The 56,756-nt window shown below is 72.7% G+C and carries 48 protein-coding genes and 1 pseudogene (1 of these 49 running past the window's edge); 30 read left to right on the top strand and 19 right to left on the bottom strand.

Annotation, left to right across the window (positions count from 1 at the left end; genetic code table 11):
- Positions 1-1,166, top strand: the 3' portion of a protein-coding gene (locus ACFWRT_RS34625) for an FAD/NAD(P)-binding protein (RefSeq protein WP_380954546.1). The gene continues 259 nt to the left of window position 1, outside the view; only the last 1,166 of its 1,425 coding nucleotides appear in the window; the start codon falls outside the window, past its left edge; the stop codon is at positions 1,164-1,166.
- A gap of 88 nt (positions 1,167-1,254) precedes the next feature.
- Positions 1,255-2,979, top strand: a complete 1,725-nt coding sequence (locus ACFWRT_RS34620) for a hypothetical protein (RefSeq protein ID WP_380954544.1) — start codon at positions 1,255-1,257, stop codon at positions 2,977-2,979.
- Position 2,980: 1 nt separating this feature from the next.
- Here the strand turns inward: ACFWRT_RS34620 and ACFWRT_RS34615 are convergent, their stop codons facing one another.
- Positions 2,981-4,786, bottom strand: a complete 1,806-nt coding sequence (locus ACFWRT_RS34615) for a serine/threonine-protein kinase (RefSeq protein ID WP_380954542.1) — start codon at positions 4,784-4,786, stop codon at positions 2,981-2,983.
- Between the two features lie 89 nt (positions 4,787-4,875).
- Positions 4,876-5,994 (bottom strand): non-homologous end joining protein Ku, encoded by a 1,119-nt coding sequence (gene ku / locus ACFWRT_RS34610; protein WP_380954541.1) that lies wholly within the window; start codon positions 5,992-5,994, stop codon positions 4,876-4,878.
- Between the two features lie 68 nt (positions 5,995-6,062).
- Here ku and ligD point away from each other — a divergent pair, with 68 nt between their 5' ends.
- The 10 genes from ligD (at position 6,063) to ACFWRT_RS34560 (ending at position 17,186) form a co-directional block, all read left to right on the top strand.
- On the top strand, positions 6,063-6,962 hold the full coding sequence (ligD, locus tag ACFWRT_RS34605; RefSeq protein WP_380954540.1) for a non-homologous end-joining DNA ligase: 900 nt from the start codon (positions 6,063-6,065) through the stop codon (positions 6,960-6,962).
- Between the two features lie 262 nt (positions 6,963-7,224).
- Positions 7,225-9,387 carry a HEAT repeat domain-containing protein gene (locus tag ACFWRT_RS34600; protein ID WP_380954539.1) on the top strand — a complete coding sequence of 721 codons (2,163 nt, stop codon included), beginning with the start codon at positions 7,225-7,227 and terminating at the stop codon, positions 9,385-9,387.
- Positions 9,384-9,698, top strand: coding sequence for a zinc-ribbon domain-containing protein (locus ACFWRT_RS34595; RefSeq protein ID WP_380954537.1), 315 nt, complete (start codon positions 9,384-9,386; stop codon positions 9,696-9,698). Before ACFWRT_RS34600 ends, ACFWRT_RS34595 begins: the two co-directional genes overlap by 4 nt.
- Positions 9,699-9,793: 95 nt before the next feature.
- Positions 9,794-10,639, top strand: coding sequence for a hypothetical protein (locus ACFWRT_RS34590; RefSeq protein ID WP_380954536.1), 846 nt, complete (start codon positions 9,794-9,796; stop codon positions 10,637-10,639).
- On the top strand, positions 10,636-11,979 hold the full coding sequence (locus ACFWRT_RS34585) for an ATP-binding protein (RefSeq protein ID WP_380954535.1): 1,344 nt from the start codon (positions 10,636-10,638) through the stop codon (positions 11,977-11,979). The genes ACFWRT_RS34590 and ACFWRT_RS34585 overlap by 4 nt, the downstream gene beginning before the upstream one ends.
- Before the next feature lie 108 nt (positions 11,980-12,087).
- The gene (locus tag ACFWRT_RS34580; protein WP_380954534.1) at positions 12,088-12,570 is read left to right on the top strand and encodes an SH3 domain-containing protein; all 483 of its coding nucleotides are present in this window, start codon (positions 12,088-12,090) and stop codon (positions 12,568-12,570) included.
- 106 nt (positions 12,571-12,676) lie between these two features.
- On the top strand, positions 12,677-14,056 hold the full coding sequence (locus tag ACFWRT_RS34575; protein ID WP_380954533.1) for an FtsW/RodA/SpoVE family cell cycle protein: 1,380 nt from the start codon (positions 12,677-12,679) through the stop codon (positions 14,054-14,056).
- Positions 14,053-15,510 (top strand): penicillin-binding transpeptidase domain-containing protein, encoded by a 1,458-nt coding sequence (locus tag ACFWRT_RS34570; protein ID WP_380954532.1) that lies wholly within the window; start codon positions 14,053-14,055, stop codon positions 15,508-15,510. The genes ACFWRT_RS34575 and ACFWRT_RS34570 overlap by 4 nt, the downstream gene beginning before the upstream one ends.
- 117 nt (positions 15,511-15,627) lie before the next feature.
- The gene (locus tag ACFWRT_RS34565; RefSeq protein ID WP_380954530.1) at positions 15,628-16,704 is read left to right on the top strand and encodes an amidase family protein; all 1,077 of its coding nucleotides are present in this window, start codon (positions 15,628-15,630) and stop codon (positions 16,702-16,704) included.
- Positions 16,701-17,186, top strand: a complete 486-nt coding sequence (locus ACFWRT_RS34560; protein WP_380954529.1) for a DUF3291 domain-containing protein — start codon at positions 16,701-16,703, stop codon at positions 17,184-17,186. Before ACFWRT_RS34565 ends, ACFWRT_RS34560 begins: the two co-directional genes overlap by 4 nt.
- A gap of 41 nt (positions 17,187-17,227) precedes the next feature.
- Here the strand turns inward: ACFWRT_RS34560 and ACFWRT_RS34555 are convergent, their stop codons facing one another.
- Entirely contained in the window at positions 17,228-18,133 is a 906-nt protein-coding gene (locus ACFWRT_RS34555; RefSeq protein ID WP_380954528.1) for a hypothetical protein, read from the bottom strand.
- A gap of 125 nt (positions 18,134-18,258) precedes the next feature.
- Positions 18,259-18,549: pseudogene (locus tag ACFWRT_RS34550) on the bottom strand (ADP-ribosylglycohydrolase family protein); the annotation flags it as partial.
- A gap of 328 nt (positions 18,550-18,877) precedes the next feature.
- On the opposite strand from ACFWRT_RS34550, the gene ACFWRT_RS34545 reads away from it, so the two are divergent.
- Genes ACFWRT_RS34545 through ACFWRT_RS34535 form a run of 3 tightly spaced genes read left to right on the top strand, consistent with a single transcriptional unit; the run spans position 18,878 to position 21,316 of the window.
- Positions 18,878-19,177, top strand: a complete 300-nt coding sequence (locus ACFWRT_RS34545) for a BatC protein (RefSeq protein WP_380954527.1) — start codon at positions 18,878-18,880, stop codon at positions 19,175-19,177.
- Positions 19,174-20,379 (top strand): cupin domain-containing protein, encoded by a 1,206-nt coding sequence (locus ACFWRT_RS34540; protein ID WP_380954526.1) that lies wholly within the window; start codon positions 19,174-19,176, stop codon positions 20,377-20,379. Before ACFWRT_RS34545 ends, ACFWRT_RS34540 begins: the two co-directional genes overlap by 4 nt.
- A 40-nt stretch (positions 20,380-20,419) precedes the next feature.
- Positions 20,420-21,316, top strand: a complete 897-nt coding sequence (locus ACFWRT_RS34535) for a sucrase ferredoxin (protein ID WP_380954551.1) — start codon at positions 20,420-20,422, stop codon at positions 21,314-21,316.
- A 93-nt stretch (positions 21,317-21,409) separates the two neighbouring features.
- Here ACFWRT_RS34535 and ACFWRT_RS34530 read toward each other — a convergent pair whose 3' ends face one another.
- Entirely contained in the window at positions 21,410-22,543 is a 1,134-nt protein-coding gene (locus ACFWRT_RS34530) for a ferritin-like domain-containing protein (protein WP_380954525.1), read from the bottom strand.
- Positions 22,544-22,792: 249 nt separating this feature from the next.
- Here ACFWRT_RS34530 and ACFWRT_RS34525 point away from each other — a divergent pair, with 249 nt between their 5' ends.
- From ACFWRT_RS34525 to ACFWRT_RS34505, 5 genes are all read left to right on the top strand, one after another.
- A complete protein-coding gene (locus ACFWRT_RS34525) occupies positions 22,793-23,728 on the top strand; it encodes an AurF N-oxygenase family protein (protein ID WP_380954524.1) in 936 nt (311 codons plus the stop codon).
- Between the two features lie 33 nt (positions 23,729-23,761).
- A complete protein-coding gene (locus ACFWRT_RS34520; protein WP_380954523.1) occupies positions 23,762-24,538 on the top strand; it encodes a TetR/AcrR family transcriptional regulator in 777 nt (258 codons plus the stop codon).
- 4 nt (positions 24,539-24,542) lie between these two features.
- Entirely contained in the window at positions 24,543-24,806 is a 264-nt protein-coding gene (locus tag ACFWRT_RS34515; protein ID WP_380954522.1) for a hypothetical protein, read from the top strand.
- A gap of 116 nt (positions 24,807-24,922) precedes the next feature.
- Positions 24,923-27,676: an outer membrane protein assembly factor BamB family protein gene (locus ACFWRT_RS34510; protein WP_380954521.1), complete on the top strand. Its 2,754-nt coding sequence runs from the start codon at positions 24,923-24,925 to the stop codon at positions 27,674-27,676.
- Between the two features lie 181 nt (positions 27,677-27,857).
- On the top strand, positions 27,858-29,138 hold the full coding sequence (locus ACFWRT_RS34505) for a C40 family peptidase (protein WP_380954520.1): 1,281 nt from the start codon (positions 27,858-27,860) through the stop codon (positions 29,136-29,138).
- A 22-nt stretch (positions 29,139-29,160) separates the two neighbouring features.
- Here ACFWRT_RS34505 and ACFWRT_RS34500 read toward each other — a convergent pair whose 3' ends face one another.
- From ACFWRT_RS34500 to ACFWRT_RS34475, 6 genes are all read right to left on the bottom strand, one after another.
- Entirely contained in the window at positions 29,161-29,589 is a 429-nt protein-coding gene (locus tag ACFWRT_RS34500; protein WP_381121406.1) for a hypothetical protein, read from the bottom strand.
- A 244-nt stretch (positions 29,590-29,833) separates the two neighbouring features.
- Complete coding sequence (locus ACFWRT_RS34495; RefSeq protein WP_380954516.1) at positions 29,834-31,069, bottom strand: styrene monooxygenase/indole monooxygenase family protein; 1,236 nt, start codon at positions 31,067-31,069, stop codon at positions 29,834-29,836.
- A gap of 34 nt (positions 31,070-31,103) precedes the next feature.
- Positions 31,104-31,778, bottom strand: a complete 675-nt coding sequence (locus tag ACFWRT_RS34490) for a GTP-binding protein (RefSeq protein WP_380954515.1) — start codon at positions 31,776-31,778, stop codon at positions 31,104-31,106.
- Complete coding sequence (locus ACFWRT_RS34485) at positions 31,759-32,175, bottom strand: DUF742 domain-containing protein (RefSeq protein WP_030560845.1); 417 nt, start codon at positions 32,173-32,175, stop codon at positions 31,759-31,761. Before ACFWRT_RS34485 ends, ACFWRT_RS34490 begins: the two co-directional genes overlap by 20 nt.
- Positions 32,172-32,651, bottom strand: a complete 480-nt coding sequence (locus ACFWRT_RS34480) for a roadblock/LC7 domain-containing protein (protein WP_380954514.1) — start codon at positions 32,649-32,651, stop codon at positions 32,172-32,174. Before ACFWRT_RS34480 ends, ACFWRT_RS34485 begins: the two co-directional genes overlap by 4 nt.
- Entirely contained in the window at positions 32,648-35,887 is a 3,240-nt protein-coding gene (locus tag ACFWRT_RS34475; RefSeq protein ID WP_380954550.1) for a sensor histidine kinase, read from the bottom strand. Before ACFWRT_RS34475 ends, ACFWRT_RS34480 begins: the two co-directional genes overlap by 4 nt.
- 363 nt (positions 35,888-36,250) lie before the next feature.
- Here ACFWRT_RS34475 and ACFWRT_RS34470 point away from each other — a divergent pair, with 363 nt between their 5' ends.
- Positions 36,251-37,042 carry a hypothetical protein gene (locus ACFWRT_RS34470; protein ID WP_380954512.1) on the top strand — a complete coding sequence of 264 codons (792 nt, stop codon included), beginning with the start codon at positions 36,251-36,253 and terminating at the stop codon, positions 37,040-37,042.
- 55 nt (positions 37,043-37,097) lie between these two features.
- Here ACFWRT_RS34470 and ACFWRT_RS34465 read toward each other — a convergent pair whose 3' ends face one another.
- Positions 37,098-37,580 carry a MarR family winged helix-turn-helix transcriptional regulator gene (locus tag ACFWRT_RS34465; RefSeq protein WP_380954511.1) on the bottom strand — a complete coding sequence of 161 codons (483 nt, stop codon included), beginning with the start codon at positions 37,578-37,580 and terminating at the stop codon, positions 37,098-37,100.
- Between the two features lie 218 nt (positions 37,581-37,798).
- On the opposite strand from ACFWRT_RS34465, the gene ACFWRT_RS34460 reads away from it, so the two are divergent.
- Positions 37,799-38,647 carry a lysozyme gene (locus ACFWRT_RS34460; protein ID WP_380954509.1) on the top strand — a complete coding sequence of 283 codons (849 nt, stop codon included), beginning with the start codon at positions 37,799-37,801 and terminating at the stop codon, positions 38,645-38,647.
- Between the two features lie 183 nt (positions 38,648-38,830).
- Positions 38,831-39,583, top strand: coding sequence for a polysaccharide deacetylase family protein (locus ACFWRT_RS34455; protein WP_380954549.1), 753 nt, complete (start codon positions 38,831-38,833; stop codon positions 39,581-39,583).
- Between the two features lie 167 nt (positions 39,584-39,750).
- Here ACFWRT_RS34455 and lon read toward each other — a convergent pair whose 3' ends face one another.
- A complete protein-coding gene (lon, locus tag ACFWRT_RS34450; protein WP_380954508.1) occupies positions 39,751-42,171 on the bottom strand; it encodes an endopeptidase La in 2,421 nt (806 codons plus the stop codon).
- A 232-nt stretch (positions 42,172-42,403) separates the two neighbouring features.
- On the opposite strand from lon, the gene ACFWRT_RS34445 reads away from it, so the two are divergent.
- From ACFWRT_RS34445 to ACFWRT_RS34425, 5 genes are all read left to right on the top strand, one after another.
- Positions 42,404-43,123, top strand: coding sequence for a spermidine synthase family protein (locus tag ACFWRT_RS34445; RefSeq protein WP_380954506.1), 720 nt, complete (start codon positions 42,404-42,406; stop codon positions 43,121-43,123).
- 244 nt (positions 43,124-43,367) lie between these two features.
- Positions 43,368-44,105, top strand: coding sequence for a response regulator transcription factor (locus ACFWRT_RS34440; protein ID WP_018509977.1), 738 nt, complete (start codon positions 43,368-43,370; stop codon positions 44,103-44,105).
- Positions 44,102-45,178, top strand: coding sequence for a HAMP domain-containing sensor histidine kinase (locus ACFWRT_RS34435; RefSeq protein WP_380954505.1), 1,077 nt, complete (start codon positions 44,102-44,104; stop codon positions 45,176-45,178). The genes ACFWRT_RS34440 and ACFWRT_RS34435 overlap by 4 nt, the downstream gene beginning before the upstream one ends.
- Before the next feature lie 291 nt (positions 45,179-45,469).
- Positions 45,470-49,312: a multifunctional oxoglutarate decarboxylase/oxoglutarate dehydrogenase thiamine pyrophosphate-binding subunit/dihydrolipoyllysine-residue succinyltransferase subunit gene (locus tag ACFWRT_RS34430; RefSeq protein WP_380954503.1), complete on the top strand. Its 3,843-nt coding sequence runs from the start codon at positions 45,470-45,472 to the stop codon at positions 49,310-49,312.
- A 114-nt stretch (positions 49,313-49,426) separates the two neighbouring features.
- Positions 49,427-49,612, top strand: coding sequence for a DUF6104 family protein (locus tag ACFWRT_RS34425; RefSeq protein ID WP_003966321.1), 186 nt, complete (start codon positions 49,427-49,429; stop codon positions 49,610-49,612).
- Between the two features lie 36 nt (positions 49,613-49,648).
- On the opposite strand, the gene ACFWRT_RS34420 is transcribed toward ACFWRT_RS34425, so the two are convergent.
- A complete protein-coding gene (locus ACFWRT_RS34420) occupies positions 49,649-50,482 on the bottom strand; it encodes a hypothetical protein (RefSeq protein ID WP_380954502.1) in 834 nt (277 codons plus the stop codon).
- A 164-nt stretch (positions 50,483-50,646) separates the two neighbouring features.
- Between ACFWRT_RS34420 and ACFWRT_RS34415 the strand changes: the two genes are divergently transcribed.
- Both ACFWRT_RS34415 and ACFWRT_RS34410 read left to right on the top strand, forming a co-directional pair.
- Complete coding sequence (locus ACFWRT_RS34415; RefSeq protein WP_380954501.1) at positions 50,647-51,516, top strand: DUF4097 family beta strand repeat-containing protein; 870 nt, start codon at positions 50,647-50,649, stop codon at positions 51,514-51,516.
- A gap of 1 nt (position 51,517) precedes the next feature.
- The gene (locus tag ACFWRT_RS34410) at positions 51,518-52,597 is read left to right on the top strand and encodes a PadR family transcriptional regulator (RefSeq protein ID WP_380954499.1); all 1,080 of its coding nucleotides are present in this window, start codon (positions 51,518-51,520) and stop codon (positions 52,595-52,597) included.
- Between the two features lie 135 nt (positions 52,598-52,732).
- Here the strand turns inward: ACFWRT_RS34410 and ACFWRT_RS34405 are convergent, their stop codons facing one another.
- From ACFWRT_RS34405 to ACFWRT_RS34385, 5 genes are all read right to left on the bottom strand, one after another.
- Positions 52,733-53,311, bottom strand: coding sequence for a Clp protease N-terminal domain-containing protein (locus tag ACFWRT_RS34405; protein WP_380954497.1), 579 nt, complete (start codon positions 53,309-53,311; stop codon positions 52,733-52,735).
- A complete protein-coding gene (locus tag ACFWRT_RS34400) occupies positions 53,311-53,520 on the bottom strand; it encodes a sigma factor-like helix-turn-helix DNA-binding protein (protein WP_006127526.1) in 210 nt (69 codons plus the stop codon). The genes ACFWRT_RS34405 and ACFWRT_RS34400 overlap by 1 nt, the downstream gene beginning before the upstream one ends.
- 31 nt (positions 53,521-53,551) lie before the next feature.
- Complete coding sequence (locus tag ACFWRT_RS34395; RefSeq protein ID WP_381121404.1) at positions 53,552-54,091, bottom strand: GNAT family N-acetyltransferase; 540 nt, start codon at positions 54,089-54,091, stop codon at positions 53,552-53,554.
- Positions 54,069-55,517: a cellulase family glycosylhydrolase gene (locus tag ACFWRT_RS34390; protein WP_380954494.1), complete on the bottom strand. Its 1,449-nt coding sequence runs from the start codon at positions 55,515-55,517 to the stop codon at positions 54,069-54,071. The genes ACFWRT_RS34395 and ACFWRT_RS34390 overlap by 23 nt, the downstream gene beginning before the upstream one ends.
- A gap of 75 nt (positions 55,518-55,592) precedes the next feature.
- Positions 55,593-56,561: a zinc-binding dehydrogenase gene (locus tag ACFWRT_RS34385; RefSeq protein WP_380954493.1), complete on the bottom strand. Its 969-nt coding sequence runs from the start codon at positions 56,559-56,561 to the stop codon at positions 55,593-55,595.
- Positions 56,562-56,756: the final 195 nt, after the last annotated feature.

Here is a 56,756-nt window from a genome sequence, read left to right as displayed (position 1 = left end):
GCCACCGGATCGGCGCGGACGCGTACGTCCCCCGGGCGCACTACGGCGCGTATCTGGCTGACGGACTGGCCCGCAGCAGGGCCGCGAGCGGGCCGTACGCCCGCGTGCGCCGCCGCCGCGAACGGGTCGTGGCCGCCGAGAGCAACCCTGCGACGGGCGTGGGCATCCGCGTCCACCTGCACGGTGGCGGGAGCCTGGACGCGGACGCGGTGGTCCTGGCCCTGGGCAACCAGCCTCCCGGTACGGCGTGGGCCCCCGCCGCGCTGCGCGCCTCACCCCGCTTCGTCGCCGACCCCTGGCAGCCGGGGGCGCTCGCGGCCGTTCCCGCCGACCGTGACGTCCTGCTGGTCGGAACGGGCCTGACCATGTGCGACGTCGCCAGGACCCTGGCCGCACCGGGCCGTACGCTGCACGCCGTGTCCCGGCAGGGACGGCTGCCGCAGGCCCACACTCCCTCGCCGAGCCCTCCGGCGGTCCACCGGCCGGGCCCGCCGACGGGGCCGCCGACCGGGCTGCCTACCGGGCCGCACGACCTCGCCCGGCTGAAGCGCGAGGTGCTCCGCCGGGTCGCGCTGCACCGGCGCCACGACGGTGACTGGCGCCCCGCCGTCGACGGGCTGCGCCCCCACACCGCCCGGCTGTGGCAGCAGCTCTCCCCCGCCGACCGGGAACGCTTCCTCACCGGGGAGCTGCGGGAGTGGGAGGTCCACCGGCACCGGCTGCCACCGGTCACCCACCAGGCCCTGGAAGCCGCCCGGGAGGCCGGGACCCTGACCGTCCGGGCGGCCGAGGTGAACGGGGCGCGGATCAGCGGTGACGGTGAACTGCTGCAGGTACGGCTGTCCGACGGCCGGTCGACGGCGGTCGGAGCCGTCGTCAACTGCACCGGCGCGGACGATCGCGTACGGGACTGGGCCGATCCGCTGGTCCGCTCCCTGCTCGACGGCGGGCTCGCGGTGCCCGGGCCGCACGGCCTCGGTTTCGACACGGCGGCGGACGGCGGGCTGATCCCGTCCGCCGACCGCGCCGCCGCACCCGTGTGGACGCTGGGCAGGCTGCGGCGCGGAAACCTGTGGGAGACCACCGCCATCCCCGAGATCCGGGTACAGGCGGCCGAGCTCGCCGCCAGCCTGCTCGGTGGCGCTCCGGTGCGGCTTCCCGCCTGAGGCGGGTCGCGGCCCGGAGCGGGATTGAAGCGGGGTGGATCCGGGCAGATTGGTGGCGACTTGCGACGTTCGACGGTGGGGGGCCGTTATGGAGTCCGGTGATCAGTACGGGCAGGCGGGCGGGAGAGCAGACCTTTCCGGGCCGGGATCCGGAGCGGGATCCGGGCCGGGATCCGGAGCGGGATCCGGACCTGGAGGCGCCGGTTCTGGTCAGCCGCCGGCTGGCGGGCCGCCTGGGTTCGGTCCGCCTCCGCCGCCCTCCGAGCCGCCCACCGTCGGGCCGCCGCCTCCCGGCGCGGGGCTGCGGGCCGTCGCCGCCGGGCTGCTCAACCTGACCGGGCTGGGGCTCGGTTACGCGCTGCTGGGGCGGTGGGGGCGGGCCGTCGGGTGCTGGGTCGCCACCGGTGTGCTGTTGTTCGTGGCGCTGCCCGCCGATCCGGACGGGGTGCCCGCTCAGGTGCTCGCCGTCTATCTGCTCCTGCTCGTCCTCGCCGCCGCCGACGGGGCCCGGATCGCGCTGCGTTCGGCGCTCGGTGGGTCCTGGCGGCCGGTGGTGGCCGTCGGGCTCGGTGTGGCGCTGCTGGCCGTTCCGGTCGGCGGGACCGTGGCGTACGGGGCCGCGCGGGACGAGGCGCGGGAGGAGATGCTGCTCGACCGGCTGGAGCGCGGGGACCGGAAGGTGGCGGCCTCGGCCGCGCAGCCGTTCGGGACGGTGAAGGGTGAGTACGAGGCGGCGCTCGGCGTCTATCGCGCGCTCGACCGGGACCATCCCGACTCCCGGGCGGCGAAGCTCGTGCCGGACCGGCTGAAGGACTTCTACGACGCCGTCTCCTCCCCGTACACCGGGAAGCAGCACTGCGATGCCGTCGAGCCGCTGACCTATCTGCGGACCCTGCCGGGGTCGGTCGGCAAGGAGTTGCTGGGCGACCTCGCCGGACGGCCCGACACGCCGCTCGCCGAATCGCTGTACCGGTGCGGTGTCTCGCGGCTGGGCGGGGTGGCCGCCGGGGGTTCGGCGGAGTTCGGTGAGCTGTTGCGTACGTTCCCCGGGTCCGCGTCCGCGCGGCAGGTGGCCCCGGCCATCGGCGGGCGGATCGACGGGCGGGTCACGGAGGTGAAGGGCGGCGATCCGTGTGCGGCCACCGAGGCGCTGCGCGGGCTGCGCTCGACCGTCTCCGCTCTGCCCGCCGAGAGCGTTCCGGGACTGAGCGCCAAGGCGGGCAAGGGGATCCAGGACGGGGTGTACGCCTGCGGGGTGGACCAGTTCGAGGAGAAGGAGTTCGGCGACGCCCGCACGACGCTGGCCGGGTTCGCCCGTTCCTACAAGGGCGACGGTCGGGCGGCGCAGGCCCGGAAGATCGCCATCGCCGCGGAGATAGCCGACGACCGGGCGGCGGCCGGGAAGCGGCTGCCGCCGTCGAAGGCACCCGGCGGACCCCGGATGGAGCTCGTCATCAGCAATGACGCGCCCAACGCCGTCGAGGTCCTCTACACCGGGCCCGTCACCGGCACCGTCACGCTGAAGCCCTGCGGGGACTGCAGGCGTTACAGCGCGTCGGCCGGTCCCGCGCTCGCCTGCAAGGCCAGTGGCCGGAGCTACCCCAAGGCCCGGCTCCAACTGCCCGCGGGCGAGTACCACTTCCTCTACAAGCACGGTACGGGCGCCACGTCCCGGGTGGACAGTTACGCGGCAGGGTCGAAGGTCCAGTCCGGGTACACGTACACGAGCTGCACCTATGTCATCGAGCGCAGCCCTCTGGGGCTCGATCTGCCTACCCTGCCCGACCTCGTCGAGCCGACGTCGGCTCGGTAGCTCAGCCCTTCTCGCGCGGGTTCTTCTCGATGACCCGGCCGTCCAGGTGAGCGGTGAGGAAGGCGCCGCCGTACTTGTCGGACACGTAGACGCGCAGCACCGGGCGGTCGCCGTGGAAGGGCGACGACGGGTCCACGATCACGTAACTGCTCTCCGGCTCCGGGATGTTGAGGCTCGTCCTGGCGGTCCGCAGCAGGGCGGGCAGGGCGTCCCAGTCGACGGCGTCCAGGTCGAGCGCCTTGTCCCCGGACATGAGGGTGCCGCCCATGTCGTCGTTCTTCGCCTGGCCGTCCCGGTAGCTGAACCGGTCGTAGAGGCGGGAGTTGGACTTCAGCGGCGCCTGGGCGGAGGCGTGCTCCCCGTAGAGGGTGAAGTCGGTGACCCTCGTCCCGCCCATCAGCGGCTTCAGCGCGGCGATGGCCTGCCGTGCCCCTTGCGGGGTGAGCAGGTCGGTGGGGGCCTCCGCCCCGTCGTCGCCGTCGCCCGACCCGGACTCCTCGCCGTCCGCGACCGGTTGGCCGGCGGCGGTGGGCGGGGTGGCGCTCCGGTCGTTCGCCGGGGCGCTCGCCGTGGTGTCGGGGCGGTTGCTCCCGTTCGCGCTGTCGTCGCCGCTCCCTGCTCCTCGGAGGAACGACGGGTCGATCATCCAGAAGACGCCTGCCAGCACGGCCGCCGAGACGACGGTCGCGGCCGTGCTGATGATCCGGGTGCGGCGCAGGAGGCGGTGTCTGCGCTCCCCGTCGCCGCCCGGGACCGTCGGGACCGTGGCCGGGGGCGGAGGCGTTGACCGGGGCGTTGACTGGGCGGCGTACGGGTTGTTCGGGTACGGGGTGTGCGGTGCGTCCACCGGGGTGGGGAAGGCCGACGGGTGGCCGAAGCCGGTCGGTGGGTGCGGCGGCTGCGGCTGCGGCTGCGGCTGGGGCTGCGGCGATCCGTACGCGCTTCTGGGGTCCGGGGCCGGCTGGGGGCGGGCCGCCGCCTCCGCCAGCATCCGGTCCAGGGTGGCGGCGTCCGGGCGGGCCGGGATGTCCCGGGTCAGGAGCGCCGTCAGTACGGGGGTGAGCGCCCCGGCCCGTACCGGCGGGGGCACCTCCTCGTCGAGTACGGCGGCCAGGGTGGCGAGCGTGGTGGCCTTGCGCAGCGGGTGGTGGCCCTCGACGGCGACGTACAGCATCATGCCGAGCGACCAGAGGTCCGAGGACGGGTCGCCCTCGGTGCCCCGGATGCGCTCGGGGGCTATGTAGTCGGGCGAGCCGATCAGGGCGCCCGTCATCGTGAGGCTCGTCGACTCGCGGATCGCGGCGATGCCGAAGTCCGTGAGGACCGGGCGGCCGTCGGTGCGCAGCAGGACGTTGGCGGGCTTGACGTCGCGGTGCTGGATGCCGGAGGCGTGGGCGGCGTCGAGGGCGGAGAGGATGCCGCGGCCGAGTCCGGCGGCCTCGGCGGGGTCCATGGGCCCTTCGGCCAGCCGGTCGTGGAGGGAGGAGCCGGCCACCAGCTCCATCACGATCCAGGGGTAGCCGTCCTCGCCCGGGTCGACGATGTGGTGGACGGTGACCACGTTGGGGTGGTCGAGGCGGGCCAGGGCGCGGGCCTCGCGCAGCACCCGGGCGCGCAGGGTGCGGGCGCCCTCGGGGTCGTACTCCGCGAGCGCCGGGTCCGGGGGCCGGACCTCCTTGAGGGCGACGTCACGGTGGAGCGCCTCGTCATGGGCCCGCCACACCATGCCCATGCCGCCGCTGCCGAGCCGCTCCACCAGGGTGAAGCGGCCGTCGATCACCCGTCCCGAGGGGGCCTCTGCGCTCATGCGCCGTAGCGTACGGGTGCGGTACGACAGGGGGGAGCCGGGGCCGGACATCGGTACGAGGATCGATGCGGGGCCGGTACGCGGCGGGGTCAGGCCGAGGCGCGTTTGCGGGGCGCGGCCGTCTTCTTCTTCGTGGTGCTCCGGCCGGTCGTCGACGTCTGCTTCTTCGCCGAGTTCGCCGAGTTCCCCGAGTTCCCCGATGACGAGCCCTTGGACGAAGAGGCGGAAGACGCCGAAGAGGTCGACTTGGCCGCTGTCTTCTTCTGTGTCGTCTTCCTGGCCGTGGAGGCCGTCGACTTCTTCCCGCCCGTGGACTTGGGCGTGGACTTCTGCGGCGCGGACTTCCGGGGTGCCGCCTTCTTCTTGATGGGGTGGACGTCCGCCATGTCCCCCTCGCCCTCGGCCGCCTCCCCCTCCACCTCGTCCTCGCCCCGGGACTTCTTCGCCGCGCGGACACTGCTCTCCAGGGCCGCGATCAGGTCGATGACCTTGCCGCCGCCGCCGTCCTTCGGCTCCGACGGCGCCACCGCCTCCCCGGAGGCCTTCGCCGCGATCAGCTCCTCCACCGCCTCCCGGTAGTCGTCGTGGAGGCTGTCCATGTCGACCTCGCCGAGGGTGTCCATCAGCGCGTCCGCGAGGTCGAGTTCGGCGTCGCGGACCGTCACGTCGCTGTCCGGGGCGACCCCCTCGGGGGCCCGGATCTCGTCGGGCCAGAGCAGGCCGTGCATCGCGATCACGTCGTCGACGACCCGGAGCATCCCCAGCCGTTCGCGGCCGCGCAGGGCGTACTTGGCGACGGCGACCTTGTTGCTGCGCTTGAGCGCCTCGCGCAGCAGGGTGTACGGCTTGGCGGCCGGGACCCCGTTGGCGGAGAGGTAGTACGCCGCGTCCATCTGGAGCGGGTCGATCTCGTCGGCGGGCACGAAGGCGACGATCTCGATGGTCTTGGCCGTGGGCAGCGGGAGCTGGGCGAGATCCTCGTCGGTGATCGGGATCATCGTGCCGTCGGCGTCCTCGTAGGCCTTGCCGATCTCGCCGCCCGACACCTCCTCCTCGTCCAGCTCACAGACCTTGCGGTACCGGATCCGGCCACCGTCTGCGAGGTGGATCTGCCGGAAGTGGATCGAGTGGCTCTCGGTGGCGTTGACGAGCTTGATCGGGATGCTGACCAGCCCGAAGGAGATCGCGCCGTTCCATATGGACCTCACCGTTCACCCCTTTTGGCAGTCAAGAGAGCTTGAGAAGCTTTTCGGGTGGTTCGTGTGACTCTTATCGTATGACGCCGATCACGGAGGTGGAGGGGCGGCGCCTCTCGCTCAGCAACCTCGACAAGGTGCTGTATCCGGCCACCGGGACCACCAAGGGCGAGGTGCTGCACTACTACGCGGCCACCGCGGCGGGCGCGATCCTGCCCCATCTCCGCGATCGCCCGGTCTCCTTCCTGCGCTATCCGGACGGGCCCGAGGGGCAGCTCTTCTTCACCAAGAATCCGCCGCCCGGTACGCCCGACTGGGTGCGCACCACCCCCGTGCCGCGGAGCGAGGACCCGGCCGCCCGCCAGGTGATGGTGCAGGACCTTCCCGCGCTGATGTGGGCGGCCAATCTGGTGGTGGAGTTCCACACCCCGCAGTGGCTCGCCTCGGCCCCCGGGACCGCCGACCGGATGGTCTTCGACCTGGACCCCGGCTCCCCCGCGACGATCGTGGAGTGCTGCGCGGTGGCCCTCTGGCTGCGGGAGCGGCTCGCCGCCGACGGGCTGTTCGCGTACGGGAAGACGTCCGGCTCCAAGGGCCTGCATCTGCTCGTCCCGCTGGAGCCGGCCCCGTCCGCCGAGGTGTCCGCGTACGCGAAGCGGCTCGCGGTGGAGGCGGAGAGCGCCCTGCCGGAGCTGGCCCTGCACCGGATGAAGCGCGCCCTGCGGCCCGGGAAGGTCTTCGTCGACTTCAGCCAGAACGCGGCGTCGAAGACCACCGCCACCCCCTACACCCTGCGGGCGAGGCCCGAGCCCACCGTCTCCGCGCCGGTCACCTGGGGCGAGATCGAGGCGTGCCGGAAGCCGGAGGCGCTGGTGTTCCGGGCGGAGGGCATGGCCGGGCGGCTGGAGCGGTACGGGGACCTGCTCGGCCCCCTGCTCGACCCGGAACGGGCGCGACCGCTTCCGGCGGGCTCCTCCTGATCCACGGTCGGGTCCTGATCCGCGGTCGGCACACGGGGATTCACAGCCAATGCCCAGGTTCCCTTTCGGCCGTCCCGTCATGACGGGGTCATGACCTGGTCACGGCCTGAGGAAAGGCCACAAGTGACGGGTGGATTGTCAGAGCCGTGGTGCACACTCTGCGCAGGCGCTTTCTTCGGGACGCGCCGCAGGGGCATGGGGAACAGGTGGCCGGAGACGGGTGGAGCTTCCGGACGCCGCCGTGACGTGGGGAGGGGATGGCGTGTTCTCGGGGATCGATGAGGTCGACTGGGCGTCGATGGAGCATGCCTACGGGCCCGCCGACGACGTGCCGGTGCTCCTGCGGGGTCTCGCCTCGGCCGATCCGGCGGAGCGGGAGAGCGCGCTCGACGGGATGTACGGGGCCGTGCACCACCAGGGGGACGTCTACGCCTGCACCCTGGCGTGCATCCCCTTCCTCTTCGAGCTCGCCGTGGACCCGGACGTGCAGGACCGGGGCAGCGTGGTCGAGTTGCTCACCAGCATCGGCGGCTTCGATCTGGACGAGGACGACGACGAGATCGACGAGGACGAGATCGAGGGCGCCGCGAACTACGCGATGGCGGCGGCCGCGGTCACCGCGGGGGCGGAGGTCTTCTTCGAGCTGATCGACGACGAGGACCCCGGGGTTCGGATGGCCGCCCCGCCGGCGCTCGCCACCCTGCACCGGCACCCCGTGCGGGTCCTCGATCTGCTGCGGGAGCGGCTGCCGGCGGAGCCCGACGAGGAGGTGCGGCTCGCCCTCGTGGAGGCGGCCGGGCGGGTCGCCCTGCGCCACCGTCCGCTGGCGGGGCGGGTGGCCCGGTGGCTGACCCTGCTGGTGGACCGGGAGCGCGCGCCGGGACTGCGGCTCGCCGCCCTGGCCCAACTGGCGCGCTGTTCGCCCGACGAGCTGCCCCGCGATGTGGTGCCCGTGGTGTCGGGGCTGCTGCGCGAGCTGCGTACGGCCCCGGGCGGCGCACCGGACGCGGACCCGGACACCGAGCCGGAGGCCGACGCCGAGGCGGAGCCGGAGACCGACCCGGTCGGCTGCCCGGACCTCTCCCGGGCCGAGCAGGTCGCGGCGCCCACCCTCGTGGGCCAGTTGCGCGCGCTCTCCGCCCAGGACGGCGCCGGGCGCGGCGCCCCCTGGACCGCCGATCTGCTGCGCACCCTGCATGTCGGCCTCGACGACCGGGTGGGCGACCGTACGGCGCTCCTCGTCGACCAGCTCCGCAGCCCCGACCGCTGGCAGCGCATCGACGCCGTACGGATGAGCGGCGGGCTGATACGGGCCTGGCGCGGCGCTTACGGGGAGCTGGTGGCGCTCGTCGGCGATCAGCTCGCCGATCCCGAGCCCCGGCTGGCCGAGGCCGCCTCGCACGTGCTGGAGGAGCTGTTCTCGCTGGCCGCGCCCACCGCCGACGCGCTGGCGGCCCGGCTGGCGGCCGATCCCGGCGGCTGGGTGAAGGAGTGGGCCAGCGGTCCGCCGGGGCTCGGCTCCACGGTGAAGGCGCTGGCCCGGCTCGGCGACGCCCGTGCGGTGCCCGCCCTGGCGGCGGCCCTGGAGCTGCCGGAGGTGCCGCACGACGTGGGGTTCGCGGTCGCCCACCTCGGGCGGGCCGCCGCTCCGCTGGCCCCGGCGCTGCGGCGCAGGCTGGCCGGGGTGGCGCTGGACGAGGGTGCGTACGACCGGGCGAGCCCGCTGCTGGCCGGGCTGACCGGGCTGCGGGCGGGCGAGGCGACGCCGGAGGTGCTGCGGGTGCTGCGCGGCGCCCCGGAGTACCGGGGCGAGTGGCTGCGTACGGCGGCGCTGCGGGCGCTGGGCTCGTTCGGGCCCGCCGCCCGGGAGGCGGTGCCCGAGCTGCGGGCGATGCTCCGCCGGCCCGGGACGGCCACGGAGGCGGCCGAGGCGCTCTGGGCGGTCGCCGGGGACCGGGACGCGGTGCTGCCCGTGCTGACCGAGGGGCTCGGGTCGGACCAGGTGCACGACCGGCGGGCCGCCGCCGCGGCGCTCGGGGCGCTCGGGCCGCAGGCGGCGGTGGTGGCGCCCCGGCTGCGCGGGCTGCTGGCCCACGACGAGCTGTGGCTGCGGGTGGACGCGGCGATCGCGCTCTGGGAGGTGACCGGGCGGCCGGAGGAGAGCACCGAGGTCCTCCTCACCGCCTGGGAGAAGAACCGCCATGTCCGGGTCCGGGTGGCAGAATGCCTGGCACGGATGGGTCCGGTCGGCCCGGCGTCGACGGCGGCTCAGGTGCTGCGCGCCGAGCTCTCCTCCGTACGCCGTCATAACGCGCTGGACGGCGGGTACGGCAGCCATGACACCTACGAGGACGAAAAGCTCCTCGCGCTGTGCCGGCAGGCACTCCAAGGCACGGGGAAGACGGGGAAAGGCAGCACGACATGATCATTTTCGGCACCAAGGGCTATCTGTACCAACTGGCCATCCTGACGATGGTGTGCGGCTGGTGCGGCAATCCGGCGGCGCACACCCTGCGCAAGCGGGTCACGAAGTTCACGCTGTTCTTCGTCCCGCTCTTCCCGTTCTCGACGAAGTACGCGACGCAGTGCACGTTCTGCGGCGGGGAGCAGCAGATAGCGAAGGAGCAGGCCGACCGACTGCTCGCCCAGCACGCGGCGGGTCCGGACGGCGGCCAGGGGCAGAACCCGCAGCAGCCGGGCTTCACGCAGCCGGGGCAGAACCCTTACCAGCGCTAGGCCCCACCGAGGGCCCCGTAAGGGTACGAAGTGGGCATTGCGCACGGTCACGTCCTAGGGTGTAGGCCCCCTGTCGTCCAGGAGAAGGGCCAGCCGTGCGCCCGGTCCGCGTGCCCGCCGTCGCGTCCGCCGTGGCCGCCCTCGCCCTGCTCTCCGGCTGCGGCGCGGCCGGCGGGCTGGAGAGCGCCGGTGAGGCCCCCTCGGCCGTCGAGCCGGCCCGCCTCTGGCCCGACCTGCCGCCCGCGTCGGCCGCCCCGTACGACTACGGCGAGGGCGAGACGGCCAGGATCCCCGGGATCACCGTGCCCGGCGGCGATGTGCACCGGCTGGACCCGGTCGCGGTGGCGCAGGCGGGGCTGAAGGCGAAGACCGACCGGGACAGCGGGCTGGACGAGCTGCCCGACGCCACGGTCCGGCAGATCCGCGCCTGCCGGACGGCACCGGACGACTGCCCGGTCCTCACCCCGTACTACTTCGACCTGACCGGCGACGGCAGGGACGAACTGGTGCTCGGCATCCGGATGCCCGAGCGCCAGCTCGCCGTGCGCGCCTACCGGGCCGACCAGGGCGGCCGGGACGACCAGGGCGGCCGGGGCGGGCTGACCCGGATCATGTCCACCTCGGACGCCGTGATCAGCGTGGAGCTGGCGGGCAAGGACCTGATCCTGCGGGCGCCGTCGGTGATCTCCGGGTACGAGTACCGCACCGCGTGGTCCTGGGACGACCGGCAGCAGGCGATGCTGGCCACCCGGGACGAGATCCTGCGGGTGCCGGAGCGGCGCACGGAGCGCACGGCCCCCGCACCGGGGAGCTCCGGCTCCCCGGAAGACGACCGCCCGAGCGCGAGCGCTACGACGGACGACCGCCCGAGCGCGAGCGCTACGACGGACGACCGCCCGAGCGCAAGCTCCCCGCCCTCGTCCCCGGCGGCCGGCCGATGAGACGGCGCCGCTTCCGCCTCCCCGCCTGGGCCGCGACCCTCACCTGGAAGTCCGCGGTCTTCCTGACCGCCATGTGCTGCACCCTCGCCGCCCTCCTCGGCGTCCTGGTGCATACCGCCGTCACCCGGCAGACCGTCTCCCACGCCCGCGAGAAGGCGCTGGACCGGCTGGAGGTCGTCACCGACGCGTACGAGGCCGGGGAGCCGCTGCCCCGGGGCTCCGGCATCGACCCGCCGGGGCTGCCCGCCTCGCTGCGCGCCCTGGCGGCGGACGGCGAGCGCGGCACGGTGGTCGCGGACGGCCCGCACCGGCCGGGCGACCCGGACGGGCGCGGCGGCCCCGCGATGTGGGCGGCGGGCCCGGCGGACGGGCGGGCGCTGGCCACCTGGACCGACTACAGCCACAGCGCCGACACCATCGCGGGCCTGGACCGGGCGATCATCGGCTCCTCGCTGCTGGCCATCGCCGCCACCCTGGTCGTCGGCCTCTTCGCCGTCGGCCGGGTGACCCGCAGGCTGCACCAGACGGCCCGGGTGGCCCGCCGGATCAGCGCGGGCGACCTCGACGCCCGGGTCGGCGACCCCCGTACGGCGCGTCCCGTGCGCGGCCAGGACGAGGTGGCGATCGTCTCGGGCGCCCTGGACACCATGGCCTCCAGCCTCCAGCGCAAGCTCCAGACGGAGCAGCGGTTCACCGCCGATGTGGCGCACGAGCTGCGGACCCCGCTCACCGGTCTCTCGGCCGCCGCCGAGCTGCTGCCGCCGGGCCGTCCGGCGGAGCTGGTACGGGACCGGGTACGGGCGATGCGGTCGCTGACCGAGGACCTGCTGGAGATCTCGCGCCTGGACGCCCGCACCGAGCAGGTCGACCTGGCCGTGCACGACCTCGGCCCGGTGGTGGAACGGGTCGTGCGGGCCTCCGGCACGGAGACCGAGGTGCGGGTCACGGACCCGGTGGAGGTGGAGACGGACCGGCGGCGGCTGGAGCGGGTGCTCGGCAATCTGGTGGCCAACGCGCACCGGCACGGCGGCGGCCCGGTGGTGCTGGCGGTGGACGGTGCCGTGGTCTCCGTACGCGATCATGGCGCGGGTTTTCCGGCGTACCTCCTGGAGGGCGGTCCGCAGCGGTTCCGCACGGACGGCGCAGGCAAGGGCCACGGACTCGGGCTGACCATCGCGGTGGGCCAGGCCGCGGTGATCGGGGCGCGGCTGGAGTTCCTGAATCCCCCGGACGGCGGGGCGCTGGCCCGGCTGACGCTGCCGGAGTACGTACGCCTCGGCGACGGGGATGGGGCCGGGAACACGGGCGGCGGGGGCGCGGGGATCACCGGTTCGGCCTGACATCACGCACAGTGCGCGTTGCGGACGCTCCGTGTCCAACTTAGCGTGACGAGGGCGAGATCATCTCGCGTCCCCCACGGCCCCCCTCACCTTCCTCATGGAGGCAGCATGTCCCCCCTGTCCCGCCCCTCGCGGTTCCGCCGGATCGGTCTCTGCGTCGCCACCGGCGCCCTCGCGGCGGTCACGGCCGCCGCTCCCGCTCTGGCGGCGGACCCCCACCCCGTCGACCACCGCGGCGAGGCCCACACCTCGGCCCCGGCGTCCGACGAGCTCTCCGCCTCGGCGCTCCAGCGCGAGCACGAGGCCCGCCAGGAGGCGCAGACGCAGAACCAGGCCAAGCCCCAGGCCCCCAGGAAGACCTACAAGGGCCGGGTCATCGCCAGCCCGTACCTGCTGCTGCGCGACAAGCCGACCCGCAGCAGCAAGGTCGTGGGTTCGGTCGAGTACGGCACGGTCGTCAACATCTTCTGCAAGACGACGGGCGACAACGTCGACGGCAACAACCGCTGGTACCTGCTGACCGACGGCACGTGGGCGTGGGGCTCGGCCCGCTACATCGAGAACATCGGCGCCGCGCCGCGCTTCTGCTGACCGCGCCGCCTCGCACCCCCCGTCCGCCCGGAGAGCCACCAGCTCTCCGGGCGGACGCGCTAGGACATAAGGGAAATACGGCACACCTCTTGCTACGTTGCGCTCCATGACCGCAACGACGGCGGACGCGCCCCCGCCCGAGCTCCGCCTGCCCAGACGGCGCGGGGTCGAGCTCTCGCTCCTCATCGGGGCCGTGCTGATCTCCGTCTACGGTTATGCGGCCGTCGGCCTCGCCCACGACGGGGCCGTGCCCCCCGATGTCGCCGGTTACGGCGCCGGGCTCGGCACCCTCGCCCTGCTGGCCCATATGGCCGTCCGCTTCCGGGCCCCGTACGCCGATCCGCTGCTGCTGCCGATCGCCGTCCTGCTCAACGGGCTCGGTCTGGTGCTGATCTACCGGCTCGACCTGGAGACCCCGCGCGACCAGGCCGCGCCCACCCAGCTCATCTGGTCCACGCTCGGGGTCGCGCTCTTCGCCGCCGTCGTGGTGCTGCTCCGCGACCACCGGGTGCTCGCGCGCTACGCCTACCTCTCGGTGGCCACCGCGCTCGTCCTGATGATCGTGCCGATCTTCTTCCCGGCGGTGAACGGGGCGAAGATCTGGATCCGGATCGGCGGACTCTCTTTCCAGCCGGGCGAGTTCGCCAAGATCCTGCTCGCGGTCTTCTTCGCCGCCTACCTCGCCGCCAACCGCAACGCGCTCGCCTACACCGGCCGCACGTTCTGGAAGCTGCAACTGCCCACCGGCCGGGTGCTCGGCCCGATCGTGGCGATCTGGCTGCTCAGCGTCGGTGTGCTGGTGCTGGAGCGGGACCTCGGCACCTCGCTGCTCTTCTTCGGACTCTTCGTCATCATGCTGTACGTGGCGACCGGCCGGACCGGCTGGATCGCGGTCGGGCTGCTGCTGGCGGCCGTCGGGGCGTTCGTCGTCGGCTCGTTCGAGCCGCATGTGCACAGCCGGGTGCAGGACTGGCTGGACCCGTTCGCCTCGATCGACGCCGGGCGGGGCCCCGGCCAGCTCGCCCAGTCGCTCTTCGCGTTCGCCGCCGGGGGCATGCTCGGGACCGGGCTCGGGGCGGGTCACTCCATCCTCATCGGCTTCGCCGCCAAGTCCGACTTCATCCTGGCGACGGCGGGCGAGGAGCTGGGCCTGAGCGGCCTCACCGCCATCTTCCTTCTCTACGCGCTCCTCGTGGCGCGCGGCTACCGGGCCGGGCTGGCGCTGCGTGACCCGTTCGGGCGGCTGCTCGCCATCGGTCTCGCCTCGATCCTGGCGCTCCAGGTGTTCGTGATCGCGGGCGGGGTGATGGGGCTGATCCCGCTGACCGGGATGGCGATGCCGTTCCTGGCGCAGGGCGGCTCGTCCGTCGTCACCAACTGGATCATCGTGGCGCTGCTGATCCGGCTCAGCGACGTCGCGCGCAGACCGGAGCCCGAACACGTGGAGACCGGGGTCATCGCCCCGTCCACGGAGGAGGACCGGTGATCCGCTACATCCGGCGGGCCGCCGCCCTCTGTCTGCTGCTGCTCGTGGCGCTGCTCGTCAACGCGGCCCGCGTCCAGCTCTTCGAGGCCGAGGAGCTGGACGACAACCCGGCCAACCGGCGTACCACCATCGCCCGTTACGACCAGCCGCGCGGCAACATCCTGGTCGGCGACCGGGCCGTGACCGGCAGCAAGGAGACCGGCGAGCAGCTCAGCTTCGAGCGCACCTATCTGCACGGCCCGCTGTACGCGCCGGTGACCGGGTACGCCTCGCAGACGTACGGCACCACGCTCCTGGAGAACGCCGAGGACGGGGTGCTGTCGGGCACGGACTCCCTGCTGGCCCCTCTCCCCTTCTGGAACGAGTTCACCCGGGGCCGGCAGCCGGGCGGCAACGTCGTCACGACCATCAAGGAGTCGATGCAGCGCGCCGCGTACGCCGGACTGAGCGGGCGGCGGGGCGCGGTCGCCGCCCTGGAGCCGTCGACGGGCAGGATCCTGGCGCTGGTCTCGACCCCGTCGTACGACCCCGAGCGGCTCTCCGGCACCGGTCCGGCGGTCACCGAGGCGTGGACCCGGCTGAACGCGGCCAAGAGCCTGCCGATGCTCAACCGGGCCATCCGGCAGACCTATCCGCCAGGCTCCACCTTCAAGATCGTGACGGCGGCCGCGGCGCTGGACGCCCGGGTGGTGAAGGACCCGGACGCGGCCACGGACACCCCGTCGCCGTACGTCCTGCCGAACACGAGAACGGTCCTGCCCGACGAGGCGCGCGGCTGCGAGAAGGCGTCGCTGGCGGACGCCATCCGGGTCTCCTGCAACACGGTGATGGCCCATCTGGGGGTGGAGGTCGGGCTGGAGGGGATGGCGGAGACGGCGGGGCACTTCGGCTTCAACGAGAAGGGGCTGCGCATCCCGTCCGGGGTCGCGCGGAGCAACTTCGACACCGACATGAGCGAGGACCAGCTCGCGCTCTCCTCGATCGGGCAGTTCAACACGACCGCGACCCCGCTCCAGATGGCGATGGTGGCCGCAGCGGTGGCGAACGGCGGCGACCTGCGCCACCCGTACCTGGTGGACCGGGTGACGGCCGCCGACGGGGACACCGTCCAGCAGCAGGGCTCGCGCTCCCTCGACCGGGCGATGAGCCCGTCCACGGCGGTGCAGCTCCAGCGGATGATGGTCGACGTGGTGGAGGACGGCACCGGGTCGAACGCGGCGATCGACGGGGTGACGGTGGGCGGCAAGACCGGTACCGCCCAGCACGGCGTGGACAACTCGGGCCTCCCGTACGCCTGGTTCATCTCCTGGGCGCAGGCCCCGGACTCCGGCCGCCCGGCCGTGGCGGTGGCCGTGGTGGTGGAGGACGCGGCGGCGGACCGGGGCGACATCAGCGGGGGCGGCAGCGCGGCGCCGATCGCCCGGGCGGTGATGGAGGCGGCGTTGGAGGGGTGAGGTTCTCCTTCCGGCGGGGCTGGGGGCATGACGTCGGCTTCGGCGAGACCTGAGGGCATGACGTCGGCTTCGGCGAGACCTGAGGGCATGACGTCGCCTTCCGGCGAGACTGGGCGCATGACGTCGACACCGTCCGCCGTGGCGCGGGCCCTGGAGCGGATCGCGCGGCTGGATCCGGCGCTCAACGCGTTCACCGAGGTGTGGCCGGAGGAGGCCCTCGCCCGTGAGTCCGGAGCGCTCCACCTCCCCCTGCGCGGCCTGCCCTTCGCCGTGAAGGGGCCCGCAGGCATCCGCTCGTACGCCGCCCGCCGGCTGATCGCGGCGGGCGGGGTCCCGGTCGGCGCGACCTCCGTACCCGGGCCCGGCACCTACTGGCAGACCTGGGGGCAGGGCGCCCACGGCCGTACGGTCAACCCGTGGCGGGCGGACCGGACGCCGGGCGGTTCGTCGGCGGGCTCGGCGGTCGCGGTGGCGGCGGGGATGGTGGAGCTGGCGACGGGCAGCGACGGGGCCGGGTCGGTGCGCATCCCGGCCGCCTGGTGCGGGGTGTTCGGGCTGAAGACGACGAACGGGGTGCTCCCGTCGCCGGACCGGTCCGGGCTCGCGTCGGCGGGGGTGCTGGCCCGGTCGGCGGCGGGCGCGGAGCGCTGTCTCCGCCATGTGCTGGACGGGTACGAGGAGTCGGCAGCCCCGGCCCTCCCGCTCCCCGCCGTGTACAGCGAGGACCTCGGCTTCGCGGACGTGGACCCGGAGGTGGCGGCCGTCGTCCGGGCGGCGGTGGACCGGCTGGTCACGGCCGGGACCGTCACCCTGGTGGACGCCGGCTGCGTGCTGCTGGACCCGGTGCGGGCCTGGCAGGCGGTACGGGGCGGGTCGCCCGGGGACCCGGAGGCGGTGGCGGTCCGGCGGGGCAACGACGAGCGGCTGGACGATGTCTTCGCGGCCGCGCCCCTGTTGCTGACCCCGGTAACACCGAACCGGCCGCATGGGCACGAGGGCCCCGGCGCCCGCTACTCCACCGCCCTGACCTGGGCGTTCAACCTGAGCGGGCACCCGGCTGCCAGCCTGCCCGCCGGATTCACCGGGGACGGCTGCCCGGTGGGGCTCCATCTGGTCGCGGCACGCGGGGCGGACGTCTCGCTGCTCGGAATGGCCCGCGCGGTGGAGAGCTCCCTGCCTACCGTGCGGCCATGACCTCCATCGAGACGGAACCAGGCGGCGGACGGCACGAGTTGGCGCAGGTGAACATCGCCCGGCTCAGATTCCCTTTGGATTCACCGGAGTTGAAGGACTTCGTCGACGGACTCGACCCGGTGAACGCGGTCGCCGACCAGGCGGAGGGGTTCGTGTGGCGGCTGCGCTCCGACTCCGGGAACGCCACGGACGTCCCGGTCTTCGGGGACGCCTGGCTGATCGTGAACATGTCGGTGTGGCGGGACGCCGAAGCCCTCACGGGCTTCATGTACGCCGGACGGCACCGGGAGCTGATGAGCCGGCGCCGTGAGTGGTTCGAGCAGATCCGGGAGGCGATGACCGCCCTGTGGTGGGTGCCCGCGGGGGAACGCCCGACGGTCGCGGACGCCGAGGAGCGTCTGCTGCATCTGCGCGAACACGGACCGACCGAGCGGGCGTTCACCCTGCGCACCCGCTTCCCGGCACCGGTCGGGGTGCGGTGACCCGAGCGGCCGGGCCGGTCGGATCACCGCACCCCGGCCGGTCAGCCGATCGGCCGGCGGATCTCCTCGCGGATCTTGGCGGTCTCGACGGCGGCCGCCTCCAGGTCGATCGCCGAGGGGTCCTTGAGGGCGGTCGCGGCGCGGATGATGCCCACGGACACCCCCGTGTTGTCATCGCCCCACGCGCACATCGGGATGTTGGCCTTGACGCCGCCCTTGGCCGACTGGAGGACCTGGCACTCCATCGTGATGTCGAAACCGGCGGGGGTGAACTTCTTCGGCGGTACGACGACGGTCGCACCGTCCCCGGCGGCCCCGCCGTCCATCATCTTGCCCGTCATCACCTCCGGGCTGGTGAACCGCCCGTACATCCCGGAGATCACCAGGGCGCCGCCGTCGGCCGAGCTGTACTGCCCGACGACGGCCCGCGCGTCCCGGACGGTCGGGTCGTACATCTTCTCGATCTTCTTGCCCTCGGTCGACGACAGGTCCTGGGCCAGGGTGAACTCGCCGTCCAGCAGCTTCTGTTCCAGGACGAGCTTGTACTCGGCGTCCGGGAAGGCCGCGTCGGCGGTCTTCCCGACCACCTGGGAGACCCCGAAGGCGATCCCGCCGGCCAGCACCACCGCACCGGCCACGATGCCGATGATCAGCCCGGTCCGCTTCTTCCGCGGCGGCTGCGCCCCCGGCCCCTGCGGCGGCCAGCCGGCCGCGCCCGGACCGCCCCCGCCGGGTATGCCGGGCTGCTGCTGCCCCCAACCGGGCTGTCCCGAACCAGGCTGCCCCCAGCCGCCGCCCTGCTGGGGCGGGGCCGGAGGCTGCTGCGGGTAGCCGTAGGGCGGCTGTTGCGGCACCCCGGAGGCGGCGGCCGGCCGGCCGTAGGGGTTCTGCTGCGGGTGCGGGGGCGGGCCGTACGGGCCCTGCGGCGGCTGAGGCGGGGTGGTCATGGGCTCACGGTACGACACGTTTGCGAACGGAATTTCGACGCGGCGGATATCGGTACCGGGCCGGGACAATCCCCCGCCGACCGGACGCCCGACCGCCCCCTCGCACCCCGGCTCCTCCCAAGGGCTCACCCCAACGGCTCACGCCTGCGCAGCCATTCGTCCGGTACCCCGGCCGTCCCGGTCTCCGCCCCGGCCACCCCGCCGGTGATGGCGCAGGTGGTGTCCACGTCGCCGAGCCCCTCGGGCGTCCGGTCCGCGACGGCCCCCAGCGTGCACTCGCCCCGCACCGACAGCGCCGCCGCCACGGCCACCGCCACCGCGCCCGCGATGCCGTCCGGGTGGGCGTGGGTGACGGCGGCGGAGCGGGCGTAGCAGAGGGCCAGGTGGTCCTGGTCGACGTGGCCGCGCTCGTTCAGCAGCACCGAGAACACCCGGCGATCACGAGGTGCGGACCTGCCGAAAAACCGTCACAATGCGCACCGGCCATTTTTCTCATTTTCTCCGGTGCTCTCCGCCCGGCCTCGCCGGAGTTCCTTACCGCCGCCGGTTACGCCATGTGGTGAATTCCTTCCCTGGAAACATTTCCGCTGGTCGGCGGCCAGCCGGAGCCTGACCGACGGTGAATGCCGGCCCCTTCACCAGCATTCACCGCACTCGAATCGTTGCTTTCCCCCAGCGGCGATACGGTGATTACGGGCTTCGCCCAAGGAGCCCGGTCTCAGTCACGTGCTCAGAGGAGGAATGATGGCCAATCCCGAGCAGGACCCGAACCAGCAGGAGGGCCCCGCGGACGGCGGAGCGTCCGGCGCCCCCGGTGTCCACGACGGCGGAGCCGACGGAGGGGCGGACGGCGGGGCCGAAGGACCGGCGGACGGCGGAGCGGCCGGTACCCCCGGCGTCCACGACGGGGGTGCGGACGGCGGCGCGGACGGTGGGGCGGAAGGTCCGGCCGACGGCGGAGCGGCCGGCACCCCGGGCGTCCACGACGGCGGAGCCGACGGAGGTGCGGACGGCGGCGCGGACCAGTCCGGCAGCCGCTCTTGAGCACGTCCCGAACCGGCCTCCAGGACGTCGGCGCCGCACCGGGCGCCGGGGTCCTGGAGACACGTCTGACCGGGCTGAGCGCGGAAGAGTTCGCCCGTGACATCTGGGCCCGGAAGCCGCTGCTCACCCGTCGCGCGAGCGACTTCTCCGACCTGTTCTCCGCGGCAGCCGTGGATGAGCTGATCTCGTGTCGCGGCCTGCGTACGCCCTTCCTCCGCGTCGCCAAGGACGGTTCCACCCTTCCCGAATCGACGTTCACCTCGTCGGCCGGCGTCGGCGCCACCATCGCCGACCAGCTCGACGACACGGCGCTGTGGCGGGCGTTCGCCGACGGCGCCACGCTCGTGCTCCAGGCGCTCCAGCGCACCTGGGAACCGGTGGGCGAGTTCGGTGCCCGGCTGAGCGCGCAACTGGGGCATCCGGTGCAGGCGAACGCGTACGTCACCCCGCCGCAGAGCCGGGGGTTCGACGCCCACTACGACGTGCACGACGTGTTCGTCCTCCAGATCGGGGGCACGAAGCGCTGGCTCGTCCACGAGCCCGTACACCCCGATCCGCTGCGCGACCAGCCCTGGACCGACCACCGCTCCGCCGTCGCCGAGGCAGCGCGGGGCGCGGCCCACCTCGATACCGTGCTGGAGCCCGGCGACGTCCTCTACCTGCCCCGGGGCTGGCTGCACGCCGCCGAGGCGCAGGGCGGGGTCTCCGTCCATCTGACGCTGGGCATCCACACCTGGACGCGGTACGCGCTGGCCGAGCAGCTCGCGCAGGCGGCCCTCGCCGCACTGCGCGAGGCCCCTGGGATGCGGAGCACCCTGCCCCTGGGCGTGGACGGACCGACGGGCGAGATCGACCTGATCCGCGAACACCTCGTCGCCGCCGTCACGAAGGCCGACCCCGCCCCGCTCTTCCACCGGGCCCGGCGCGGGCAGGGCCGCCCGGCGCCGCTGGGGCCGCTGGCCCAGCTCGCCGCCGTCGACGGCCTCGGTCCGGACACGCCCGTACGGCTCCGTGCGGCGCTGGAGGCGCGCCTGGAGGGCCTGCGCCTGACCACGCGCGTCGGGTGGCTCGACTTCTCCGAGGCCGACCTGCCGCCGGTGTCCCGGCTGCTCGACGGTGAGGTCCACGGCACCGGTGAGCTCGGCGTCGCGCTCGTCGGACGGCTGCTGCGCGCGGGCGTGCTCGTGCCCGCCGGAGAGTGACCGGGCCGCGGTGACCACGCCGGAGAGTGACCACACCGCGGTGACCACGCCGGGCCGGTTCTTCTGCTCGGACGCCGCCCGGACGCGCGGCGATTCGATCGTGGGCACGGCACCGCACGGCACCGCCTGGGTCCTCATCGAGTACCGGGGCGGCTGGCCGGTGAACGGCTTCGACGGCCTCGACCTGGAGCCCGGGACCAAGGCGCTCGTGTTCGCCGCCGCCCGAGCGGCGCGGGCCCGCGTCCTCCTGGTGCGATGCCACGGCCGCCACGTGCCCCGGGGCGCACCACGCTGGGCCGTCCTGCGCTACGACGGCACCGGCGCCCACCGCCGGCACTGGGGCACGTGGGAGCGTGACGAGGACCTGGCGCGGATCGCCCCGGCCCTGACCACCCCCGGGGAGCCCGGCGGCTCGCCTCTCGTCCTCGTCTGCGCCCACGGTCTCCACGACGCCTGCTGTGCCGTGCGCGGGCGGCCCGTGGCCCGCGCCCTGAGCGAGCTCCGGCCGGACCTGGTGTGGGAGTGCACGCATGTGGGCGGTGACCGGTTCGCCGCCAACGTCGTCGTCGTGCCCGACGGCGTCTACTACGGGAATCTCGATGCCGGATCGGCCGTGACGGTGGTCGAGGAGCACCTGGCCGGCCGTATCCACGCCGAGCATCTACGGGGGTACACCGACCTGTTCCCGCCGCAGCAGGCCGCCGTCGCGGCCGTACTCGACCGCTTCGGCCCGGCGGGCCGGCACGACTACGCGGTGGCCCGGACGTTCCGCGACGACGACGGCTGGCAGATCCGTGTCACCGGCCGGCCGCCGGGTCAGGCCGTCGTCGACGTCGAGGTGCGGGCCCGGCGCACACCGCAGACCCGGCTGACCTGCCGCGGCCCGGCGACGAGTTCGGCCGTGGTGTACGACGCAGTCTCGATCCGGCCGGGCTGAGAACGCGACCAGGCCGAGAGCGCGACCGAGGTTGAGAACGCGACCAGGCCGAGAGCGCGGCCCGGCTGAGGGAGCACGCAGCGGACCAGGTCCTCAGGCCGCCTCCCGTCCTCCTCCGAGCCCCTCCCCGGCCCCCTCCCCGATCGCCTCCGCGACCTCCGCCACCCGGGCCTGCTCCTCGGCGGCGAAGCGTTCGCGGTCCAGCTCCTCGGCTATCTCCTCGTCCTGGGACATCAGCAGGTCCAGGTTCGAGTCACCGAGTTCGAGGACGCCCATGTCGACGTACGCCCTCTGGAGCCGCGGACCCCACAGGCCGATGTCCTTGACGCACGGCACGATCCGGCTGAACAGCAGCTTGCGGAAGAGCTGGAGGAACTCGGAGTGCTCCGAGAGGTCCTTCGCCTCCTGCTTGCCGATGCCGAAGTTCTCCAGGACCTCGACCCCGCTGAGCCGGTCGCGCATCAGGTAGCAGCCCTCGATGACGAACTCCTCGCGCTCGCGCAGTTCGGCGTCGCTCAACTGCTTGTAGTAGTCGCGCAGCGCCATCCGCCCGAAGGCGACATGACGGGCTTCGTCCTGCATGACGTACGCGAGGATCTGCTTGGGCAGCGGCTTGGTGGTGGTGTCGCGGATCATCCCGAAGGCGGCGAGCGCCAGGCCTTCTATGAGGACCTGCATCCCGAGGTACGGCATGTCCCAGCGGGAGTCGCGCAGGGTGTCGCCGAGCAGCCCCTGGAGGTTGTCGTTGACCGGGTAGAGCATGCCGATCTTCTCGTGCAGGAAGCGGCCGTAGATCTCCGCGTGCCGGGCCTCGTCCATGGTCTGGGTGGCGGAGTAGAACTTGGCGTCCAGGTCGGGGACGGACTCCACGATCCTGGCCGCGCAGACCATCGCGCCCTGCTCGCCGTGGAGGAACTGGCTGAACTGCCAGGAGGTGTAGTGCTTGCGCAGCTCACCCCGGTCCTTCTCGGTCATCTTCGCCCAGTGCGGGGTGCCGTACAGCGTCAGCGCCTCGTCGGGGGTGCCGAGCGGGTCGGTGGGGTCGACCTCCAGCGACCAGTCGATGCGCTTGTTGCCGTCCCACTGCTTGTCCTTGCCCTTCTGGTAGAGGGCGAGGAGGCGTTCGCGGCCGTCGTCGTAGTCCCAGCTGAACCGGGCGGCTCCGGTGGCGGGGACCTGCCAGAGCGGTTCGGACGGCGGGGTGGTGTAGAGGTCATGAGTGGACACGGACGGCTCCTTCGCCTCGACTGACTCGAACGGCTTGGCAGGTCCTGACAAGTTCCTTGGCACCGGAAGCAGTTGGGTGCGTAAGCCCGACGCCTCCCCCTCGCAGGTTCACACGTTGGTAGACGGCGGGTCAACAAGTCGCACGGAGTCGTGCCCAAGGGATTGACGGCCTTGCTGACGAGCAGTCTCATAAGGAGTGACCGCCGGTAACTCCCGTTCCCGGCAACCCCTGTGTGAGGTGCTCCCGCCATGACGACCGTCACCGACCGCGACGTGCCCCTGCTCCGGGACGCGCTCGGCCCGCTCCGCGACCGCGAGCAGGTCGCCGCGCGGCTGCTCGAATCCTCGGCCAAGCACTCCTTCGACCCGGACACCGAACTCGACTGGGACGCGGCCGTCGAGGAGGGCAAGTGGTTCTGGCCGCCGGAGCTGCTCTCGCTCTACGACACCCCGATGTGGCACCGCATGTCCGAGGAGCAGCGCCTGGACCTGGCCCGCCACGAGGGTGCGGCGCTCGCCTCGCTCGGCATCTGGTTCGAGATCATCCTGATGCAGCTGCTGGTCCGGCACGTCTACGACAAGCCCGTCACCAGCAACCACGTCCGTTACGCCCTCACGGAGATAGCCGACGAGTGCCGGCACTCGATGATGTTCAGCCGCATGATCGACTGGGGCGGCGCCCCGACGTACGAGGTGCCGCGCGTCTACCACAACCTGGCCCGGGTCCTGAAGACCGTCTCCACCACGCCCGGTTCGTTCGCCGCGACCCTGCTCGGCGAGGAGATCCTCGACTGGATGCAGCGCCTGACCTTCCCGGACGACCGGGTGCAGACCCTGGTCCGCGGTGTGACCCGGATCCACGTCATCGAGGAGGCCCGGCACGTCCGGTACGCCCGGGAGGAGCTGCGCCGCCAGATGGTGACCGCCCCGCGCTGGGAGCGCGAACTCACCAAGGTCAGTTGCGGCGAGGCGGCCCGCGTCTTCTCCATCTGCTTCGTCAACCCGCAGGTGTACGAGAACGTCGGCCTGGACCGCCGGGAGGCGGTCGCCCAGGTGAAGGCGAGCGGCCACCGCAGGGAGGTGATGCAGACCGGCTCCCGGCGGCTCACGGACTTCTTCGACGACATCGGGCTGCTGAACGGCGTCAGCCGCAGGCTGTGGCGCAGCTCGGGGCTGCTGGCCTGACGCCGTGCGAACCGGAGGCTTTAGGCTCGGTCCATGACGTCCACCGCCGCAGCCCCGCCGCCGCCCCGCGCGTACCGCAGGCTCAGTGTCGAGGAGCGCCGCGCCCAGCTCCTGGTCGCGGCGCTCGGCCTCTTCGCCCACCGGGCCCCCGACGAGGTCTCGCTGGACGAGGTGGCGGTGGCGGCCGGGGTCTCCCGGCCGCTGGTCTACCGCTACTTCCCGGGCGGCCGGCAGCAGTTGTACGAGGCGGCGCTCGGCTCGGCCGCCGACGAGCTGAAGCTCTGCTTCACCGAGCCGCCGGTGGGCCCGCCGACCGAGCGGGTCGCCCGCGTCCTGGACCGCTACCTCCGCTTCGTCGACGAGCACGACACCGGCTTCAGCGCGCTGCTGCGCGGCGGCAGCGTGGTGGAGACCTCCCGTACGACGAGCATCGTGGACGGTGTCCGGCGGGCGGCGGCGGAGGAGATCCTCAGCCATCTCGGCCGGTTCGGCGGAGCCGGGGGGCGGGGCGCCGGGCCGAGGCTGCGGATGATGGTCCGTAGCTGGATCGCGGCCGTCGAGGCGGCGTCGCTGATCTGGCTGGACGAGGGCAAGCAGCCCTCGGCGGCCGAGCTGTGCGGCTGGCTGGTCGACCATCTCATCGCCCTCCTCGCGGCCACCGCCGCCACCGACGAGGAGACCGCGACGGTGGTGAGAGACCTGCTCGCCCTGGAGACCCCGGACGGCCCGGCCGGACGGCTGGCCGAGCTGGTCATCCCGGTCGTCGCCGATGCGGCGCACCTGCTGCCGCACGCCCCTGCGGCAGACTGACCGGGTGAAGAGCGAGAACACCCCTTTCCGAGGCGGCCCCCTGGACGGCCGGGTGCTGCCGGTCCTGGTCGGCCCGACCGGCCACCCGCCGAAGTGGTACGAGGTCCCGGTGCCCTCCCCCGACGGCTCCCCGCCCACCGTGTACGCGTACGAACGCGTCCCGGCCGGCTACACCAAGCGGCTCGGCCTGCAACGTGGCTGGGTCTACGAGTACGCTCCCGGCGGCCGCAAGCGCCCCGCGCTCAAGTGGCCCTGGTCCAAGCCCTGAACACCCGCTCCCGGTGGCGCAGGCTCTCAGCGCAGGCGCAGGCCCTAAGATCGACGGTCAGGTGCCGAGGGACGGGTCACTCGGGCGCCGGAGGACGGTCACAAGGGGGGTGCGCCATGGAGGCGCTGCGTAGGGAAGATCCACGCCGTTTCGGTCGCTTCACCGTGCTGGCCCGCTTCCAGGAAGCCGCGAGCGCCGTGCAGTACGTGGCGCGGGACACCGGCACCGGCGAGTTCGCCGTGATCACCGCCGCCCGCCCCGCGCTCGCCGCGGTACCGGCGTTCCGGCGCCGCTTCCAGGCCGAGGCCCGCACCGCCGAACGCCTCGCGGGCGGCTGGGTGACGCCGTCCCTGGAGACCGGCTCCCTGGATACCGGCTCCCTGGATACCGGCTCCCTGGATACCGGCTCCCTGGATACCGGCGAGGACGAGCTGCTCTGGACGGCGACCGCGTACGTCCCCGCCCTGCCGCTGGCCGAGGCGATCGGCGTCGCCGGTCCGCTGCCGGAGCGCGCGCTGCGGATACTGGGCGCGGGCATCGCCGAGATCCTCTCCCGGGTCCACGCGGGCGGCTCGGTGCTCCAGGGGCTGGCCCCGGGCACGGTGCTGCTGGCCGGGGACGGGCCCCGGCTCACCGCGTTCGGCCCGCTCGGCGCGGCAGCGGCGGCCGAGGCGAGGCCGGGCGGGCAGCTCTCGGTCCGGCTGGGCTACCTGACGCCGGAGCAGGTGGCGGGCAAGGAGGTCGGCGCTCCGTCCGACCTGTTCGTCCTGGGGCTGCTGCTGGCGTACGCGGCCACGGGGACGACCCCGTTCACCGAGGGCCCGCCCGAGGAGGCGGCCCGCCGGATCGCCGAGGCCGACCCCGAACTGGGCGCCGTACCGGCGGAGTTGCGCGACCTGATCGCGGGCTGCCTGGCGAAGGACCCGGCCGAGCGGCCCACCGCCGGCACGGTCGCCGCCGAACTGGCCCTGGAGGGCGCGGCGGGCCTGGCCCGGGGCGGCTGGCTCCCCGAGCGGCTCGCGGGCGCGGTCGCGGACCAGGAGGCGCGGGTGCGGGCGCTGGATGCGCCGCTGGAGGCCGAGGCCGTCGACACCGCTGATCCCGCCGGGGAGCCGGAGGACACACGGCCGGCGGACGCACCGGGCGAGGCACCTGCCACGCAGACCCCCACCGACCCGAGGGTCACCACGGCCCCCACCACGAGCAACAGCGCCGGCACCGGCACCGGCACCGGCACCGGGGACATCGGCGAGGACCGGGGCACCACCCGCTTCCTCAACACCGGCCCCAAGCCGCCGCAGTCCGACCGCGCCACCACCCATCTCGCCCTCCCCCCAGGCCTGCCCCCGGCCCCGGGCAACGCCCCAGCGGCCCTCCCGGCACCGGTCCCCCACCACACCTACGGCAGCCCCGCCCCCTACCCGGCAGCGGCGCTCCCGCCCTCCGCACCCACAGCCCAAGCCCAAGCCCACAACGGCAGCGGCAACGGCAACGGCAACGGCCCCATGGTCGCCCTGCCCCTCCCGCCCGCGCCGACCCCTCCGGAAGGCTCCGCGACCAGCCGCCGGACCCTGATCGCCATCGCGGCGGCGGCGGTCGGCGGGCTCGTCGTGGGCGGCGGCGCGGTCGCCGCGATCGGCGGCGGGGAGACCGCGGCCGCCACGGACGCCAAGCCCCCGGCCCCGAAACCGCGCCGCACGCTCCCCGGCCAGCCCCCCGAGCCGCGCTGGAGCTACTCCCACCCGGCCTCCGAGTCCGCCCCGCTGACCACCGCGCTCTGGCGGGACCGGCTGCTGGTGGTGACCAGCGAGAGCCAGGCGAGCGCCGTCGACGTGAGCACCGGCAAGCGGGTCTGGCAGCGCGCGGACGCCGCCAAGGGCCAGGCGGCGGTGGTCGCCGGCGACCTGTGCTTCGTGGCGAGCCCGACGGAGTTCCTCTGGCTGGCGCCGAAGGACGGCACGGTCGTGCACCGCGTGCGGTACGCGGACGGCTTCACCGACCTGCCGGACCTCCAGGTGGGACGACTGGCGGGCCACTCCGGGGCGGTGATCTGGTTCACCGGCTCGCGCACGGTCACCGTGAAGGCCCCCAAGCCGAAGAAGGGCAAGAAGAAGGCGGCGGACAAGAAGGTCGCCCAGGCGTACTTCTTCGCGTACGACATCGTCCGCCGCGCCGAGGTCTGGCGTACGCCGGTACCGGCGGGCCGCGCCCCCGGCACGCCCCTCTACCGGGTGGTCGCCGAACGCTCGGCCGATCTCCTCGTCCGGCAGGACGCGGTCACCCTGACGGCGGCCGAGGTCAAGGCGGCCAAGGGGAAGGGCTCCATCCGCTCCTTCGACCAGCGGACCGGCAAGCTGCGATGGACCAAGCGGTACGGCACGGCCGGCCCCGAGGCGGCCGTCACGGGCGACGAGGACGGGTCCCTGTACGCGGCGACCGGCGCCCATCTCCAGTCGTTCGAGGCGGACACCGGCAAGCCGCTGTGGCGGGTCGACGGCACGGAGGGCTCGGCCTTCGGCACCCCGCTGGTGGCCGGCCCCGTCCTCCACACCACCGAGCGCAGCCGCCAGGTCGGCGCGGTGGAACGGGAGAGCGGGCGCCTGGTCTGGCGGCGCTCGACGGAGGTGCCGGGCATGGGAAGCGCGCCCGCCCTCACCCTGAGCGGCAGCGGAAAGACCCTGCTCGCCTCCGACGCCACCCAGGTCACCGCGTTCTCGGCGGCCGACGGGGAGCGGCTGTGGAAGTTCCAGGACATCGGGGCGGCCGAGCCGAAGGGGGCGACGGTGAGCGCCCCGTACCGGACCCTCGCCGTCGGGGCGCACATCATCGTCCAGCGGGACAGGGCCTTCTACGCCTTCCCGGTGGCCTGAGCCGGAGCGGCCATCAGGACCACGCGTCTCCGACTCCGCCGTCCGGGGCATCCCCGGACGGCACGCGGTGCGGTGCTTGCATGACCTGACACCAGGTGACCGGATTAATCGGATTAGTTCGCTCGCTTATGGACGAGTCCGCATCTTCCGGGTCCCGTCCCTCCGCCACGGAGGTGATGTCATGTCAGGCAGGCTCCTGCGCGCGGTCTGCGCGACCGCCCTCGCCACGGCCCTGGCGGTCGCGCCCGCCACCGCCGCACCGGCCGAGCCGACCCCCGTACCGTCGGAGGAATCCGCACCACCAGAAGACGCACCGGAGCCGGACGAGCCGGAGGCAGACGCGGCAGAGGCCGACGCGGCAGAGGTGGACGCCGAGACAGCACTGGCAGCCCCCGAAGCCGCACCCGGAGCCGGAGCCGGAGCCGGGGCCCCCAAGAGCGTCGCCACCCTCCTCCGCGACCTGCAAACCCGCTACCAGGCGGCGGAGGAGGCGAGCGAGACCTACAACGCCACCGCCGAGAAGCTGAAGCAGCGGACCGCGCAGGCGAAGAAGGTGAACGCCGAACTGGCGAAGGCGCGAGCCGCGCTGGAGCTCAGCCGCGGGGACGCGGGACGGCTGGCCCGGGAGCAGTACCAGGGGCGCACCGAGTTCTCCGCCTATCTCCAGCTCCTGCTGGCCCGGGACCCGCTGCGCGCCCTGGACCAGAGCCATGTCGTCGAGCGGGTGGCGGCGGGCCGCGCGGCGACGGTGGAACGGCTGACCGCCGACGCCCGCCGCGCCGACGCCCTGGCGGCGGCCTCCCGCAAGGCGGTCGACGAGCAGAAGAAGCTGGCCGCCCGCCAGAAGAAACAGCGCGACACGGTCCAGGGCAAGCTCAGGAAGGTGGAAGCGCTGCTGGCCACGCTCTCCGCCGAGCAACTGGCCCGGCTGGCCGGGCTGGAAGAGCAAGGCGTGGCGGCGGCCCAGAGCGACCTGGTCGCCTCCGGCGCGCTCAGCACGGTCCGGCCGCCGACCCGGCAGGGCGGTGACGCCATCACGTACGCGATCGACCAGATCGGCAAGCCGTACGTCTGGGGCGCCGAGGGCCCCGGCTCCTTCGACTGCTCCGGCCTGACCTCCCAGGCCTGGGCGGCGGCGGGCCGCCCGATCCCCCGCACCTCGCAGGAGCAGTGGAAGCAGCTCCCGAAGGTGCCGGTCTCCTCGCTGCGCCCCGGCGACCTGGTGGTCTACTTCCCGAAGGCGACCCACGTGGCGCTGTACATCGGCGACGGCCTGGTGGTGCAGGCCCCCCGCCCCGGCACCAAGGTGAAGGTCTCCCCGCTGGCCTCCAACCCCCTCCTGGGCGCCGTCCGCCCCGACCCCGGCGCCGCCCCCCTGTCCACGTACACCCGCCCGGAACTGCCCGAGGGCGCCCGCGACGGCTCGGACACCGGGTACGGCGTGGACCGGGCGCCCGAGTAGGCCTGGTGGCCGGGCCGTGGAATCAGAGTTCGGCGGCTCGGGCAGGCAGGACGAACTTCTTCTTCGTCGGCCTGCGCTCCGCGTCGAGGATGCCGTCCGCCGTGACGATGGCGCTCACGGTGCCGTCCGGCTCCGAGATCTTCGCCATCTCGACGATTCCATTGCGCGCCTGGTAGGTCATCCAGCCGACCGTCCCTTCAGAGCTGCGGCCCGTCCGAGGAGAGACGCCCGAGGGAATGAGCGTCAGAAGGCACAGGGACTGCACCATCGCCAGATCGGAGCCCGCCTTCTTCTGCGTCAGATCGTGCACAAACATCGAAAGGGCCTGCCAGGCCCAGGGATCGAAGACGACGGCCTGCTTGCCGGAGTTGACGCAGGCGACGAGCCGGTCGGCCATCGGGTCCGTCTGTTCCGAGGCACCCAGCGACATCATGACCACGGGAGGGAGCAAGCTCCTTGAGCCAGTCGGTGGTCGCGGAATCGAATACGGTGGCCGCCCTGAGGCGCAGGAGACGCAGGAGACGCAGGAGACGCAGGAGACGCATTCTAGGCCATGCCGGGGCCAACAGCATGAAAAAACAAAGCAGTTCACCACGCGCGGGCTCTGAAGCGCCCGTGTCCGTGGACCGTCGCAGGACGGTCCACGGACACGATGCTCACCCACGCCTGCCGCTGCTTCGCAGCCGGTGCGGCGGCTAGCCGGCCGGGACCGACGCCAGGTACGCGTTCGTCTTCTCCGGCTCGAAGAAGAAGTTGTCGAAGTCCGCCGGGTCGTTGAACCCGTTGGCGAAGCGGTCCGCGACCGGCTGGAGCCCACCGGCGGCGCCGATCAGGTTCAGTACGTGCTCCGGCGGGGCGCCGAGCATCGCGTTGGTCCACTTCACCACGTGCTGGGCGGTGTCCCAGTAGCGGTCGAAGGTGGACTGCATCCACGCCCCGTCGAACTCCTTGTCGCCGTGCTCCAGGATCGAGTCCAGGTAGGAGTTGGCGCACTTGGAGGCCGAGTTGGAGCCCTGGCCGGTGATCGGGTCGTTGGCGACGACCACGTCCGCGACGCCGAGGACCAGGCCGCCGCCGGGGAGCCGGCCGATCGGCTTGCGGACCGTGGGGGCGTAGCGGCCGGCGAGGGTGCCGTTGGCGTCGGTCAGCTCGACCTTGGTGGCGCGGGCGTACTCCCACGGCGTGAACTTCTCCATCAGCTCCAGCGTCTTCGCCAGGTGCTCGGAGGGGTCCTTGATGCCCTGGAAGGCGTCAAGCGGGCCGCCCGGGACGCCCTCCCAGAAGAGGATGTCGGCGCGGCCGGAGGTGGTCAGGGTCGGCATCACGAACAGCTCGCCGACGCCCGGCACCAGGTTGCAGCGGACCGCGTCGAACTCCGGGTGCTCCGGGCGCGGGCCCATCCCGTGGACGTAGGCGACCGCCAAGGCGCGCTGCGGGGCGTCGAACGGCGAACGGGCCGCGTCCCGGCCGAACATGGAGACCAGCTCGCCCTTGCCGGCCGAGACCATCACCAGGTCGTACGTACGGGAGAAGTAGTCCAGGTCGGAGACGGCCGCCCCGTGGATGACGAGCTGCCCGCCGCGCTGGGCGAAGGTCTCCATCCAGCCGGCCATCTTCACCCGCTGGTCCACGGACTGGGCGTACCCGTCCAGCTTGCCGACCCAGTCGATGGCCCGGGAGGAGTCGGGGGCGGCGACGGAGACGCCGACCCCCTCGATCCTCGGGGCCTGGGACTCCCAGAAGTTCAGCTGGTAGTCCCGCTCGTGCTGGAGCGCGGTGTGGAACATGCACTGCGTCGACATGACCCGGCCGGTGCGGATCTCGTCGGCCGTGCGGTTGGACATCAGGGTGACTTCGTAGCCTCGGGACTGGAGCCCCAGGGCGAGCTGGAGCCCGGACTGGCCGGCTCCGACTATGAGTATCTTCCGCATCGCGGCTCTCCGTTTGTCTCTGTTTCGAGGAGGACTAGGCAGGCGTGACGTCGAGAGCATGGCCGACCAGGGCCAGCAGCGACTCGACGACCGTGATCCTGTTACGCGCGTCCATGATCACTATCGGCACCTGCGGCGGTACGGTCAGGGCCTCCCTGACGTCCTCCGCCTCGTAACCGGGCGTCCCCTCGAAGTGGTTGACCGCCACGATGTACGGCAGCCCGCAGCTCTCGAAGTAGTCGAGCGCCGGGAAGCAGTCCTCCAGCCGCCGGGTGTCGGCGAGGACGACCGCGCCGATCGCCCCGCGCACCAGGTCGTCCCACATGAACCAGAAGCGCTGCTGGCCGGGCGTGCCGAAGACGTACAGCACGAGGTCGTCGTCCAGGGTGAGCCGGCCGAAGTCCATCGCCACCGTCGTGGTGGTCTTCTCGGGCGTCGCGGAGAGGTCGTCGGTCTCCTCGCTGGCCTGGGTCATCAGCGCTTCGGTCTTCAGCGGCGTGATCTCGGAGACCGAGCCGACGAACGTCGTCTTGCCCACGCCGAAGCCGCCCGCCACCACGATCTTGGTCGCGGTGGGGGCGCGGGTGTGGTCGAGCTGCCAGGCCTGGAGGGATTCCTCGGCCTGCTCCTGCGGCCGGGACGGCTGGTCGTCCCGGGGCCCCGGCTGGCGCGGGGCGAAGAGCGGCGCCTCAGAGACGGCGGAGTCCATTGAGCACCCTTTCGAGCAGTGCGCGGTCGGGCTGGCCGGTGCCGTGACCGGTTCCGTACACGCGGATCTTTCCCTGGTCGGCCAGGTCGCTGAGCAGCACCCGGACGACTCCGAGCGGCATCTTCAACAGGGCCGAGATCTCCGCGACCGTACGCATCCGGCGGCAGATCTCGACGATGGCCTGGAGCTCCGGCATGACGCGCGAGGCCAGGTTGCCGTTGGTCAGCTCGCGGCGCTCCTCGGGTGCTTCGAGGGCGGCGACGAACGTCTCGACGAGCAGGACGTGCCCGAACCGGGTGCGGCCTCCGGTGAGGGAGTACGGGCGGACCCGGGCCGGGCGCCTGTCGGCGCCGCGGACGGGGAGGCGGGGGGAGGGCTCGGCTGCGGCGGTCGTCACTGGGCGCTCTCCATCGATGTGCGCAGCTCGCTGCGGAGTTCGGGGGTGAGGACGTGTCCGGCCCGGCCGACGAAGAGGGCCATGTGGTACGCGACGACGCTCATGTCGCAGTCAGGGGTGGCGTGGACGCCGAGGAGGGAGCCGTCGCTGATCGACATGACGAAGACGCTGCCCTCGTCCATGGCGACCATCGTCTGTTTGACGCCGCCGCCGTCCATCAGCTTCGCGGCTCCGACGGTCAGCGAGCCGATGCCGGAGACGATGGTGGCCAGGTCGGCGCTGGAGCCCCTGGGCCCGTCCGACGGTCCGGCCGCCTTCACCTGGTGATGGCCGGGGTCGGAGGAGAGCAGCATCAGCCCGTCGGACGAGACGACGGTGACCGAGTGGACCCCTGGCACCTCCTCCACGAGATTGCTCAGCAACCAGTGAAGGTTCCGGGCTTCGGTACTCAGCCCGAACGTGCTGGGCGCAGTCAACTGCGTGCCTCCTCGACTGTGTCCCCCGTCTCTCCGTTCCGGCGGTCCGTGCGGCCGCCGGTCTGCTCGGTCGTCCCTGTGTCGTGTGCGGTGCCTGTGTCGTGTGCGGTGCCCGTGACGGGTGCGTTGCCCGTGACAGGTGCGGTGGTGGTCTCGTGCCCGGTACGGCGGGTGGCTACGCCCTCGTGGCCGGCGAGGGCGACGGAGCCGGAGCCGGAGCCGGTGGACCCGGCGATCTCGGCCTCGACATCGCGCCGGCCCTCCTTCGCCGCCTGGTGGAAGCTGCCCAGTCGGCGGCGCAGGTCGTCCTTGTCGAGGCTGCCGGTGCGTCCGGTGGTGGGGGCGCCCTCGGGCCGGACCACCTTGGGGGTGCGCTTGGGCAGCCCCTTGTCGGTGACCCGCTCGGCCTGCGGCCTGCGGGGACCGGGCACGGTGTCGGCGGGGGCGGCGGCCTCGGCGCGGGGGGCGGGGCGGAACTCGGGCCCGTCCGGGTCCTGGCCGCCCGGGGCGCTCTCGGCCGGACGCTCGTGACGGTCGGGGCCGATGGCGTACGGGTCGGAGGTGTCGGATACCGGGGAGGCCGGGGATTCCGGCGGCAGCGGCAGGCGGACCTGCATCGTGACCTCGGAGTCCGACTCGACAGGCGCCTCGGCGGTCACGGGCTCCTGCTCGGCGGGCTCACCGTCCTCAGTGACGTCACCGTCCTCAGTGACGTCACCGGCGTCACCGGCCTCGCGGATCGCTCGCTCGGCGGCGACGATCATCGGGTCGACGGCGGGCGCGGCCACGGACTCAGCAGCGGGTTCGGCCACAGGCTCAGCGGCGGGTTCGGCCACAGGCTCAGCAGCGGGGACCACCGGCACCGCCGCGGGTTCGACCACCGGCTCAGCGGCAGACTCGGTTACGGCTTCCGCGGCGGATGCGGGCTCAGGCGCCGCCTCGGGCGACGGCCCCGCAGCCCCATCGCCAACCGTCCCCGACGCCGCGTCGGGCGCCGCGGTCGCCGGCGGCAGGACCGGCGTACGGCTCGGCAGCGCGTTGGAGTTGGCCTCGGCCACCGAGCCCGGCAGGTTGAGCGTCGGCGCGTCGCCCGGTAGCTGTACGGCGGGCGGTGAGGAGGCGGGCAGGGAGTTCGGCAGCAGGGTCTGCGGCAGGACGACGACGGCCGTCACTCCACTCCCCTTCTGCTCGCGCAACTGGACCCGCACGCCGTGCCGGGCGGCCAGCAACGAGGTGACCTGGAGGCCGAGTCCGGCCCCGTCGGCACTCTGCTCCCCCGCCTCGAAGGAGGCCGGGTCGGCCAGCCTGGCATTGAGCTCGCTCATCCGGACGCTCGACATGCCGATGCCCTCGTCCTGCACGGAGAGCATCACCTCGCCGGTCTCCAGCAGCCAGCCGGAGAGCTCCACATGGGAGTCCGGCGGGGAGAAGGAGGTGGCGTTCTCCAGCAGTTCGGCCAGGAGGTGGCTGAGGTCGTCGGCGGCGAACCCGGCGATCTGGGCGTGCGGCGGCAGGGACTGGATGGTGACCCGCTCGTACCGCTCGATCTCGCTGACGGCCGCGCGGGCCACGTCGACCAGCGGGATCGGGCCCGCGTGGCCGTGGCCGTGCTCGGCGCCCGCGAGGACGAGCATGTTCTCGCTGTGCCGGCGCATGACCGTGGCCATGTGGTCCAGCTTGAACAGGGTGGCCAGGCGCTCCGGGTCCTGCTCGCGCTCCTCCAGGCTCTCGATGACGCCGAGCTGGCGCTCCACGAGGCCGAGGTTGCGCAGCGAGAGGTTGACGAAGGTGTGGTGGACGGTGTTCTTCAGCCGCTCCAACTGGGCGGCGAGCTCGGCGGCCCGGACCTGGAGTTCGGCGCGCTGGAGGGTGAGGGCCTCGCGACCCGCGATCAGTTCGGCGCGCTCCTGGCCGAGGCTCTCGAAGCGGCCGGTGAACTCCTGCTGGAGCCCGGTCAGCTTGGCGTGCAGGGTGTTCATCGACCGGACGACCTGGGCGAACTCGTCGTTGCGGCCGGTGTAGCGGACCGGTTCGGCGCTCGCGGGCCCGTCCGCCGCGTCCGCGAGGCGGGCGGCGCCGATGCGCAGGACGGCGAGCGGCTGGGTGAGGGTGCGGGCGACGGCGGTGGAGACGCCGACGGCGAGCAGGAAGCAGCCGCCGAGCAGGGCGATGCTCAGTTCGAGGGCGGTGACGTCGTCGTCGCGGATGCCTTCCAGGCGCTGGACCTGGGTCGTGCCGAGCGCGGACTCGACGCTGCGCATCCGGTCGACCCGCGCGGTGAGCGCGGCCTCCAGCTTCTTGGCGCTGGTGGCGCGCTCGCTCTCGGAGAGCTCGGGGCGGTCGGTGAGGCGGGCGAGGTACTTCTCCGCGCTGTTGACCTCGGGGCCGGTGACGGTGGCGGAGAGCTTGTCGCGGGCGACGGGGTTCGCCGCCTGGTCGAACTCGGCGAGCGAGGCCAGCTCCCGGGTACGGGCCTGCTGGGCGGCGGCGCTCAGCTCGTCCCGGTCGCGGTCGGCCCGTTTGGTCGCGTCGTCCTGGCCCTCGACCGGCAGCCCGGTGAAGGGGTCGATCTGCGGGGCGGCGGGCTCGGGGGTCGGCACGGCGAGGGCGGCGAGGAGGAGCCCGCGGGTGGCGGAGGCCTGCTCGACGGCTCCGCCGAGGGCGAGCGGGGCGCGGGTGGCGTCGGCGGCGCGCGGCGGGGTCTTGTCGGCCAGCTCGGCGGCGATGCCGTGCAGCTTGGCGATGACCTCGGAGTACGCCTGGTGGGCCGCCGGGGCCGAGCCCTTGCCGGTGAGGGCGTCGCGGCGCAGGGAGGGCACGGTGGAGAGGTCGCGCCGCAGGGCGGCGGGGGCCTGCTCGTGGATCTCGTCGATCTGCTGGTCGACGCGGGTGGTGCGGGTGAGGCGGCTCTGGGCACCGGCCTGGCCGTCATCGGCGCGACCGCCCGCGATGTACGCGGTGACGGCGTCGCGCTCGTCGGCGAGGGAGTGCGCCAGGGTGACGGCCCGCTGGTTCAGCTCGGAGAGGGTCACCAGCCGCTGGGATTCGGCCAGATCGGAGGAGGCGCTCAGCGCGGCGGGAGCGCCCGCCGCGAGGACGATGACCCCGACGACGGCGACCCCGGCGACCAGCCGGCTCCGTACCCGTACGGTCCGCTTGGTGGCGACCGGAGCCGGAGGCGTCGCCCCGGAACCGTCGCGCGTGCTGCCCTGGCTCCGTGGCCGCTTCTTCTGCACCGGTGCTCGCAATCTTGACTCGTCCACCCTTGAAGCAGAGGTGACGCTCGGTCACGTAGAGGGACGCCCCGCTCCTGGTACGGCTTCTGACCATTCCAGTGCTTTTGAGAGGGGGGCGCGCATCAACCGCTCCGCCACTCGAACGAGTGAACATCACTCTGGAGTTGGCGAACAAGTCTCCCCAAGTGCGCCCCTGACCATGCATAGGACGCGGGCTGGAACTTCGGCGCGGCCTTTGGCAAGATGCCCGCCCGCACTCTCCTGGAGTCCCGCCCTCCGCGTACAGGTCCCCCGTTGACCTGCTGGTACGGCTGGAAACCGCTCCCGTGCGGGGTCCATGAAGACCTCGTGCAGACTGGCGCCATGCGCTGCGAACTCGTCACCGTCCCCGGGGATCCCGAACGCCCCAACGAGGACTGGGCATCGGCCGCCGTCCCCGCGTCCGGCCAGGGGGGAGTGGTGGTGGTGCTGGACGGTGTCACGCCACCGGTGGGGGATGACGGTTGTGTGCACTCGGTCCCCTGGTTCACCGCCCGACTGGGCGACGCACTGGTGGAACTGTCGGGTTCACGGCGAGATATGGACCTGGCCGAGATCCTGTCGGAGTCCATCCGGCGCACCGCCGACGCCCACCAGTCGACCTGTGACCTTTCTCACGTGCGGACGCCTCAGGCGACCGTGGCGCTGGCGCGTTGGGGCGAACGCGCGATCGAGTACCTGGTGCTCTCCGATGCGGTGCTCCTGCTGGAGGGGACGGACGGCGCGGTCCGGGCGGTCCTCGACGACCGGCTCGACCGCCTACCGCCGGGCTCGCTGGCCTCGGCGGCGACGGTGGACGGCCTGCTGCGGAACAAGGAGGGCGGCTTCTTCACCGCCGCCGCCGACCCCGCGGTGGCGGCACACGCGGTGACCGGCACCGTCCCGGCGGACCGGGTCCGCTCGCTGGCCGGGCTCACGGACGGGGCGAGCCGGTGGACGGAGGTGTTCCGCGATGGCGACTGGGCGGGCGTGCTGGAGCTGCTGCGGAAGGCGGGTCCGCAGGGGCTGATCGACCGGGTACGGGAGCTGGAGAGGGCCGACGCGGCCGCCGGGCGCGTACGGCTGCGGCGGGGCAAGACGCACGACGACGCGACGGCGGTGTTCGTGGAGCTGTAGGGGCCGGGCCCTGCGCGGGCGGTCAGCCTCCGCGCGTTCAGCGCTGCACGGGCCGTCACTCCTCCGCGCGGGTGTTCAACTGGTGCAGCAGCCGGGCCAGCTCCGCCACCTCGGCCCGGTCCCAGGCGGCCAGCTTGCGGACGTACTGCCCGCGCCGGGCGTCGCGGACGCTGCGGAAGCGGGCGAGGCCCTCGTCGGTGAGCCGGACGAGCCAGGCGCGGCCGTCCGCCGGGTCGGGTTCGCGGGCGACCAGGCCGAGGTCCTCCAGGGCCCGCAACTGACGGCTCATGGTGGCCTTGCCGACGCCGAAGTAGGCGGCCAGCTCGGTGGCCCGCTGCCGACCCGCCGACTCCAGGCGGACGAGCAAGCCGTAGGCGGCGGGCTCCAGTTCGGGGTGGACCTCGCGGGCCATCTCGCCCGAACTGGCCCGGGCGCGGCGCAGGAAGACCGCCAGCTCACGCTCCAGCGCCAGGAATTCGTGGTCCACACCAGTCCCGGCAGTCGCGCCCGGCTCCCGCGCGCTCTCACTCCCGTGCACGTCAGCACCCCTCGTACGGTTTCCTGCCGATGAAAGTTTCTTCCACGGCCGGTCAACGCCGCAGCTCGGCCAGTATTTCGCAGGCGTAGACCAACGGCGGCGGCCAGGCCCTCTTCCGTACGCCGGGTCTACGTGCGTAGCGTCGTTACCGGATCGTACGCATGACATGAGCACGCCACGACTGTGGACCCCCGTCACCCCACCCCGGAGGCACACCCATGCCCCTGCACCGTCACAGATCCGGCACCTCACTCCGCTCGCGCCTCGCCGTCGGCCCCACCCTCCTGGCCGCCCTCACCCTCCTCCTCACCCTGCCGGGCGCCGCCACCGCGGCCGGCCCGGACACCGCCGACACCCCTCCCGCGCGCGGCACCGCCAGGATGGGCCAGGGCGTCATCGAGCACGACGGCCAGGGCGGGCTGCCCCGCGATTCCCGGGTCGTCCAGACCGAGGGCGTGGACGTCAGCAGCCACCAGGGCAACGTCGCCTGGCCGAGCCTGTGGAACAGCGGTGTGAAGTGGGCCTACGTGAAGGCCACCGAGGGGACGTACTACAAGAACCCCTACCTCCCGCAGCAGTACAACGGCTCCTACAACGTCGGCATGATCCGTGGCGCGTACCACTTCGCCACCCCGAACACGACGAGCGGCGCCGCGCAGGCGAACTACTTCGTGGACAACGGCGGCGGCTGGTCCCGGGACGGCAGGACCCTGCCGGGCGTGCTCGACATCGAGTGGAACCCGTACGGCGCCCAGTGCTACGGCCTCAGCCAGGCCGGGATGGTGAACTGGATCCGGGACTTCACGAACACCTACCGGGCGCGCACCGGCCGGGACGCGGTCATCTACACCGCGACCAGTTGGTGGAAGGACTGCACCGGCAACAACGCGGGCTTCGGCGCCACGAACCCGCTCTGGGTGGCCCGGTACAACACGACGGTCGGTGAGCTGCCGGCCGGCTGGCCCGTCCAGACGATGTGGCAGTACACCTCGACCGGCCCGATCGTCGGCGACCACAACCGCTTCAACGGCGCGCTCGACCGCGTGCAGGCGCTGGCCAACGGCTGATCCCTCCGGCCACCCCCTCCGCCTGAGCCCACCCCGGTGACATCGCCCCAGGTCACCGGGGTTTCACGCTGCCCCTCACTCCACTATGCACTCCATGTATACGCACTATGTATAGTCCTATGCGTACCGCACATCTGTGCGGAGTTTTCCGCGCAGAGGAGTGGTGTGCCCGTGTCCAAGAAGATGACCCTGTTCGGCGGCGGGTTGGCCGCCGCCCTGGTGACGACGCTCACACTGGCGCTCAGCGGATGCTCGATGGAGACGACGGCTCCGGGCACGGCACGGCAGGACGCGGCGTCCGACGCCAAGGGCACCTTCGGCCGGGCGGACTGCCGCAAGGCGAAGTGCATCGCCCTCACCTTCGACGCGGGGCCGGGCAAGGACACCCCGGAGCTGCTGGACATCCTGAAGGAGAAGAAGGTCCACGCGACCTTCTTCCTGCTGGGCAAGCACCACGTCCTCAAGCACCCGGACACCGTGCGGCGCATCCAGGACGAGGGCCACGAGGTGGCCAACCACACCTGGACGCACAAGATCCTCACCGACCAGGAGCCGGACGCGATACGGGCCGAGCTGGAGAAGACCCAGGTGGCGATCGAGAAGGTGACGGGGAAGAAGCCCCGGCTGATGCGCCCGCCGCAGGGCCGCACCGACGACGAGGTCTCCTGGATCAGCAAGGAGCTGGGGCTCTCCCAGGTGCTGTGGAGCGCCACCGCGAAGGACTACTCGACGAACGATTCGGCGCTGATCGAGAAGCGGATCGTGGACCAGGCGAGCAAGGACGGCATCATCCTGCTGCACGACATCTACAAAGGCACCGTGCCCGCCGTGCCCGGGATCATCGCCGCGCTCCAGAAGGACGGCTACACCTTCGTGACCGTCCCGGAGCTGATGGCCCCGGCGGTACCGGAGCCGGGCACGATCTACCGCCCCTGAGCACGTGCGGTACATGCGGAAACGGCCCGCCCCTGAGCACCCTGCTGCGGCGCACGCGGAACGGCCCGGTTGCCGTGCATACGGAAACGGCCCGCCCCCGTCGACTCGGGAAGCGGGCCGTCCGTACCGGCCGTGCACCTGATGCCACGCCCGTCACTGCGTGGCGGTCAGGCCGCGGCCGGGATCCTCTCCTCCGCCCGGGCCGAGGCCGGGGCGAGGGCGATCTCCAGCACCTGGCGGACGTCGGTGACCGGGTGGACGTCCAGCTTCTCCAGCACCTCGGCCGGGACGTCGTCCAGGTCGGCCTCGTTGCGCTGCGGGATCACCACGGTGGTGATGCCCGCGCGGTGGGCGGCCAGCAGCTTCTGCTTCAGGCCGCCGATCGGCAGGACGCGCCCGGTCAGCGAGACCTCACCGGTCATCGCCACATCCGTACGGACGAGGCGTCCGGAGAGCAGCGAGGCCAGGGCCGTCGTGAGCGTGATGCCCGCGCTCGGGCCGTCCTTCGGGACCGCGCCGGCCGGGAAGTGGATGTGCACACCCCGGTCCTTGAGGTCCGCGACCGGCAGCTCCAGCTCCGCGCCGTGCGACCGCAGGAAGCTCAGCGCGATCTGCGCCGACTCCTTCATGACGTCCCCGAGCTGACCGGTCAGGGTCAGTCCGGACGCACCGGTCTCCGGGTCCGCGAGCGACGCCTCGACGAAGAGGACGTCACCGCCCGCCCCGGTCACCGCCAGCCCGGTGGCCACGCCCGGCACGGCGGTGCGGCGCTCGGCCGGGTCCTGGGCGGACTCGGGCACGTGGTGCGGGCGCCCGATGAGGGAGCGCAGGTCCGCGTCGGTCACCGTGAACGGCAGCTCGCGGTCGCCCAGTTCGTGCTGGGCCGCGACCTTGCGGAGCAGCCGGGCAACGGCCCGCTCCAGATTGCGTACGCCCGCCTCGCGGGTGTACTCGCCGGCCAGCTTGCGCAGCGCCGACTCCTCCAGGGCGACCTCGTCCTTCTCCAGGCCCGCTCGCTCCAACTGGCGCGGGAGCAGGTGGTCCCGGGCGATGACGACCTTCTCGTCCTCGGTGTAGCCGTCGAGGCGGACCAGCTCCATGCGGTCGAGCAGGGCCTCGGGGATGGCTTCGAGGACGTTGGCGGTGGCCAGGAAGACGACGTCGCTGAGGTCGAGCTCGACCTCCAGGTAGTGGTCGCGGAACGTGTGGTTCTGCGCGGGGTCGAGGACTTCGAGGAGGGCGGCGGCCGGGTCGCCCCGGAAGTCGGAGCCGACCTTGTCGATCTCGTCGAGCAGGACGACCGGGTTCATCGAACCGGCCTCCTTGATCGCCCGCACGATCCGTCCGGGGAGCGCACCCACGTACGTACGCCGGTGGCCCCGGATCTCCGCCTCGTCCCGGACACCGCCGAGCGCGACCCGGACGAACTTGCGGCCCATGGCGTGCGCGACGGACTCCCCGAGCGAGGTCTTGCCGACACCGGGCGGGCCGACGAGCGCGAGCACGGCACCGCCACGGCGGCCGCCCACCACGCCCAGCCCCCGGTCGGCACGCCGCTTGCGCACCGCGAGGTACTCGGTGATGCGCTCCTTCACATCGGCGAGGCCGGCGTGCTCGGCGTCCAGGACCTCCTGGGCGCCGCGGATGTCGTAGGCGTCCTCGGTGCGCTCGGTCCACGGCAGTTCGAGGACGGTGTCGAGCCAGGTCCGGATCCACGACCCCTCAGGGGACTGGTCACTGGACCGCTCCAGCTTCTCGACCTCCTTGAGCGCGGCCGTCCGGACGTGCTCGGGCAGATCGGCGGCCTCGACGCGGGCCCGGTAGTCGTCGGACTCGTCCTCCGGGTCGCCGTTGAGCTCGGAGAGCTCCTTGCGTACGGCGTCGAGCTGGCGGCGCAGCAGGAACTCGCGCTGCTGCTTGTCCACGCCCTCCTGGACGTCCTTCGCGATGGACTCGGCGACATCCTGCTCGGCGAGGTGCTCACTCAGCCACTGGGTGGCGAGCTTCAGCCGCGCGATCGGGTCCACGGTCTCCAGGAGCTGGACCTTCTGCGCGGTGGTGACGAACGGCGAGTATCCGGAGTTGTCGGCGAGCGCGGAGATGTCGTCGATCTGCTGGACCCGGTCCACGACCTGCCAGGCGCCACGCTTCTTCAGCCAGGTGGTGGCGAGCGCCTTGTACTCCTTGGCCAGCTCGGCGGCGGAACCGGGCAGCGGCTCGGGCACGACCACGTCGAGCACGGTCCCCTCGACCCACAGCGCCCGCCCCGGCCCACTGGTCCCGGCCCCGATCCGGACCCGGTCCCGGGCCCGGATGAGCGCCCCCGGGTCCCCGTCGCTCAGGCGTCCGACCTGCTCGACGGTGCCGAGGACACCGGTCCCCGTGTACGTCCCGTCGATCCGCGGGACCAGCAGCACCTCGGGCTTCCCGCCGCCGGGACGGGCGGCGGCCTGCGCGGCCTCGACGGCGGCGCGCACCTCGGTGTCGGACAGGTCCAGCGGCACCACCATGCCGGGCAGGACGACCTCGTCGTCGAGCGGCAGCACGGGCAGGTCGATCGGTGTGAACGCCTTGGACTCGGTAGTCATGATCTCCCCTTCGGCAGGCAAGTTGAGCTATGTGGACTCAATGCTGGTGAGCCGCCGAATGTTCCCCGAGCGGTGTTCGCTGTGAGCGATCAGGGCCCGGAAGCCTGGTGAGCTTCCTGTGTCCACGGGAGCGCCGGGCGCGGATCGGCTATTCCCCGTACCGCGATCACGGATAGGGGTAGCCCCCTGAAATCCGGCACGGACAGGAGGTGGCCCTCCTAGAATCCGGGGCATGCAGCCCGACGCCCCGACCTACACCTGCGCCATGATTCCCCCCGCCCCCCGCACCCTCGACCGCCGCGAAGGGCCCTTCGGCGAGGTCGTCCTGCGGGAGCGCGGGGAGCACTTCGAGATCATCGCCAACGGCTGCTTCCTGATGGACACCTCCGACGGGCGCTCCGAGCGGCTGCTGATCGACGCCGCCCTGCGCTCCCTGCCCGCCGGCCGGACCGGGCCCTCGGTGCTGATCGGCGGGCTCGGGGTGGGCTTCTCGCTGGTGCGGGCCGCCGAGGAGGAGCGCTGGGGGCGGATCGTGGTCGTGGAGCGGGAGCGGGCCATCGTCGACTGGCACCGGCAGGGCCCGCTGGACCGGATCTCCGGGGCGGCGCTGGCCGACCCCCGGACCGAGATCCTCCACACGGACCTGGTCGCCCACCTCCGTACCGCCACGGAGCGTTACGACGCACTCTGCCTGGACATCGACAACGGGCCCGACTGGACCGTCACGGAGGACAACGGGAGCCTCTACTCCCCCACCGGCCTGGCCCACTGCCACGGCCGGCTGACCCCGGGCGGCGTGCTCGCCGTCTGGTCCGCGCAGCCGTCCCCGGCCTTCGAACAGGCGTTGCGGAATGCCGGGTTCAGTGGGGTTCGGACCGAAGAAGTGACGGTTGCCCGAGGTGTGCCGGACGTGGTCCATCTCGCATCGAGAAATCACCGAGAGGCTGCTTGAGACCCCGGAGGCCCCCTCCCGGTATGTACGGGTCCGACAGGAGGCGGGGCAACCTTCACAAGGCCGACGATCCGCCGCCCCCCGGCACCCGAACGCACACCCCCCGGGCAACACCCTGCGTAGCCGGGAGCCCTCCGCTGCCTTTACGCTGCTGACCGGCACATAGGGATCACCCACGAAATCCACGAGCGAAGACCGTGCCTTGCGGGGGTTCACCGCCGCGAGAACGGGCAGGGGCGGGGCGATGGAACAGACACACACCACCCACAACGGCGTCGCGGCCACCCCAGGGGCGCAACGCCGGGTGCTGGTGGTCGAGGACGACGCCACGATCGTCGACGCCATTGCCGCCCGGCTGCGGGCGGAGGGCTTTCTGGTGCAGACGGCGCTGGACGGGCCCGCGGCCGTGGACGCGGCCGAGGCATGGCAGCCCGATCTGATGGTGCTCGACATCATGCTCCCCGGCTTCGACGGCCTGGAGGTCTGCCGCCGGGTGCAGGCGACGCGCCCGGTGCCGGTGCTGATGCTCACCGCGCGCGACGACGAGACCGACATGCTGGTCGGGCTCGGGGTCGGCGCCGACGACTACATGACCAAGCCGTTCTCCATGCGGGAGCTGGCCGCCCGGGTGCACGTCCTGCTGCGACGGGTGGAGCGGGCCGCGCTGGCCGCCGTCACCCCGCGCAGCGGGATACTGCGCCTCGGCGAGCTGGAGATCGACCACGCGCAGCGCCGGGTCCGGGTGCGCGCCGAGGACGTCCACCTGACGCCGACCGAGTTCGACCTGCTGGTCTGCCTGGCCAACACCCCGCGCGCGGTGCTCTCCCGGGAGCAGTTGCTGGCCGAGGTCTGGGACTGGGCCGACGCGTCGGGCACCCGTACGGTCGACAGCCACATCAAGGCGCTGCGCCGCAAGATCGGCGCCGAGCGGATCCGTACGGTGCACGGCGTCGGTTACGCCCTGGAGACCCCGGCCCCATGACCCGGCCAGGGTCGGGAATGCGCCCCTTCTCCATCAAGGCCAAGCTCGGCACGCTGGTCGTGGTCTCGGTCTTCATCACCACCGGGCTGCTGATCGTCGCCCTGCGGACCCGGACCGAGTTCCAGTTCATCACCGTGTTCTCGGTGATCGCGACGCTGCTGATCACCCAGTTCGTGGCGCACGGCCTGACCGCGCCGCTGGACGAGATGAGAGCCGTGGCCCGGTCGATCTCGCACGGCGACTACACCCGCCGGGTGAGCGGCGCCGGCCGGCGGGACGAGCTGGGCGACCTGGCCCAGACGATCAACCGCATGGCGGACGACCTGGAGGCGGAGGACCGGCACCGCAAGGAGCTGGTCGCCAACGTCTCCCACGAGCTGCGGACGCCCATCGCCGCGCTGCGGGCCGTGCTGGAGAACGTGGTGGACGGGGTGTCGGCCGCCGATCCCGAGACGATGCGTACGGCGCTGAAGCAGACGGAGCGGCTCGGCCGGCTGGTGGAGACGCTGCTGGACCTGTCGCGGCTGGACAACGGGGTGGTACAGCTCAAGGCGCGCCGCTTCGAGGTGTGGCCGTATCTCTCGGGCGTACTCAAGGAAGCCAATCTGGCCGCGTCCCAGCGCCGCCTGTCGTCGGGGTCGGGCAACCACTCCCGTACGGACGTCCACCTCCATCTGGACGTCTCGCCGCCGGAGCTCACCGCGCACGCGGACGCCGAGCGGCTGCACCAGGTGGTGGCCAACCTCATCGACAACGCGGTCAAGCACAGCCCGCCGCACGGCCGGGTGACGGTCCTGGCGCGGCGCGGGGCCTACCCGGAGTCACTGGAGCTGGAGGTCATCGACGAGGGCCCCGGCATCCCGGAGGCGGAGCGGTACCGGGTCTTCGAGCGGTTCAACCGGGGCCAGGCCCCCTCACCGCACGGTCCGGGCAGCGACGGCGGTACGGGACTGGGGCTCGCGATCGCCCACTGGGCGGTGGATCTCCACGGCGGCCGGATCGGCGTGGCCGAATCCGCTCGGGGCTGCCGCATCCAGGTCACCCTCCCGGGGCTGTCCGAGCGACGCGGTTGACGACAGGGACGACCGTCGTTGACATAAGGTCGAACCGGAAGGGCACGTTCTCCGTGTCCAGCCCGAAGGGGATCTCAAGGGGATACGGTCAGATGACCGTATCCACGGTCCTGCGTACCCGAAGTGCAGTGGAACCTCGCTTGTTTCCCGCCATTTCCTGCGCCGAAACCCGCGTTGCGATGTGATGTGCACGACGAAGCACCGGCCCGGTCTGCAAGGAACGGTTTGGGGGGCGTAGCCTTGATTTCCGCTGTCCATCACCTTGTGAAGCGGAAGAGGGCGGTTGCCGCCGTGTCGTCTCAGTCCCCCAGTAACTCGAGCATCTCGACCGACCAAGCCAGCCCGGGCACCAACCCGGCCGCCGCTTTCGGCGCCAATGAGTGGCTCGTCGACGAGATCTACCAGCAGTACCTCCAGGATCCCAGTTCGGTCGATCGCGCCTGGTGGGACTTCTTCGCCGACTACAAGCCGGGCTCCTCCGGCACGGCGGACAAGCCCGCTCCCGGCGCCGCAGCCTCGGGGGCTGCGGCAACCGAGACCCCGGCCGCCGCCGCACCGGCGCAGGCCGAGCCCAAGGCCGACGCCAAGGCCGCCCCGGCCCCGGCGAAGCCCGCGGCCGCTGCTCCGGCAGCCCCGGCCAAGGCCGAGCAGGCCGAGGCCAAGGCCACCCCGGCTCCGGCCCCGGCGAAGCCCGCGGCGGCCAAGCCCGCCGCCGCGCCCGCCAAGGCCAAGCCGAAGGCCGACGGCTCCATCGAGGCCCCGGCCGGCCCCGAGTACGTGACGCTGCGCGGCCCCTCCGCCGCTGTCGCGAAGAACATGAACGCCTCGCTGGAGCTGCCGACGGCCACGTCCGTCCGCGCGGTCCCGGTGAAGCTGCTCTTCGACAACCGCATCGTCATCAACAACCACCTCAAGCGCGCCCGCGGCGGGAAGATCTCCTTCACGCACCTCATCGGGTACGCGATGGTGCAGGCCCTCAAGGCCATGCCGTCGATGAACCACTCCTTCGCGGTGAAGGACGGCAAGCCGACCCTGGTGAAGCCGGAGCACGTCAACCTCGGTCTCGCCATCGACCTGGTGAAGCCGAACGGCGACCGTCAACTGGTCGTCGCGGCCATCAAGAAGGCCGAGACGCTCAACTTCTTCGAGTTCTGGCAGGCGTACGAGGACATCGTCCGGCGCGCCCGCATCGGCAAGCTCGGCATGGACGACTTCTCCGGCGTCACCGCCTCGCTGACCAACCCCGGCGGCATCGGCACCGTCCACTCGGTGCCCCGCCTGATGCCCGGACAGGGCCTCATCATGGGCGTCGGCGCGATGGACTACCCGGCGGAGTTCCAGGGCACCTCCCAGGACACCCTGAACAAGCTCGGCATCTCGAAGGTCATGACGCTCACGTCGACCTACGACCACCGGGTCATCCAGGGTGCCGCCTCCGGCGAGTTCCTGCGGGTCCTGAGCCAGCTCCTGCTCGGCCAGAACGACTTCTACGACGAGATCTTCAAGGCCCTGCGCATCCCGTACGAGCCGGTCCGCTGGCTCACGGACATCGACGCGTCGCACGACAACGACGTGACGAAGGCCGCGCGGGTCTTCGAGCTGATCCACTCCTACCGGGTCCGCGGCCACGTCATGGCCGACACCGACCCGCTGGAGTACCGCCAGCGCAAGCACCCCGACCTCGACATCACCGAGCACGGCCTCACCCTGTGGGACCTGGAGCGGGACTTCGCGGTCGGCGGGTTCGCCGGCAAGTCGATGATGAAGCTCCGCGACATCCTCGGTGTGCTGCGTGAGTCGTACTGCCGCACCACCGGCATCGAGTTCATGCACATCCAGGACCCGAAGCAGCGCAAGTGGCTCCAGGACCGCGTGGAGCGGCCCCGCACCCAGCAGCCCGAGCGCGAGGAGCAGCTGCGCATCCTGCGCCGGCTGAACGCGGCCGAGGCGTTCGAGACCTTCCTCCAGACCAAGTACGTCGGTCAGAAGAGGTTCTCGCTGGAGGGCGGCGAGTCCGTCATCCCGCTGCTCGACGCGGTCATCGACTCCGCCGCCGAGGCCCGCCTCGACGAGGTCGTCATCGGCATGGCCCACCGCGGCCGGCTGAACGTGCTGGCGAACATCGTCGGCAAGTCGTACGCGCAGATCTTCCGCGAGTTCGAGGGCAACCTCGACCCGCGCTCGATGCACGGCTCCGGCGACGTCAAGTACCACCTGGGCGCCGAGGGCACCTTCACCGGTCTGGACGGCGAGCAGATCAAGGTCTCGCTGGCCGCCAACCCCTCGCACCTGGAGGCGGTCGACCCGGTCCTGGAGGGCATCGCCCGCGCCAAGCAGGACATCATCAACAAGGGCGGTACGGACTTCACGGTCCTGCCGATCGCGCTCCACGGCGACGCGGCCTTCGCGGGCCAGGGCGTCGTCGCCGAGACACTCAACATGTCGCAGCTGCGCGGCTACCGCACCGGCGGCACCGTGCACGTGGTCATCAACAACCAGGTCGGCTTCACCGCCGCCCCGGAGTCCTCGCGCTCCTCGATGTACGCCACCGACGTGGCGCGCATGATCGAGGCGCCGATCATCCACGTCAACGGCGACGACCCGGAGGCCGTGGTCCGCGTCGCGCGGCTCGCCTTCGAGTTCCGGCAGGCGTTCAACAAGGACGTCGTGATCGACCTCATCTGCTACCGCCGCCGCGGTCACAACGAGGGCGACAACCCGGAGTTCACCAACCCGCAGATGTACACCCTGATCGACAAGAAGCGCTCGGTGCGCAAGCTCTACACCGAGTCCCTCATCGGTCGCGGCGACATCACGCTGGAAGAGGCGGAGCAGGCGCTCCAGGACTTCCAGGGCCAGTTGGAGAAGGTGTTCGCCGAGGTCCGCGAGGCCACCTCGCAGCCGGCCGCCCCGCACATCCCGGAGCCGCAGGCCGCGTTCCCGGTCGCCGTGGAGACCGCGGTCACCGCCGAGGTCGTGAAGCGGATCGCCGAGTCCCAGGTCAACATCCCCGAGTCGATCACCGTCCACCCCCGTCTGATGCCGCAGATGCAGCGTCGCGCGGCCTCGGTGGAGAACGGCACGATCGACTGGGGCATGGGCGAGACCCTGGCCATCGGTTCGCTGCTGATGGAGGGCACCCCGGTCCGGCTCGCCGGCCAGGACAGCCGCCGCGGCACGTTCGGCCAGCGCCACGCGGTGCTGGTGGACCAGGTCACCGGCGAGGACTACACCCCGCTGCTGTACCTCACCGAGGAGCAGGCCCGGTACAACGTCTACGACTCGCTGCTCAGCGAGTACGCGGCGATGGGCTTCGAGTACGGCTACTCGCTGGCCCGCCCGGAGTCGCTGGTCATCTGGGAGGCCCAGTTCGGTGACTTCGTCAACGGCGCGCAGACCGTCGTGGACGAGTTCATCTCCTCGGCCGAGCAGAAGTGGGGCCAGACCTCCGGCGTCACGCTGCTGCTGCCGCACGGCTACGAGGGCCAGGGCCCGGACCACAGCTCCGCCCGCCCGGAGCGCTTCCTCCAGATGTGCGCGCAGGACAACATGACGGTCGCCATGCCGACCCTGCCGTCGAACTACTTCCACCTGCTGCGCTGGCAGGTGCACAACCCGCACCACAAGCCGCTGATCGTCTTCACCCCGAAGTCGATGCTGCGTCTGAAGGCCGCGGCGTCGAAGATCGAGGAGTTCACCGTCGGCGGCTTCCGCCCGGTGATCGGCGACGACAGCGTCACGGCGGAGAACGTCCGCAAGGTCGTGTTCGTCTCGGGCAAGCTCTACTACGACCTGGACGCCGAGCGGGTCAAGCGCGAGGACACGGAGACCGCGATCATCCGGCTGGAGCGCCTGTACCCGCTGCCGGGTGCGGAGATCCAGGCCGAGATCGCCAAGTACCCGAACGCCGAGAAGTACCTCTGGGCCCAGGAGGAGCCGGCCAACCAGGGTGCGTGGCCGTTCATCGCGCTCAACCTGATCGACCACCTGGACCTGGCCGTCGGCGCGGACGTGCCGCACGGCGAGCGCCTGCGCCGCATCTCGCGGCGGCACGGCTCGTCCCCGGCGGTCGGCTCGGCCAAGCGTCACCAGGCGGAGCAGACGCAGTTGGTCAACGAGGTCTTCGAGGCCTGAGGACCGTCACGGCCGGACGACCTGTCCGTACGTCACCGGGGCCCGGTTCCGCGCTTGTCGCGGGCCGGGCCTCCGGCGTGTCCAGGCCCCTCGGGGCCTCGTTATCCTTCTCCCATGTACTTCACGGACCGTGGCATCGAGGAACTGGAGAAGCGGCGCGGCGAGGAGGAGGTCACCTTCGAGTGGCTCGCCGAGCAGTTGCGTACGTTCGTCGATCTCAACCCCGACTTCGAGGTGCCGGTCGAACGCCTCGCCACCTGGCTGGCCCGGCTGGACGACGAGGACGACGAGGACGCGTAGGCCCTCCAGCGGTTTTCGGCGTCCGGCCGGACCGCCTCAGGGCTTCTCCGTGCCCGCCCGGGCCCGGTGGTAGGCGAGCCCCAGCGCGCCCTGCGCCAGGAGGACCGCCCCCGCTGCCGCCCATCCCCCGCTGCGGCGGCGGGCGCCCCACAGCAGCAGCGGGAGCCCGGCCGCGAGCTGGGCGGCGGCGATGGCGCGGGCCCGGGGGCCGCGCACCCAGGGGCCGAGGCTGCTGCTCTCCACGGCGTCGAGTTCGACCCGTACGGCATCACGCCACCCCGCCCACTCGACGCGCTCCACCCCGCGCTGCACCGCCGCCACACTGCGCAGCCGGTCCGCGCTCTCGCCCGGGCCGAGTCCGGTCGGCAGGGTGAGTCCCGTACGGGTGAGGACCGCGAGCAGGCCGCGCAGCCGGGCCTCGGCGTCCGCATCCGGGTCGGGCCGGGTCAGCTCCTCCAGCGCCTGGAGGTCCAGTACGGGATCGAGGCCGAGCCGGGCCGCGAAGGTGCGCATCGCCTCGTCCTCGCCCACCGGTGTGCCGTCGGCCAGCCAGACGTAGCCGACGGGGCGGCGGAATCCGGCGGCGAGGGTGTAGCCGGCCCGGTCGGCGTCCCACCACAGGGCGAGCACCGGCCAGTTCGAGCCGACGGCCAGGGCGCCGGCCCAGCCGCCGATGACCCGGTCGACCGGCTCGGGGTCACCGCCGGAAGGACCCGCGCCCCGCCAGGGCTTCCCCTCCGGAACGAGAACGCTCCACTCCGTGCCCGCGCGCGTCAGCAGCATCTGCTCGCGCAGCAGGTGGGCGAGCGGCCGTACGGTCTCGGGGTCGGCGCGGCACAGCAGGAGCGCCCCCGTGGATGTCGCGTTCATGGGCCACACGCTAGGGCAATTTGCCCCAATTCGATGGATTTTAGTCGCCTATTGCTCGCCCGAGGTGCTCATGAGTGGCGCTTGACTTCCCTCATCCGCGATATATCGTGTTAGTGACAAGACGCGATATGTTGCGTTGCTGTTCTCTCCGGGAGGTCCTGTCCATGGCTGTGTCGAAGCGGACCGTCGCCGAGCCGCAGAAGCTCACGTTCGACGACCCGGTGACCTCGCTCCACGTCCGCGTGGTCGGCGGTACGGTCAACGTGGTCGGCACCGATGAGCCGGGCGCCCGGCTGGAGGTCTCCGCCATCGAGGGGCCGCCGCTCCTGGTGACGTACGAGGACGGCCGGCTCACCGTGGCGTACGAGGATCTGCCCTGGCAGGACCTGTTGCGCTGGCTCGACCCCCACGGGCGCCGCCGCAGCGCGGTCGTCTCGCTCACCGTGCCCGCCGCCGCCTCGGTGGAGGTGGGCGTGGTCGGCGCCGGGGCCGTCGTCTCCGGGATCGGCGGCCGCACCGACGTACGCGGCATCACCGGGGACATCGCGCTCGTCGGCCTGACCGGCGCCGTCCGCGGGGACTCCGTCTCGGGCAGCCTGGAGGCCCAGAGCGTCACCGGGGACCTGCGCTTCCACTCCGTGGCCGGTGATCTGACGGTGGTGGACGGGGCGGGCGCCTCGGTCCGGGCCGAGTCGATCAGCGGTGACATGGTGCTGGACGTCGATCCTTCGGGTGCGGCTTCGGACCGGCCCACCGACATCCGGCTGACCACGGTCTCCGGCGCGATCGCGATCCGGCTGCCGCACCCGGCCGACGCGAGGGTCGAGGCGAACACCGCGAGCGGGACCGTCTCCAACGCCTTCGAGAACCTCCGGGTCGGCGGGCAGTGGGGCGCGAAGAAGATCACCGGCACGCTCGGCGCCGGTACGGGGACCCTCAAGGCGACGACCGTCTCCGGTTCGATCGCCCTGCTGCGCAGGCCCCCGGCCGAGGACGACACGCACGGTGCCGAGCCGACCGGAAAGGTTCTCTGACATGGCCCCCGTATTCGCCCACGGCCGACTGCGCCTGTATCTGCTCAAGCTCCTGGACGAGGCCCCGCGCCACGGCTACGAGGTGATCCGCCTCCTGGAGGAGCGCTTCCAGGGCCTGTACGCCCCCTCCGCGGGCACCGTCTACCCCCGGCTGGCCAAGCTGGAGGCCGAGGGGCTGGTCACCCACGCCACCGAGGGCGGCCGCAAGGTCTACTCGATCACGGACGCCGGACGCGCCGAGCTGGCGGGCCGGAGCGGCGAACTGGCCGACCTGGAGCTGGAGATCCGCGACTCCCTCGCCGAGCTGGCCGCCGAGATCCGCGACGACGTGCGCGGGGCCGCGGGCCGGCTCCGCAGCGACATGCGGGCGGCCGCCTCCGAGACCCGTACGGACCGGGGCAAGCAGTCCTCGCCCTTCGGGGACCTGGGCGACTTCGGAGACTTCGGCAAGCTGGGCGACCTCGCGGACAGCAAGGCGTGGCGCGCGGCGAAGGAGGAGGCGCGCCAGGCCAAGGAGGAGTGGAAGGAGCAGGCACGGCGGGCGAAGGACGAGTCCCGGCGCGCCCGCGAGGAGGCCCAGCAGGCCCGCCGCCAGGCCAAGGAGGCGCAGGACAGGGCCCGGGAGCAGATGCAGAACGCGGCCCGCCAGGTGCAGGAGCACTTCGCCCGGGGCGACTGGCCCGCCGGTGTACGGGAGGGGCTGGCCGAGATCACCGGGCAGCTCGGTGGCTTCGCGCGGGCGGGCGGCTGGTCCGCGTTCGGCAAGCCCGGACCGTTCGACGCCGAGGGTGCCGGGGCGGCGTCGGAGGGCCGGGCGACCGAGCGCGAGGAGGCCGCGGATAGCGGCCCGGCGGCCGAGCACCGGGAGGCCGCCTCCGACTGGGGCACGGACGTCCCGGTCACGGACGACCCGGCGCGCGACCTGGACCGCCTGCTGGACCGGTTCCGCGACACCGTCCGGGACACGGCCCACGACCACGGGGTGACGGGGGCCCAGGTGGCCGAGGCCCGCGGCCACCTGGGCGCGGCGGCGGCACGGATCGAGGCGCTGCTGACGCCGGAGGACGACGGGAAGGGCTGAGGCCGAGGTGGGGGGGCGGCGCCTGGTTGCGTACGAGGCGTCCGGGGGCGGGTGCCTTGCCGTACAAGGCGTCCGGGGGCGGGCGCTTTGCCGGACGAGGCAACCGCCCCCGCTCGCGCTGTCCGCGCCCTCACCTCACTCCGCCTTGGCGTGCCCCTGCCCGTCGGCCTCGGGCCCGTACAGCGCGCGGTGCACGGTCGCGTACGTCGCCCCGTGCTCGGCGAGGACGTCGGCGACGGGTCCGGGAGCCGCCGTGAGCGCCAGGAGCAGATGCTCCTCGCCGATGAAGCGGTCGCCGCGCCCCAGGGCGACCCGTAGCGACTTCTCCAGGATGCTCTTCGCGCCCGGGGTGAAGGCCCGGTGCCCCGACCACCAGCGGCGGCTGCGCCGGTCGGCGGCCAGAGCGCCCTCACCGTGGGCGCCTTCGACCCGGTCCACGATGGCGCCGACGTCGATCCCGATGCCTGCCAGCGCCTCGGTGTCGGCCTTCGTCAGCCCGCCCCGGCGGCGGGCGTCGGCGAAGGCGGCGTCGAGGGAGGCGCGGCGGCCGCTCAGTCCGAGGGCGGCGAGGGCGAAGGAGGCCCGACTGCCTTCCTGTTCCAGCAGGGCGAACAGCAGGTGTTCCTCGGTGATCGATCCGGCCCCGACGCGCTCGGCCTGCGCCACGGCTCCCTTGACGGTCGCGCGGGCTCCTTGGGTGAATCGTTCGAACATCAGCGCCTCCCGTACTTCTTGTGCACGGCCTGCCGGCTGACACCCAGCTCGGCGGCGATCTCCTGCCACGACCATCCCTGGACGCGGGCACTGCGTACCTGTACGGCTTCGAGCTGCTCCAGCAGCCGCCGCAGCGCGGCCACCGCCCGCAGCCCGACGCGCGGGTCGCGGTCACCGGCGCGCGCGGCCAGATCCGTTGCTTCGGTCATGACGTCAACCTACATTGACACCGCCCTGGCGTCAATCAAAGTTGACATCATCGTCCGCGAGCCGGGCGTGCCGCTCGACGTCGTACCGCAGGTCGCCGTAGCGCAGCTTGCCCCGCTCGATCCCCTCGGGCGCGAACCCGGCCCGTACGGCGACCCGGCAGGAGGCGGGGTTGTCGGTGCGGTGGCCCAGCTCCAGCCGGTAGAGGCCGAGTTCGCCGAACGCCCAGCGCGCCACCGCCCGTACCCCGGCGGGCGCGACGCCCCGCCCGCGGGCCGCCTCGGTGGTCCAGTAGGAGATCCAGCCCGTGCCGTGGGCCCGGTTGACGGCCCGGACGGCCACGCAGCCGACCGCCTCGCCCTCCTCCCCCACGACGGCCCAGGAGTAGCCGGTCCTGGCTCCCCTCTCCCGCGTACGGTCCGCGATCCAGGCCAGCGCCCCGGCCCGGTCGGCGACGGGCCGGTCGCTCTGGCGGTCCATCTCGGCCGGGGCGAAGGCGCGGAGCACGGCGGAGGCGTCGGCGGGGAGCCAGGGGCGCAGCAGAAACCCTTCAGGGGCGGTCAGTTCGTCCATGCGCGCCAGCCTCCCGTACGGTCACCACCACCTCCGCCCCGGGCCACGCCACCACGGTCAGGCGGCCCCCGTACGGCGCCCTGCCGAGGACACGGGCGGCCCGCCCGGTGACGGAGACGCGCCAGCCCCGGGAGGAGGGCGGCAGGGACAGCCCCGTGAGACCGGGGCGGGTGGCCGCACGGTAGGCGAGCCGGTAGGAGCGGGTGGCGGCGTCGTACGTGTCGGAGCGGACCGTACCCGCGACGGCGGGGGCGTACGGGGTCGCCGTCTGCTCCTTGTTCGTACGGAAGCGGCCGCGCTCGTCGACCGCGCAGTAGCCGCCGCCGTAGCACCAGACGTACCCGGCCCAGCCGGAGCTGTAGCGGTTCAGGGAGGCGACGGCCTCCCGGTAGAAGCGCCCCATGTTGGGGAGGGAGTTGTTGAGCGGCCCCCACTCCCCGACGACCACGGGCATCCGGTGGCGGGCCGGGTAGGCGGTGACGGCTGCCTCGTACGCCTCGATCCAGCCGGCCGACGGGTCGTAGTCGGCGCCCGCCTCCATGGCGGTGTTGTAGAAGTGCGGGGCGTACACGGTCCGGCTGTCGTGGATCCGGCCGAGCCCGGTGGGCACGCCCTCGCCGACGATGGGGGTCGGTTCGACGAAGAGCCAGGTGGAGCGGTCCTCGGCGCGAATGGCGCGGGCGAGCCGGTTGTACATCGGGGTGAGGTGCTGCGCCTCGATGCGGCGGGCGGCGGTCGCCAGGTCCTCGCCCTCGCGCAGCTCCCCCATTGGCTCGTTGATCAGGTCGTAGCCGATGACGGCCGGGTGGCCGCGGAACCGTTCGGCGAGGACCCGCCACATGGCCGCCTGGGCGCGTCGCAGGTCGGGGTCCTCGTAGAGGTGGGTGAAGGCCCGCTGGACGGCCGGCTGGAAATACTCGGAGAACCAGTCGTCGGGGTTCGGGGTGAACGGCAGCCCGTCGGTCCTGGTGGCCCATTCCGGGATGCCGCGGTGGCCGAAGGCGGGCCCGAAGACGTCCTGGTGGGCATCGATGAGGACATGGACACGGTGCTTCCGCGCCCAGCCCAGGATGCGCTCGATCTTCCGGAGGTAGCGCTCGCTGTACTGCCCGCGCCGGGGCTCCAGATCGTCCCAGAAGACCAGCAGCCGGGCGAAGTTGAAGCCGCCTGCACGGAGATCGCGGAAATGGCGTTCGGTGATGGCGCTGAGTGCGGCCTCGCCCCGGTTCGCCTTGTCCTCGACGTTCCAGCCGCGCAGGGTGAGGGCGCGGCCCCGGCTGTCGGTGAGGGGCGGGATGGAGGGTTGGTACGCCGACGGGCCGGCGGCCCGGGTGGGTGCGGGGCGCGCGGAGGCGGCGGGAGCGAGGGCCCCCGCCGCCAGCACGGACGCGACGACAACTGCTATGAGTGCTCTGCCCATACGCATGGGCGGCATCCCATCAGCAAAGCTGACACTTGTTCAAGTATGGTGCGGTGACTCTTTCCGTGGAGTTCCGTGGAGTTACTCCGTCGGCCGGAGGACGATCTTCCCGAACTGCTCGCCGTCGGCCAGCCGCTGGAACCCCTCGCGGGCCCGGTCCAGCGGCAGCACCTCGTCGATGACCGGGCGGACGCCGGTCGTCGCGCAGAACGCGAGCAGGTCCTCCAGCTCGTCCTTGGTCCCCATGGTGGAGCCGACGACCTTGAGCTCCAGGAAGAAGATCCGGGTCAGCTCGGCGTGCGAGGGCCGGTCGCCGCTGGTGGCCCCGGAGATGACGAGGGTGCCGCCGGGGCGCAGCGACTTCACCGAGTGGGACCAGGTGGCGGCGCCGACGGTCTCGATGACGGCGTCCACCCGCTGCGGGAGCCGCGCGCCCGGCTCGTACGCGGCCAGCGCGCCGAGCTCCACGGCCCGCTTGCGCCGGGTCTCGTCGCGGCTGGTGGCGAAGACCCGGAGCCCGGCGGCCTTCCCGAGGACGATCGCGGCGGTGGCGACCCCGCCGCCCGCGCCCTGGACGAGCACGGAGTCGCCGGGCCGGACCCCGGCGTTGGTGAAGAGCATCCGGTACGCGGTGAGCCAGGCGGTCGGCAGACAGGCGGCCTCCTCGAAGGAGAGCTCCTTCGGCTTGGGCAGCACGTTCCAGGTGGGCACGGTGACCTGCTCGGCGAAGGTGCCCTGGTAGCGCTCGGTGAGGATGGAGCGCGGCTCCTTCGGCCCGACCCCGTGCCCGGACTGGCCGATCACGGAGTGCAGGACGACCTCGTTGCCGTCCTCGTCGATCCCGGCGGCGTCGCAGCCGAGGATCATCGGAAGCCGGTCCTGCGAGAGCCCCACGCCCCGCAGCGACCAGAGGTCGTGATGGTTGAGGGAGGCGGCCCGGACGGTGACGGTGCTCCACCCGGGACGCTTCTCCGGAGCCGGGCGTTCGCCCAGCTCAAGGCCGTTGAGGGGCTGGTCGGGGTCGATGCGGGCTGCGTAGGCGGCGAACATGGGTCGACGATAGGCGGGCCGGGCCACCCGCGTAACCGCCTCCGCGTGTGACGCACACCAAGTGCCCCTACGGCGGGCCGATCAAGCCCCTGCGGCGTTTGAGCAGCCGCGGCCCGCACCATCAAGCCCCTGCGGCGATTGAGCAGCGGGGTCCGGGGCCGGCGCCCCGGGGGGCCCCCGCCCGCCCCCCCCGGG

This window comes from Streptomyces cyaneofuscatus, from assembly GCF_042718795.1.
In the GTDB taxonomy this organism is placed as follows: Bacteria; Actinomycetota; Actinomycetes; order Streptomycetales; family Streptomycetaceae; genus Streptomyces; species Streptomyces cyaneofuscatus_A.
Note: the sequence above shows the minus strand (reverse complement) of the source record. Positions and strands in the feature narration are given on the sequence as shown.

Excerpts from the sequence above, each read along its gene's own strand:
- ACFWRT_RS34620 (WP_380954544.1), top strand. The coding sequence starts at position 1,255 with ATGGAGTCCGGTGATCAGTACGGGCAGGCGGGCGGGAGAGCAGACCTT.
- ACFWRT_RS34615 (WP_380954542.1), bottom strand. The coding sequence starts at position 4,786 with ATGAGCGCAGAGGCCCCCTCGGGACGGGTGATCGACGGCCGCTTCACC.
- ligD (WP_380954540.1), top strand. The coding sequence starts at position 6,063 with ATGACGCCGATCACGGAGGTGGAGGGGCGGCGCCTCTCGCTCAGCAAC.
- ACFWRT_RS34595 (WP_380954537.1), top strand. The coding sequence starts at position 9,384 with ATGATCATTTTCGGCACCAAGGGCTATCTGTACCAACTGGCCATCCTG.
- ACFWRT_RS34585 (WP_380954535.1), top strand. The coding sequence starts at position 10,636 with ATGAGACGGCGCCGCTTCCGCCTCCCCGCCTGGGCCGCGACCCTCACC.
- ACFWRT_RS34580 (WP_380954534.1), top strand. The coding sequence starts at position 12,088 with ATGTCCCCCCTGTCCCGCCCCTCGCGGTTCCGCCGGATCGGTCTCTGC.
- ACFWRT_RS34575 (WP_380954533.1), top strand. The coding sequence starts at position 12,677 with ATGACCGCAACGACGGCGGACGCGCCCCCGCCCGAGCTCCGCCTGCCC.
- ACFWRT_RS34565 (WP_380954530.1), top strand. The coding sequence starts at position 15,628 with ATGACGTCGACACCGTCCGCCGTGGCGCGGGCCCTGGAGCGGATCGCG.
- ACFWRT_RS34560 (WP_380954529.1), top strand. The coding sequence starts at position 16,701 with ATGACCTCCATCGAGACGGAACCAGGCGGCGGACGGCACGAGTTGGCG.
- ACFWRT_RS34555 (WP_380954528.1), bottom strand. The coding sequence starts at position 18,133 with ATGACCACCCCGCCTCAGCCGCCGCAGGGCCCGTACGGCCCGCCCCCG.
- ACFWRT_RS34545 (WP_380954527.1), top strand. The coding sequence starts at position 18,878 with ATGGCCAATCCCGAGCAGGACCCGAACCAGCAGGAGGGCCCCGCGGAC.
- ACFWRT_RS34525 (WP_380954524.1), top strand. The coding sequence starts at position 22,793 with ATGACGACCGTCACCGACCGCGACGTGCCCCTGCTCCGGGACGCGCTC.
- ACFWRT_RS34520 (WP_380954523.1), top strand. The coding sequence starts at position 23,762 with ATGACGTCCACCGCCGCAGCCCCGCCGCCGCCCCGCGCGTACCGCAGG.
- ACFWRT_RS34510 (WP_380954521.1), top strand. The coding sequence starts at position 24,923 with ATGGAGGCGCTGCGTAGGGAAGATCCACGCCGTTTCGGTCGCTTCACC.
- ACFWRT_RS34505 (WP_380954520.1), top strand. The coding sequence starts at position 27,858 with ATGTCAGGCAGGCTCCTGCGCGCGGTCTGCGCGACCGCCCTCGCCACG.
- ACFWRT_RS34495 (WP_380954516.1), bottom strand. The coding sequence starts at position 31,069 with ATGCGGAAGATACTCATAGTCGGAGCCGGCCAGTCCGGGCTCCAGCTC.
- ACFWRT_RS34490 (WP_380954515.1), bottom strand. The coding sequence starts at position 31,778 with ATGGACTCCGCCGTCTCTGAGGCGCCGCTCTTCGCCCCGCGCCAGCCG.
- ACFWRT_RS34470 (WP_380954512.1), top strand. The coding sequence starts at position 36,251 with ATGCGCTGCGAACTCGTCACCGTCCCCGGGGATCCCGAACGCCCCAAC.
- ACFWRT_RS34460 (WP_380954509.1), top strand. The coding sequence starts at position 37,799 with ATGCCCCTGCACCGTCACAGATCCGGCACCTCACTCCGCTCGCGCCTC.
- ACFWRT_RS34455 (WP_380954549.1), top strand. The coding sequence starts at position 38,831 with ATGACCCTGTTCGGCGGCGGGTTGGCCGCCGCCCTGGTGACGACGCTC.
- lon (WP_380954508.1), bottom strand. The coding sequence starts at position 42,171 with ATGACTACCGAGTCCAAGGCGTTCACACCGATCGACCTGCCCGTGCTG.
- ACFWRT_RS34445 (WP_380954506.1), top strand. The coding sequence starts at position 42,404 with ATGCAGCCCGACGCCCCGACCTACACCTGCGCCATGATTCCCCCCGCC.
- ACFWRT_RS34440 (WP_018509977.1), top strand. The coding sequence starts at position 43,368 with ATGGAACAGACACACACCACCCACAACGGCGTCGCGGCCACCCCAGGG.
- ACFWRT_RS34435 (WP_380954505.1), top strand. The coding sequence starts at position 44,102 with ATGACCCGGCCAGGGTCGGGAATGCGCCCCTTCTCCATCAAGGCCAAG.
- ACFWRT_RS34425 (WP_003966321.1), top strand. The coding sequence starts at position 49,427 with ATGTACTTCACGGACCGTGGCATCGAGGAACTGGAGAAGCGGCGCGGC.
- ACFWRT_RS34420 (WP_380954502.1), bottom strand. The coding sequence starts at position 50,482 with ATGAACGCGACATCCACGGGGGCGCTCCTGCTGTGCCGCGCCGACCCC.
- ACFWRT_RS34415 (WP_380954501.1), top strand. The coding sequence starts at position 50,647 with ATGGCTGTGTCGAAGCGGACCGTCGCCGAGCCGCAGAAGCTCACGTTC.
- ACFWRT_RS34410 (WP_380954499.1), top strand. The coding sequence starts at position 51,518 with ATGGCCCCCGTATTCGCCCACGGCCGACTGCGCCTGTATCTGCTCAAG.
- ACFWRT_RS34405 (WP_380954497.1), bottom strand. The coding sequence starts at position 53,311 with ATGTTCGAACGATTCACCCAAGGAGCCCGCGCGACCGTCAAGGGAGCC.
- ACFWRT_RS34400 (WP_006127526.1), bottom strand. The coding sequence starts at position 53,520 with ATGACCGAAGCAACGGATCTGGCCGCGCGCGCCGGTGACCGCGACCCG.
- ACFWRT_RS34395 (WP_381121404.1), bottom strand. The coding sequence starts at position 54,091 with ATGGACGAACTGACCGCCCCTGAAGGGTTTCTGCTGCGCCCCTGGCTC.
- ACFWRT_RS34390 (WP_380954494.1), bottom strand. The coding sequence starts at position 55,517 with ATGCGTATGGGCAGAGCACTCATAGCAGTTGTCGTCGCGTCCGTGCTG.
- ACFWRT_RS34385 (WP_380954493.1), bottom strand. The coding sequence starts at position 56,561 with ATGTTCGCCGCCTACGCAGCCCGCATCGACCCCGACCAGCCCCTCAAC.